General features: G+C 69.3%; 55 protein-coding genes, 1 tRNA gene and 2 riboswitches (2 of these 58 only partly in view). Of the genes, 26 read left to right on the top strand and 30 right to left on the bottom strand.

The window, feature by feature from the left end; translation table 11 throughout:
- Positions 1–106, bottom strand: the start of a protein-coding gene (locus AC3ENX_RS02690) for an ABC transporter family substrate-binding protein (protein WP_434810288.1). The gene continues 1,760 nt to the left of window position 1, outside the view; the window shows 106 of its 1,866 coding nt (coding positions 1–106); it begins with the start codon at positions 104–106; the stop codon falls past the left edge of the window.
- Between the two features lie 156 nt (positions 107–262).
- Here AC3ENX_RS02690 and AC3ENX_RS02685 point away from each other — a divergent pair, with 156 nt between their 5' ends.
- Positions 263–1,072, top strand: coding sequence for a CPBP family intramembrane glutamic endopeptidase (locus tag AC3ENX_RS02685; RefSeq protein WP_434810286.1), 810 nt, complete (start codon positions 263–265; stop codon positions 1,070–1,072).
- A 357-nt stretch (positions 1,073–1,429) separates the two neighbouring features.
- On the opposite strand, the gene gcvP is transcribed toward AC3ENX_RS02685, so the two are convergent.
- The 4 genes from gcvP to AC3ENX_RS02665 all read right to left on the bottom strand — a co-directional run bounded on the left by gcvP (position 1,430) and on the right by AC3ENX_RS02665 (position 7,286).
- A complete protein-coding gene (gcvP, locus tag AC3ENX_RS02680; protein WP_434810388.1) occupies positions 1,430–4,258 on the bottom strand; it encodes an aminomethyl-transferring glycine dehydrogenase in 2,829 nt (942 codons plus the stop codon).
- A 53-nt stretch (positions 4,259–4,311) separates the two neighbouring features.
- The gene (gene gcvH / locus AC3ENX_RS02675) at positions 4,312–4,692 is read right to left on the bottom strand and encodes a glycine cleavage system protein GcvH (protein WP_434810285.1); all 381 of its coding nucleotides are present in this window, start codon (positions 4,690–4,692) and stop codon (positions 4,312–4,314) included.
- Entirely contained in the window at positions 4,689–5,795 is a 1,107-nt protein-coding gene (gcvT, locus tag AC3ENX_RS02670; RefSeq protein ID WP_434810284.1) for a glycine cleavage system aminomethyltransferase GcvT, read from the bottom strand. The genes gcvH and gcvT overlap by 4 nt, the downstream gene beginning before the upstream one ends.
- 50 nt (positions 5,796–5,845) lie before the next feature.
- Positions 5,846–5,955, bottom strand: a riboswitch (glycine riboswitch).
- Position 5,956: 1 nt separating this feature from the next.
- Positions 5,957–6,052: riboswitch (glycine riboswitch) on the bottom strand.
- A gap of 61 nt (positions 6,053–6,113) precedes the next feature.
- Positions 6,114–7,286 carry a MarP family serine protease gene (locus tag AC3ENX_RS02665; RefSeq protein WP_434810283.1) on the bottom strand — a complete coding sequence of 391 codons (1,173 nt, stop codon included), beginning with the start codon at positions 7,284–7,286 and terminating at the stop codon, positions 6,114–6,116.
- 202 nt (positions 7,287–7,488) lie between these two features.
- Between AC3ENX_RS02665 and AC3ENX_RS02660 the strand changes: the two genes are divergently transcribed.
- The 6 genes from AC3ENX_RS02660 to AC3ENX_RS02635 are packed head-to-tail and all read left to right on the top strand — an operon-like array spanning position 7,489 to position 14,168.
- Positions 7,489–8,202 carry an NUDIX hydrolase gene (locus AC3ENX_RS02660; protein WP_434810282.1) on the top strand — a complete coding sequence of 238 codons (714 nt, stop codon included), beginning with the start codon at positions 7,489–7,491 and terminating at the stop codon, positions 8,200–8,202.
- A gap of 57 nt (positions 8,203–8,259) precedes the next feature.
- Complete coding sequence (nadA, locus tag AC3ENX_RS02655) at positions 8,260–9,585, top strand: quinolinate synthase NadA (RefSeq protein WP_434810281.1); 1,326 nt, start codon at positions 8,260–8,262, stop codon at positions 9,583–9,585.
- Complete coding sequence (gene nadB, locus AC3ENX_RS02650) at positions 9,582–11,204, top strand: L-aspartate oxidase (RefSeq protein WP_434810280.1); 1,623 nt, start codon at positions 9,582–9,584, stop codon at positions 11,202–11,204. Before nadA ends, nadB begins: the two co-directional genes overlap by 4 nt.
- Positions 11,201–12,067: a carboxylating nicotinate-nucleotide diphosphorylase gene (nadC, locus tag AC3ENX_RS02645; RefSeq protein ID WP_434810279.1), complete on the top strand. Its 867-nt coding sequence runs from the start codon at positions 11,201–11,203 to the stop codon at positions 12,065–12,067. Before nadB ends, nadC begins: the two co-directional genes overlap by 4 nt.
- A complete protein-coding gene (locus AC3ENX_RS02640) occupies positions 12,067–13,209 on the top strand; it encodes a cysteine desulfurase family protein (protein ID WP_434810278.1) in 1,143 nt (380 codons plus the stop codon). The genes nadC and AC3ENX_RS02640 overlap by 1 nt, the downstream gene beginning before the upstream one ends.
- Positions 13,206–14,168, top strand: coding sequence for a glycosyltransferase family 2 protein (locus AC3ENX_RS02635; protein ID WP_434810277.1), 963 nt, complete (start codon positions 13,206–13,208; stop codon positions 14,166–14,168). The genes AC3ENX_RS02640 and AC3ENX_RS02635 overlap by 4 nt, the downstream gene beginning before the upstream one ends.
- A gap of 3 nt (positions 14,169–14,171) precedes the next feature.
- On the opposite strand, the gene AC3ENX_RS02630 is transcribed toward AC3ENX_RS02635, so the two are convergent.
- Together AC3ENX_RS02630 and AC3ENX_RS02625 are read right to left on the bottom strand one after the other, a co-directional pair.
- Positions 14,172–15,890: a bifunctional metallophosphatase/5'-nucleotidase gene (locus AC3ENX_RS02630; RefSeq protein WP_434810276.1), complete on the bottom strand. Its 1,719-nt coding sequence runs from the start codon at positions 15,888–15,890 to the stop codon at positions 14,172–14,174.
- 78 nt (positions 15,891–15,968) lie between these two features.
- Positions 15,969–17,927 carry an ABC transporter ATP-binding protein gene (locus AC3ENX_RS02625; RefSeq protein WP_434810275.1) on the bottom strand — a complete coding sequence of 653 codons (1,959 nt, stop codon included), beginning with the start codon at positions 17,925–17,927 and terminating at the stop codon, positions 15,969–15,971.
- A 154-nt stretch (positions 17,928–18,081) separates the two neighbouring features.
- Here AC3ENX_RS02625 and AC3ENX_RS02620 point away from each other — a divergent pair, with 154 nt between their 5' ends.
- Complete coding sequence (locus AC3ENX_RS02620) at positions 18,082–19,569, top strand: DHA2 family efflux MFS transporter permease subunit (protein WP_434810274.1); 1,488 nt, start codon at positions 18,082–18,084, stop codon at positions 19,567–19,569.
- Positions 19,570–19,572: 3 nt separating this feature from the next.
- On the opposite strand, the gene AC3ENX_RS02615 is transcribed toward AC3ENX_RS02620, so the two are convergent.
- Positions 19,573–20,967 carry a CotH kinase family protein gene (locus AC3ENX_RS02615; protein WP_434810272.1) on the bottom strand — a complete coding sequence of 465 codons (1,395 nt, stop codon included), beginning with the start codon at positions 20,965–20,967 and terminating at the stop codon, positions 19,573–19,575.
- Positions 20,968–21,267: 300 nt separating this feature from the next.
- Here AC3ENX_RS02615 and AC3ENX_RS02610 point away from each other — a divergent pair, with 300 nt between their 5' ends.
- Entirely contained in the window at positions 21,268–21,579 is a 312-nt protein-coding gene (locus tag AC3ENX_RS02610; RefSeq protein WP_434810271.1) for a hypothetical protein, read from the top strand.
- Positions 21,579–22,106, top strand: coding sequence for a hypothetical protein (locus AC3ENX_RS02605; RefSeq protein ID WP_434810270.1), 528 nt, complete (start codon positions 21,579–21,581; stop codon positions 22,104–22,106). Before AC3ENX_RS02610 ends, AC3ENX_RS02605 begins: the two co-directional genes overlap by 1 nt.
- A gap of 14 nt (positions 22,107–22,120) precedes the next feature.
- Here the strand turns inward: AC3ENX_RS02605 and AC3ENX_RS02600 are convergent, their stop codons facing one another.
- Positions 22,121–22,495, bottom strand: a complete 375-nt coding sequence (locus AC3ENX_RS02600) for a VOC family protein (RefSeq protein WP_434810269.1) — start codon at positions 22,493–22,495, stop codon at positions 22,121–22,123.
- A 358-nt stretch (positions 22,496–22,853) separates the two neighbouring features.
- Positions 22,854–23,927: a redox-regulated ATPase YchF gene (ychF, locus tag AC3ENX_RS02595; protein WP_434810268.1), complete on the bottom strand. Its 1,074-nt coding sequence runs from the start codon at positions 23,925–23,927 to the stop codon at positions 22,854–22,856.
- Positions 23,928–24,096: 169 nt separating this feature from the next.
- On the opposite strand from ychF, the gene adhP reads away from it, so the two are divergent.
- Both adhP and AC3ENX_RS02585 read left to right on the top strand, forming a co-directional pair.
- The gene (gene adhP / locus AC3ENX_RS02590) at positions 24,097–25,107 is read left to right on the top strand and encodes an alcohol dehydrogenase AdhP (protein ID WP_434810387.1); all 1,011 of its coding nucleotides are present in this window, start codon (positions 24,097–24,099) and stop codon (positions 25,105–25,107) included.
- Positions 25,108–25,204: 97 nt separating this feature from the next.
- Positions 25,205–25,915 (top strand): hypothetical protein, encoded by a 711-nt coding sequence (locus tag AC3ENX_RS02585; protein ID WP_434810267.1) that lies wholly within the window; start codon positions 25,205–25,207, stop codon positions 25,913–25,915.
- On the opposite strand, the gene AC3ENX_RS02580 is transcribed toward AC3ENX_RS02585, so the two are convergent.
- Positions 25,894–26,643: a class I SAM-dependent methyltransferase gene (locus AC3ENX_RS02580; RefSeq protein ID WP_434810266.1), complete on the bottom strand. Its 750-nt coding sequence runs from the start codon at positions 26,641–26,643 to the stop codon at positions 25,894–25,896. The genes AC3ENX_RS02585 and AC3ENX_RS02580 overlap by 22 nt on opposite strands.
- Before the next feature lie 59 nt (positions 26,644–26,702).
- On the opposite strand from AC3ENX_RS02580, the gene AC3ENX_RS02575 reads away from it, so the two are divergent.
- Positions 26,703–27,314: an exonuclease domain-containing protein gene (locus tag AC3ENX_RS02575; protein ID WP_434810265.1), complete on the top strand. Its 612-nt coding sequence runs from the start codon at positions 26,703–26,705 to the stop codon at positions 27,312–27,314.
- 40 nt (positions 27,315–27,354) lie between these two features.
- Positions 27,355–28,686, top strand: a complete 1,332-nt coding sequence (locus AC3ENX_RS02570; RefSeq protein WP_434810264.1) for a DNA recombination protein RmuC — start codon at positions 27,355–27,357, stop codon at positions 28,684–28,686.
- Here the strand turns inward: AC3ENX_RS02570 and AC3ENX_RS02565 are convergent.
- Positions 28,661–28,852, bottom strand: a complete 192-nt coding sequence (locus AC3ENX_RS02565) for a UDP-N-acetylmuramyl pentapeptide phosphotransferase (RefSeq protein ID WP_434810263.1) — start codon at positions 28,850–28,852, stop codon at positions 28,661–28,663. The genes AC3ENX_RS02570 and AC3ENX_RS02565 overlap by 26 nt on opposite strands.
- A gap of 115 nt (positions 28,853–28,967) precedes the next feature.
- Positions 28,968–29,957 carry a class II fructose-bisphosphatase gene (gene glpX, locus AC3ENX_RS02560; RefSeq protein WP_434810262.1) on the bottom strand — a complete coding sequence of 330 codons (990 nt, stop codon included), beginning with the start codon at positions 29,955–29,957 and terminating at the stop codon, positions 28,968–28,970.
- A 202-nt stretch (positions 29,958–30,159) separates the two neighbouring features.
- On the opposite strand from glpX, the gene fbaA reads away from it, so the two are divergent.
- Positions 30,160–31,188, top strand: coding sequence for a class II fructose-bisphosphate aldolase (gene fbaA, locus AC3ENX_RS02555; protein WP_434810261.1), 1,029 nt, complete (start codon positions 30,160–30,162; stop codon positions 31,186–31,188).
- A gap of 207 nt (positions 31,189–31,395) precedes the next feature.
- Here the strand turns inward: fbaA and AC3ENX_RS02550 are convergent, their stop codons facing one another.
- Both AC3ENX_RS02550 and AC3ENX_RS02545 read right to left on the bottom strand, forming a co-directional pair.
- Positions 31,396–31,932 carry a DUF6264 family protein gene (locus AC3ENX_RS02550; RefSeq protein ID WP_434810260.1) on the bottom strand — a complete coding sequence of 179 codons (537 nt, stop codon included), beginning with the start codon at positions 31,930–31,932 and terminating at the stop codon, positions 31,396–31,398.
- Positions 31,929–32,897: a 4-hydroxy-3-methylbut-2-enyl diphosphate reductase gene (locus AC3ENX_RS02545; protein ID WP_434810259.1), complete on the bottom strand. Its 969-nt coding sequence runs from the start codon at positions 32,895–32,897 to the stop codon at positions 31,929–31,931. The genes AC3ENX_RS02550 and AC3ENX_RS02545 overlap by 4 nt, the downstream gene beginning before the upstream one ends.
- Positions 32,898–33,048: 151 nt before the next feature.
- On the opposite strand from AC3ENX_RS02545, the gene xseA reads away from it, so the two are divergent.
- The 7 genes from xseA to AC3ENX_RS02510 are packed head-to-tail and all read left to right on the top strand — an operon-like array spanning position 33,049 to position 38,948.
- Positions 33,049–34,350 (top strand): exodeoxyribonuclease VII large subunit, encoded by a 1,302-nt coding sequence (gene xseA / locus AC3ENX_RS02540; RefSeq protein ID WP_434810258.1) that lies wholly within the window; start codon positions 33,049–33,051, stop codon positions 34,348–34,350.
- Positions 34,351–34,359: 9 nt separating this feature from the next.
- Entirely contained in the window at positions 34,360–34,596 is a 237-nt protein-coding gene (locus tag AC3ENX_RS02535; protein ID WP_434810257.1) for an exodeoxyribonuclease VII small subunit, read from the top strand.
- The gene (locus AC3ENX_RS02530; protein ID WP_434810256.1) at positions 34,596–35,219 is read left to right on the top strand and encodes a DUF4245 family protein; all 624 of its coding nucleotides are present in this window, start codon (positions 34,596–34,598) and stop codon (positions 35,217–35,219) included. The genes AC3ENX_RS02535 and AC3ENX_RS02530 overlap by 1 nt, the downstream gene beginning before the upstream one ends.
- The gene (locus AC3ENX_RS02525) at positions 35,216–35,869 is read left to right on the top strand and encodes a carbonic anhydrase (RefSeq protein ID WP_434810255.1); all 654 of its coding nucleotides are present in this window, start codon (positions 35,216–35,218) and stop codon (positions 35,867–35,869) included. Before AC3ENX_RS02530 ends, AC3ENX_RS02525 begins: the two co-directional genes overlap by 4 nt.
- Before the next feature lie 52 nt (positions 35,870–35,921).
- Positions 35,922–37,316 carry a class II fumarate hydratase gene (locus AC3ENX_RS02520; RefSeq protein WP_434810386.1) on the top strand — a complete coding sequence of 465 codons (1,395 nt, stop codon included), beginning with the start codon at positions 35,922–35,924 and terminating at the stop codon, positions 37,314–37,316.
- A gap of 10 nt (positions 37,317–37,326) precedes the next feature.
- A complete protein-coding gene (locus tag AC3ENX_RS02515) occupies positions 37,327–38,295 on the top strand; it encodes a sensor histidine kinase (protein ID WP_434810254.1) in 969 nt (322 codons plus the stop codon).
- Positions 38,292–38,948, top strand: coding sequence for a response regulator transcription factor (locus tag AC3ENX_RS02510; RefSeq protein WP_434810253.1), 657 nt, complete (start codon positions 38,292–38,294; stop codon positions 38,946–38,948). The genes AC3ENX_RS02515 and AC3ENX_RS02510 overlap by 4 nt, the downstream gene beginning before the upstream one ends.
- A 48-nt stretch (positions 38,949–38,996) precedes the next feature.
- Here the strand turns inward: AC3ENX_RS02510 and phoH2 are convergent, their stop codons facing one another.
- From phoH2 to AC3ENX_RS02495, 3 genes are all read right to left on the bottom strand, one after another.
- Positions 38,997–40,355 (bottom strand): RNA 5'-3' helicase PhoH2, encoded by a 1,359-nt coding sequence (gene phoH2 / locus AC3ENX_RS02505; RefSeq protein ID WP_434810252.1) that lies wholly within the window; start codon positions 40,353–40,355, stop codon positions 38,997–38,999.
- Between the two features lie 163 nt (positions 40,356–40,518).
- A complete protein-coding gene (locus AC3ENX_RS02500) occupies positions 40,519–41,661 on the bottom strand; it encodes an aminotransferase class V-fold PLP-dependent enzyme (protein WP_434810251.1) in 1,143 nt (380 codons plus the stop codon).
- A 38-nt stretch (positions 41,662–41,699) separates the two neighbouring features.
- Positions 41,700–42,485, bottom strand: coding sequence for an isoprenyl transferase (locus AC3ENX_RS02495; RefSeq protein ID WP_434810250.1), 786 nt, complete (start codon positions 42,483–42,485; stop codon positions 41,700–41,702).
- A 125-nt stretch (positions 42,486–42,610) separates the two neighbouring features.
- Here AC3ENX_RS02495 and trhA point away from each other — a divergent pair, with 125 nt between their 5' ends.
- The gene (gene trhA, locus AC3ENX_RS02490) at positions 42,611–43,315 is read left to right on the top strand and encodes a PAQR family membrane homeostasis protein TrhA (protein ID WP_434810385.1); all 705 of its coding nucleotides are present in this window, start codon (positions 42,611–42,613) and stop codon (positions 43,313–43,315) included.
- On the opposite strand, the gene AC3ENX_RS02485 is transcribed toward trhA, so the two are convergent.
- Entirely contained in the window at positions 43,287–43,580 is a 294-nt protein-coding gene (locus tag AC3ENX_RS02485) for a hypothetical protein (protein ID WP_434810249.1), read from the bottom strand. The genes trhA and AC3ENX_RS02485 overlap by 29 nt on opposite strands.
- A 67-nt stretch (positions 43,581–43,647) precedes the next feature.
- Between AC3ENX_RS02485 and AC3ENX_RS02480 the strand changes: the two genes are divergently transcribed.
- Both AC3ENX_RS02480 and greA read left to right on the top strand, forming a co-directional pair.
- Positions 43,648–44,055: a DUF4307 domain-containing protein gene (locus AC3ENX_RS02480; protein WP_434810248.1), complete on the top strand. Its 408-nt coding sequence runs from the start codon at positions 43,648–43,650 to the stop codon at positions 44,053–44,055.
- Between the two features lie 77 nt (positions 44,056–44,132).
- Entirely contained in the window at positions 44,133–44,621 is a 489-nt protein-coding gene (gene greA, locus AC3ENX_RS02475) for a transcription elongation factor GreA (RefSeq protein ID WP_434810247.1), read from the top strand.
- A 7-nt stretch (positions 44,622–44,628) separates the two neighbouring features.
- Here greA and ilvA read toward each other — a convergent pair whose 3' ends face one another.
- A complete protein-coding gene (ilvA, locus tag AC3ENX_RS02470) occupies positions 44,629–45,855 on the bottom strand; it encodes a threonine ammonia-lyase (protein ID WP_434810246.1) in 1,227 nt (408 codons plus the stop codon).
- Positions 45,852–47,039, bottom strand: coding sequence for an AI-2E family transporter (locus AC3ENX_RS02465; protein ID WP_434810245.1), 1,188 nt, complete (start codon positions 47,037–47,039; stop codon positions 45,852–45,854). Before AC3ENX_RS02465 ends, ilvA begins: the two co-directional genes overlap by 4 nt.
- A 70-nt stretch (positions 47,040–47,109) precedes the next feature.
- Between AC3ENX_RS02465 and AC3ENX_RS02460 the strand changes: the two genes are divergently transcribed.
- Positions 47,110–48,342 carry a winged helix-turn-helix domain-containing protein gene (locus AC3ENX_RS02460; RefSeq protein ID WP_434810244.1) on the top strand — a complete coding sequence of 411 codons (1,233 nt, stop codon included), beginning with the start codon at positions 47,110–47,112 and terminating at the stop codon, positions 48,340–48,342.
- A 1-nt stretch (position 48,343) separates the two neighbouring features.
- On the opposite strand, the gene AC3ENX_RS02455 is transcribed toward AC3ENX_RS02460, so the two are convergent.
- From AC3ENX_RS02455 to AC3ENX_RS02415, 9 genes are all read right to left on the bottom strand, one after another.
- Positions 48,344–49,429 (bottom strand): DNA glycosylase AlkZ-like family protein, encoded by a 1,086-nt coding sequence (locus AC3ENX_RS02455; protein ID WP_434810243.1) that lies wholly within the window; start codon positions 49,427–49,429, stop codon positions 48,344–48,346.
- A 35-nt stretch (positions 49,430–49,464) separates the two neighbouring features.
- Positions 49,465–50,031 (bottom strand): LemA family protein, encoded by a 567-nt coding sequence (locus tag AC3ENX_RS02450; RefSeq protein ID WP_434810242.1) that lies wholly within the window; start codon positions 50,029–50,031, stop codon positions 49,465–49,467.
- A gap of 77 nt (positions 50,032–50,108) precedes the next feature.
- Positions 50,109–51,422, bottom strand: coding sequence for a D-arabinono-1,4-lactone oxidase (locus AC3ENX_RS02445; RefSeq protein ID WP_434810241.1), 1,314 nt, complete (start codon positions 51,420–51,422; stop codon positions 50,109–50,111).
- Complete coding sequence (locus tag AC3ENX_RS02440; RefSeq protein ID WP_434810240.1) at positions 51,419–52,645, bottom strand: alanine racemase; 1,227 nt, start codon at positions 52,643–52,645, stop codon at positions 51,419–51,421. The genes AC3ENX_RS02445 and AC3ENX_RS02440 overlap by 4 nt, the downstream gene beginning before the upstream one ends.
- Before the next feature lie 26 nt (positions 52,646–52,671).
- A tRNA-Leu gene (locus AC3ENX_RS02435) sits at positions 52,672–52,744 on the bottom strand.
- Between the two features lie 25 nt (positions 52,745–52,769).
- Positions 52,770–54,242: an NAD(P)/FAD-dependent oxidoreductase gene (locus tag AC3ENX_RS02430; protein WP_434810384.1), complete on the bottom strand. Its 1,473-nt coding sequence runs from the start codon at positions 54,240–54,242 to the stop codon at positions 52,770–52,772.
- Between the two features lie 8 nt (positions 54,243–54,250).
- Entirely contained in the window at positions 54,251–55,540 is a 1,290-nt protein-coding gene (locus tag AC3ENX_RS02425) for a S8 family peptidase (RefSeq protein ID WP_434810239.1), read from the bottom strand.
- A complete protein-coding gene (locus tag AC3ENX_RS02420; protein WP_434810383.1) occupies positions 55,537–56,007 on the bottom strand; it encodes a DUF501 domain-containing protein in 471 nt (156 codons plus the stop codon). The genes AC3ENX_RS02425 and AC3ENX_RS02420 overlap by 4 nt, the downstream gene beginning before the upstream one ends.
- Before the next feature lie 80 nt (positions 56,008–56,087).
- A protein-coding gene (locus AC3ENX_RS02415) for an FtsB family cell division protein (protein ID WP_434810238.1) crosses the window boundary here: on the bottom strand, positions 56,088–56,471 show its 3' portion. 117 nt of this gene lie beyond the right edge of the window; only the last 384 of its 501 coding nucleotides appear in the window; its start codon lies off the right edge, out of view — the gene reads right to left on this strand; it ends in the stop codon at positions 56,088–56,090.

Below are 56,471 nucleotides of genomic sequence, written 5' to 3'. Positions count from 1 at the left end.
CGGTGCCTTCCTGAACCTCCGACTGGTACGGGTTGCCGCAGCCCGAGAGCGCAAGCGCTCCCACGGCCACAACAGCCACGCCCGCCGAAAGACGCGCGATCTTCACATTTCCTCCTGTGCAAGGGTTGTGCGCCCAGCCTGAAGCAACCCTGGGCGCGGATAACCCACACCATAAGCAGACCGCACACTCCTGGCAAACGCGCCGCGCGAAACCGTTACAGATCCTTTACTGAAATCAACATGCCTGTGACATTCTGACAACGTGACGGATACAGAGCCCGAGTTTTCGCGCAGTTCCCCGCGCACGCAACGCGCGCTTCGCACACGGTTGTGGTGGGAGATCGCGCTCGTCCTCGCACTCTCCGTCGGCCGGTCCGCGCTCTACTCGGTCCTCTCGCTGATCCAGGCGCTCACCCGCGAGGAATCCCTCGGGTCGCAGTCGACCTCACTGAACCCCGGCGCCGATGCGGAGCAGTTCTGGGATGTGCTGTCCCAGTTCCTCTCGCAATTCTTCGCGCTCGTTCCGGTGGCCCTGGCCATCTACTTCCTGTGGGAGCCGACTCGCTCGGCGTTCGCACGCATCGGTCTCGACTTCGGTCGGATCGGCCGAGATGCCGCGACCGGTGTGCTGCTGGTGGCGGTCATCGGCATCCCCGGCCTCGCCCTGTATGCCGGCGGCAGGGCACTCGGCATCACGGTGCAGGTGGATGCCTCACCACTCGATTCGTCGTGGTGGACGATTCCGCTCCTCCTGCTTGCAGCGCTGCGCGCGGGGCTCACCGAGGAGGTCATCTTCATCGGATACCTCTTCGACCGGCTGCGCCGCCTGGGGTGGAGCACCTGGACGATCATCCTGTCGACCGCGGCACTGCGCGGCGCGTACCACGCATACCAAGGCTTCGGCGCGATCGTGGGCAACATCGCGATGGGTGTCGTCTTCGGCTGGGTGTACCACCGCTGGGGCCGTGTCATGCCACTCGTCATCGCCCACGCCCTGATCGACGTCATCGCCTTCGTCGGCTACCCCCTCGCCGCCGCGTGGTGGCCGGCGCTCTTCGGCCTCCCCGCCTGACTTTCGCGCTCCGGCCGCCCGTCCCCGGCCCGCGAGAGTACATCTGGCCGCCGAGAGCGTGGGGTTCACCCGTTATCTCGGCGCGCGGTTGTTCGCTCGCTGGACGCGTCGGGCTCACTCCGATCGCCTTCTGCACAAGGGCCGCGCCACGTGGGTTGTCCCCAGACACGCAGGTTCCGGGGGTGCGATGGCGTCGTGAGCGAGCACAGTGACGGGATGCCCGTTCTGCCGCTGCGCACGCGCCCTGCACCGACGACCCTGTGGGGCGCTGCCGACGTCCCGCGTCTGACGTCCGAAAGGACGGGGGCTACCCATCCTCTCGGCGCGCCGATGTACTCTCGCGGATCTGAGGCTGGATCAGGCGAAGGCCTCGACGGGCGGGCAGGCGCAGACGAGGTTGCGGTCGCCGTAGGCGTTGTCGATACGGCGGACGGGGGGCCAGTACTTCGTGCGGACGATGCCGGGGATGGGGTACACGGCCTGCTCGCGGGTGTAGGGATGCTGCCAGTCCGTCGCGACGGCGGATGCGGCGGTGTGCGGGGCGTGCACGAGCGGGTTGTCGTCGGCGGGCCACTCCCCTGCGGCCACCGCCAACGCCTCGCGCTTGATCGCGGCCATCGCGTCGACGAAGCGGTCGAGCTCGCCGAGATCCTCCGACTCGGTGGGCTCGACCATCAGCGTGCCGGCGACGGGGAACGACATCGTCGGGGCATGGAAGCCGTAGTCGATGAGGCGCTTGGCGACGTCGTCGACGGTGATGCCGGTCTGCTCGCGCAGCGGCCGCAGGTCGAGGATGCACTCGTGCGCGACGAGCCCGCCCTCCCCCGCGTACAGCACGGGGAAGTCACCTGCCAGACGCGCCGCGACGTAGTTCGCGGCGAGCACCGCGGCGCCGGTCGCGTCGCGCAAGCCCTCGGCGCCCATCATCCGCACGTACGCCCACGAGATCGGCAGGATGGATGCCGACCCGTACGGCGCCGCCGAGATCGGACCGCCGTCGAAGACGAACCCGCCCGCGTGCTCGGCGCGCTGCGCCAGCGGATGCGACGGCAGGAACGGCGCGAGGTGTGCCTTGGCCGCCACCGGGCCCACACCAGGCCCGCCGCCGCCGTGCGGGATCGCGAACGTCTTGTGCAGGTTCAGGTGCGACACGTCGCCGCCGAGGTCGCCGAAGCGGGCGAATCCCAGTAGCGCGTTGAGGTTCGCGCCGTCGACATACACCTGGCCGCCGGCGTCGTGCACCGCGGCGGTGATGTCGACGACATCGTGCTCGTACACGCCGTGCGTCGACGGGTAGGTGATCATCAGCGCCGCGAGCGTCTCGGCATTCGCCGCGATCTTCGCGCGCAGGTCGTCGAGGTCGACGTTGCCGGCCTCGTCGCACGCGACGACGACGACCTTCATACCGGCCAGCACGGCGGATGCCGCGTTCGTGCCGTGCGCGGACGACGGGATGAGGCACACGTCGCGCGTCAGGTCGCCGCGGGAGTGGTGGTAGCCGCGGATCGCGAGCAGTCCGGCGAGCTCGCCCTGCGAACCGGCGTTCGGCTGCAGCGACACGGCGTCGTACCCGGTGACCTCAGCGAGCCACGACTCGAGCTGCTCGATCATGACGAGGTACCCGGCGACGTCGTCTGCGGGCGCGAACGGGTGCACGCGGGCGAACTCGGGCCACGAGACGGCGGCCATCTCGGTCGCCGCGTTGAGCTTCATGGTGCACGAGCCGAGCGGGATCATGCCGCGGTCGAGGGCGTAGTCGCGATCGGCGAGCTGCTTCAGGTAGCGCATCATCGCCGTCTCGGACCGGTGCGTGTTGAACACCGGATGCGTGAGGTACTCGTCCTCGCGCGCGAGCGCAGCGGGCACGCCAGTCGCCTCGGGCAGGATGCCGAACACCCGGTGCTCCGGTCCCCCGAACACCTGCGCGAGCACATGCAGATCGGCGATCGTCGTGGTCTCGTCGACCGAGATGCCGACCGAGTCGGAGTCGCGGAACCAGACCTGGAAGCCCCGGTCGCGCGCCGCGTAGACGACCTGGTCGGCACGCCCCGGTGTCGCCACGACGAGCGTGTCGAAGAACGCGCCGTGGAGCACGTCGGCGCCGGCATCCACGATCCAGTCGCGCAGCAGCGTCGCCTTGCCGGCGACCTCGGCGGCGATCGACCGCAGCCCGTCGGGTCCGTGGTAGATGGCGTACATCGACGCCATGACGGCCAGCAGCACCTGCGCGGTGCAGATGTTCGACGTCGCCTTCTCACGGCGGATGTGCTGCTCGCGCGTCTGCAGCGACAACCGGTACGCGGGGTGCCCCTCGGCATCCTGCGACACACCGACCAGGCGGCCCGGCAGCTGGCGCTCGAGTCCTGCGCGGACGGCCATGTAGCCGGCGTGCGGGCCGCCGAAGCCCATCGGCACGCCGAAGCGCTGCGTCGTGCCGACCGCGACATCGGCGCCGAGCGATCCGGGCGAGCGCAGCAGGGTCAGCGCGAGCAGGTCGGCGGCGACCACGACCAGTCCGCCGGCCTCGTGCACGGCCGCGATCGCGTCGGTCGGGTCCCAGACCCGGCCGGTCGCGCCGGGGTACTGGATGAACGCGCCGAACGCCTCGAGGACCTCGGCGCGTCTGGTCTCGCCTGCGGCTCGCTCAACGACCGAGGCGAAGTCGGTCTCGACGATGCGGATGCCGAGGGCTGCGGCACGGTGCTCGAGCAGCGCGCGAGTCTGCGGCATCGCGTCGGCGTCGACGAGGAAGACGTCGGAGCGCGACTTCGAGGCGCGGCGTGCGACCAGCATCCCCTCGACGACGGCGGTGGACTCGTCGAGCATCGACGCGTTCGCGGTCTGCAGTCCGGTGAGGTCGGTGACCATCGTCTGGAAGTTGATGAGCGCTTCGAGGCGCCCTTGCGAGATCTCGGGCTGGTAGGGCGTGTACGCGGTGTACCAGGACGGGTTCTCGAGCACGTTTCGCGCGATGACCGACGGGGTGATCGTGTCGTAGTAGCCGAGGCCGATCATGGCGCGCGCGGGCCGGTTCATCGAGGCGAGCGCGCGCAGCTCTGCGAGCGCCTCCGCCTCCGACGCCGCGGGCGGGATGACACTGTCTTCGACCGGCGCGACGTGGATGGATGCCGGCACGGCACGCTCCACGAGCGCCGCAACCGACGGATGCCCGAGCACGTCGAGCATGTGCCGCTGGGCGGCGTCGTCAGTGCCGATGTGGCGTGCGGTGAACGGAACGCTCACGCCTCGCCGCCGGTGAGCTCGACGTAGGCGGCGCGGTCCATGAGTGCCTCGACGTCGGCCGGGTCGACCCGCACCTTGATGAGCCACGCGGCGAAGGCGTCCTGGTTCACGAGCGACGGGTCGGCGTCGACGGCGTCGTTGATCTCGACGACCTCGCCGGTCAGCGGTGCATAGAGCTCGCCGACCGACTTGGTCGACTCGATCTCGCCGCACACGCCGTTCGCGGTGATCGAGGTGCCGGCGGCGGGCAGTTCGACGAACACGACGTCGCCGAGCTTGTCGGCGGCATAGTCGGTGATGCCGACGGTCGCGATATCGCCGTCGAGGGCGACCCACTCGTGCTCCGCGGTGTACTTGAGGCTGGTCAGGTCGGTCATGCGTTCCTCCGGTAGAAGGGCAGGGCGGTCACGGTGGCGGGGATGCGGGTTCCCCGCACGTCGATGAAGAGATCGGTGCCGACCGCGGCGGATGCCGGGGCGACGAAGGCCATCGCGATGGGATGGCCGAGGGTGGGGCTGAGGGCGCCGGAGGTGACCTCGCCGATCGTGGTGCCCTCGGCATCCAGCACGGCGTAACCGGCACGGCCGGCGCGACGCCCCTCGGCGACGAGACCGACGAGTACGGGAGCCTCGGCATCCGCTGTGGCGAGCGCGTCCTTGCCGACGAACGACTCTTTGTCGGCGGCGACGACGCGGCCCATGCCCGCCTGGGCGGGGCGGATGTCGACCGACAGTTCGTGGCCGTGCAGCGGCATCCCGGCTTCCAGGCGCAGCGTGTCACGGGCGGCGAGGCCCGCGGGGACGAGCCCGTGTGGCTCCCCCGCAGCGAGCACGGCATCCCACAGGGCACTGGCCTGCGCATTGGGCACCAGCAGCTCGAACCCGTCTTCGCCGGTGTACCCGGTGCGCAGGATCATGAGCTCGACGCCGTCGAAGGATGCCGCCGACCACGCGTAGTACCCGAGATCTGCGAGTGCGGGCTCGACGGCCGAGATGCCTGCGGTCGCCTCGAGCACTGCGCGGGCGCTCGGGCCCTGCACCGCCAGCAGCGACAACTCGTCGGTGCGATCGACGACGGTGACGTCGGTGAACGCTGCGGCGCGCTCGGCGAGCGCCGTCGCGACGAGGTCGCGGTTTCCGGCGTTGGAGATGAGCAGGAAGTGCTCGTCGGCGAGGCGATACACGATGACGTCGTCGAGCACACCGCCGGTCTCGGTCAGCAGCAGCGAGTACTTCGCTCTGCCGACCTTCATCGAAGAGAGCCTCCCGGCGAGTGCGACGTCGAGGAACGTTGCAGCACTCGGCCCGGTGACGTCGAACTCGGCCATGTGTGAGATGTCGAACAGGCCGGCAGCGGTGCGCACGGCGTGGTGCTCGGCGAGGTCGGAGGTGTAGCGCACCGGCATCGACCAGCCGCCGAAGTCCGTGAACGAGGCGCCCAGGGCTGTGTGCCGATCGTGGAGCGGGGTACTGCGGGTCATGAGTTCTCCCGAATGGATGCGGGCGGATGCCGGGAACGGCATCCGAGAACTCCCCCTCTGTCATTGGCCTGAGAGTTTCGCCACCAGCCTCGGAAGGCGGGGCTTTCACCGTCGGCACGACCACCGATGCAGGAGCACCCCGGGTCGTTTTCCAGAGCGGCCGGACGTGAGCGGTACGCGGACCTGAGAGATTGGCGGGGAGGCTTGCTCCTTCGGTGCCCGGGCCTCGCGGTCCGGAGCTCTCCCGCACACGTCATGCGGCCTGTCTTCAGTTACCCGGTCAGCATAGCGGGCCGGTGGGCGAATCGGGGCGATCGACTAGTTGCTGCAGCGACCGCTGCCCACGGCGGCATCCGACGAGGCGACCCCGGCCAGGACCGGGTCGAGTTCGTCGGTCGTCATCGCATAGCCGCGGGTCTCGTCGTCCTCGCCGCGGGCGAACACGACGCCGGTGACCGCGCCGTCCTCGGTGAGCAGCGGGCCCCCGGAGTTTCCCGGACGCACGAGTGCCTCGAGCGCATAGACCGCACGCGGCGCAGAGGACGAGTCGTAGATGTCGGGAACGGGTGCGGTGCCGACCGACAGGACGTAGGCGGCACCGCTCGTGAACGGTCCCCCGAGTGGATACCCCTGCACCGCCACCGGGGTGCCGGCGCTCACCGGTTCAGCGATCGGCAGCGGCGTCGCGCCGAGATCGTCGACTGCGATCACGGCGAGGTCGTCGACCGGGTCGAAGTAGACGACACGCCCCTCGCGCGCTTGGCGGCCGGGCAGTTCGACGACGGGTGTGTCCACGCCGGCGACGACGTGGGCATTGGTGACGATGAGGTCCTCGGCCGCGACGAATCCCGAACCGGTCACCGAAAGCCCGCAGGCGTAGGCCGTGCCACTGATGCGTGCGACCGATGCCGCTGCCTCCTGCAGCTCGGGGTCATCGAGCGAGACGGGCGGCGCGGTCGGCTCGACCTGCGGGGCGAGCAGTTCTTCGACCCGCGGAATGCCCTCATCGATGACGAAGCCGCGCAGCTCGGCCAGTGCCGCATCGACGGGCGCGGGGGTGAAGGCGTCGAGCGTTCCGATGACGCGCGAGGAGGCGATCGCGGGCGAGAGGATCGGCGTCCCTGAGGCCGTGACCGCGCCGGCGACGAGCAGCAGGACGAACCCGGCGACCGCGGTGTCGACGACCCCGCCGAGGATGCGATCGAGTACGCCGAGCTTCGACTTCTCGACCCCGCGGCGCAGCGCGAGTCCGACACCCGCACCGAGGGCGACCCCGAGGGCGACGACGGCGAGTGCTGCCACGGTGAGGACCAGTGAGCGGTATTGCCAATCGGCGACGCCGGGTGCGATGAGCGGTACGACCCAGACCGCGGCGACCACCCCGATGACGAGGCCAACGATCGTGCCTGCTGTGGCGACCAGCCCGCGCGCGATGCCGATGGCCAGGCCCGCGATCAGCACGAGGATCGCGAGGATGTCGACGATGAGCACAGGTGGCCTCTCGGTTCAGGCAGTCAGGCGTTCGGGCAATCAGGCAGCCAGGCGGTCAGTCGGCTCACGGGTCGGGCCGATGCCGTCAACGGTATGCGACGCGGCTGGGAGCATGCCATCCGTCACACGCAGCGGATGCGTCGTCACCGACTTGCCCTTCAGGTGCATCTGACTCTAAGATCGCATCGAGGTTAAAGTCACCATGACACAAACAAGCGCTCCGGTCTCCGGCGACATCCGTGTCGCCGTCTCGACGGTCATCTTCAGCCTCCGGCATCACCCGGGGCAGGACCGACCGACCGTCGTGCTGCCGCTCGTACGCCGAACGCGCGATCCGCACGAAGGCGCCTGGGCCCTGCCGGGTGGATGGCTGGGCGTCGACGAGGGCTTCGAGACGGCTGCATCGCGCACCCTCGCCGAGACCACGTCGCTCGCGCCGAGCTACCTCGAACAGCTCTACGCGTTCGGCGATGTCGATCGCTCCCCCAGCCGCGTCGTCTCGATCGTGTACTGGGCGCTGGTGCGCGAAGAGGAGGCTTCGACCGCACACCGTGACCGCGTCGATGACGAGAACGTCGCGTGGTTCGACGCGAACGACCTGCCCGACCTCGCCTTCGACCACGCGCACATCATCGACTACGCACTCTGGCGCCTGCGCAACAAGGTCGGCTACAGCCGCATCGCGCACGGGCTGCTGCCCGACGCGTTCACCCTCGCCGATCTGCGCGAGGTGTACGAAGCGATCCTGGGGCGCCGTCTCGATCCCGCCAACTTCCGGCGCCAGGTCGAGAACTCCGACACGCTCCTCCCCACCGAGACCTTCCGCACGGGCAGCCACCGACCGGCACGGCTGTACCGCTACAACCAGGACGTCGAACTGGCCGAACGCGGCCCGCTGCCCGCCGCCCGCACTTGAGGTCCGCAGCTGTCCCCCACATCTTGTCCGGAAGCTCCTGACCGAAAAGGACGCATCATGACCGTCACGAACCTGACCCTCGAACCCCGCCCCGTCGACCCCAGCGTCGACCACGCGATCCAATCGATCGTGCAGGGCGCCTCGACCGACGAGACCTGCAACACCGAGCTGGCCGCCGGGCCCTGGAACTTCGACACCCGTCCCGGGTACGGGCCCGGATCGTCGATGGGAGATGTCATCCCCACCGGCGCCCCGCGGCAGGGCGAGTTGCCCACCGAGTACCGCGAGGCGAGCGAAGAGGATCTCGACGCCCGCATCCGCGCCGCCAAAGCCACCCTCGGTGACCGTGTCGTCGTGCTCGGCCACTTCTACCAGCGCGAAGAGGTGGTGCAGCACGCCGACTACGTCGGCGACTCGTTCCAGCTCGCCGGGGCCGCCAAGGCGCACCCCGAGGCCGAAGCGATCGTCTTCTGTGGGGTGCACTTCATGGCAGAGACCGCCGATCTGCTTTCCGGCGACGACCAGGCGGTCATCCTCCCCAACCTCGCAGCGGGCTGCTCGATGGCCGACATGGCCGACATCGACCAGGTCGAGGAATGCTGGGAGCAGCTTGCCGACGTCTTCGGCGACATGGACACGCCGGATGCCGATGACCTCCTGCCCGTCATCCCGGTGACGTACATGAACTCTTCCGCGGCGATCAAGGGCTTCGTCGGCCGCCACGGCGGCATCGTCTGCACCTCCTCCAACGCGCGCACCGTGCTCGAGTGGGCGTTCGCGCGCGGCCGCCGCGTGCTGTTCTTTCCTGATCAGCACCTGGGTCGCAACACGGCGAAGGCGATGGGGGTGCCGCTGGAGCAGATGCCGATGTGGAACCCCCGCAAGCCGCTCGGCGGATCGACCGAGGACGAGATCGAGGGCTCGCGCGTCATCCTGTGGCACGGCTTCTGCTCGGTGCACCGCCGCTTCACGGTCGACCAGATCGACCAGGCCCGCGCCGAGCACCCCGGCGTGCGCGTGATCGTGCACCCCGAGTGCCCGATGCCGGTCGTCGACGCCGCCGACGAGGCGGGCTCGACCGACTACATCCGCAAGGCGATCGAGGCGACGACCGAACCGACCACGTTCGCGATCGGCACCGAGATCAACCTCGTGCAGCGTCTCGCGGCGCAGCACCCGCAGCACGAGATCTTCTGCCTCGACCCGGTCGTGTGTCCGTGCTCGACGATGTACCGCATCCACCCCGGTTATCTCGCGTGGGTGCTCGAATCGCTCGTTGCGGGCGAGGTCGTCAACCGCATCGTCGTCCCGCCGTCCGTCGCCGAGCCCGCCCGCGTCGCGCTGGAGCGGATGCTCGCCGCCAAGCCCCCGGCGGCGGCATGATCGTCCACGCCGTCGTCGTCGGATCGGGCATCGCGGGCCTCACGGTTGCGCTGCACGCCGTCGAACGCGGTTGCACGGTCACGCTCGTGACCAAGGACGTGCTCGATCACGCGAACACGCGCTTCGCGCAGGGCGGGATCGCGGGCGTCATGTTCGCCGACGACCGCGCCGACGACCATGTGCGCGACACGCTCACCGCCGGGGCGGGGCTCTGCGATCCAGAGGCCGTGCAGGTCCTCGTCGACGAGGGGCCCGACCGCATCCGCGAACTGATCGCGCTCGGCGTCGACTTCGACACCGACGCCGACGGCGCATTCGTGAAGGGTCTCGAAGCGGCGCACTCCTACCCGCGCATCCTGCACGCGGGGGGCGACGCGACCGGCACCGAGATCGAGCACGCGCTCGTCGAGCGGCTGCGCGCGAGCCGTGTCGAGGTGATCGAACACGCGTTCCTCGTCGACCTCATCGCCGACGCGGGTCGTGTCACCGGCGTCGACCTCATCGTCGGCGAGACGCCGGAGCACGCCGGCACGCGCCGCACCGTCGAAGCGGATGCCGTCGTGCTCGCGACCGGCGGGGTCGGCGAGCTCTACGCCCACACCACCAATCCCCCGGTGGCCACCGGCGACGGGATCGCCGCGGCGCTGCGGGCAGGAGCCGCCGTCTGCGAACTGGAGTTCGTCCAGTTCCACCCGACGATCATCGCCGTGGGTGACGCGTTCCTCGTCTCCGAAGCGGTGCGCGGCGAAGGCGCGACGCTCATCGACGACGAGGACCGCCAGTTCGTCTTCGACACGCATCCCGACGGCGAACTCGCGCCCCGCGACGTCGTCGCCCGCGCGATCGCCAGGCGTGCCCGCGAGCAGGGCGCCCCCGTGCGCCTGGACTCGACCGTGCTCCACAGCACCGACGCCGGCGAGCGCGCCGCATACCTCGCGCGGCGCTTCCCGACGATCGATGCCGCTGTGCGGGAGCGGGGGCTCGACTGGGCGAAGGACCCGATCCCCGTCACCCCCGCGGCCCACTACCTGATGGGCGGCATCTCCACCGATCTGCACGGCCGCACCTCGCTGCCGGGGCTCTACGCGGTCGGTGAAGCCGCCCGCACCGGCGTGCACGGCGCCAACCGTCTCGCGTCCAATTCGCTGCTCGAAGGCGCCGTGTTCGGTGCCCGCGCGGGCGATGTGATCAGCGCCGACGCGGACGCCACCGTGTGGCCGGCGGGCGACCTGCCGCGCGGCGCAGCCCCCGCGAACCCACACGATCTGCGCGAACCCACACAGTTCGCCGCGCAGAAGTACGAGGGTTCGGCGAAAGCGTGTGGGTTCGCGAGCTTCTCGCGCGACGCCCTGCAGCAGCTCATGTGGACGCACGCGGGACTTGAGCGCGATGCGGCGGGGCTGGAGACCGCCGCGGCCACGATCGCGAGCTGGCTCGCCGCACCTCGGCATCCGGTCAGCGAACGCGACCACGAGGACGAGAACCTGCTGCGCGTCGCGGCGCACCTCGTCGCCGCGGCCCGCGACCGTACCATCTCGGTCGGCGCCCACCATCGCATCGACGCCGGCCCCGAAACCGGGCCGAGCGCGACGCCCGTCGCCGAAGGAGTCCCCGCATGATGACCCTCGCCGCCGTCGACCGGATCGTCGCCGCCGCCCTCGAAGAGGACGCGCCCTGGGGCGACATCACGAGCGAAGCGCTCATCCCCACCGGCGCGGTCGCGACGGCAGTGCTCGCCGCGCGCGAACCGGGCATCTTCAGCGGGAGTGCCGTCTTCGACGCCGCGTTCCGCCTCACCGATCCGACGATCGCGGTGGCGTGGCAGGTCGCGGACGGCGACCGATTCAGCGCGGGCCAGACCCTCGCGACGATCACGGGCCCGGCGCGCGCGGTCCTCACGGCCGAACGGATCGGGCTGAACTTCGCGCAGCGCATGTCGGGCATCGCGACCCTCACCGGCTCTTACGTCGACGCGGTCGCCGGTACCGGGGTGCGCATTGCCGACACGCGAAAGACGACTCCCGGGCTGCGGGTACTCGAGCGGCACGCCGTTCGCAGCGGCGGCGGCCACAACCACCGGCACTCGCTCTCGGACGCGGTCATGGCAAAGGACAATCACCTCGCCGTCCTCACGGCGAGCGGACTGTCGGTGACCGAAGCGCTGCTGCAGGCGAAGACGCGACTGCCGCACACGACGCACATCGAGGTCGAGGTGGATCGCCTGGCACAGATCGAACCGGTGCTCGCCGCCGGCATCGGCACGATCATGCTCGACAACTTCTCGCTCGACGACCTGCGCACCGGGGTCGCCATGGTCGCGGGGCGGGCGACCGTCGAAGCGTCGGGCGGTGTGACCCTCGAGACCGTGCGCGCCATCGCCGAGACCGGCGTGGACGTCATCTCGGTCGGCGCCCTCACGCATTCGGCGCGCGCGCTCGACCTGGGACTCGACGTGCGGGTGGAACTGCCCGCGAGCAGCTGATGCTCTACCTCGACCACGCTGCGACCACCCCCGTGCGCCCCGAGGTGCGCGAGGCGATGCTGCCGCTGCTCGGCGCGCAGTTCGGCAACCCGTCGAGCCATCACACGGTCGGCGAGCACGCCGCAGCGGTCCTGGCGGACGCACGCTCGCGGGTCGCGGCGGTCTTCGGTATGCGGCCCGGCGACATCGTGTTCACCTCGGGTGGCACCGAAGCGAACAACCTGGCGATCAAGGGCATCGCGGTCGCCGATCTGCTGCGACACGGCCGCCCCGGACACATCGTGACGACCCCCGTCGAACACGAATCCGTCCTGGCGTCGTGCGCCCACCTGGATCGCGTCTACGGCGTCGCGGTGTCGTACCTCCCGGTCGATGCCACCGGGGTCGTGTCCCCCGACGACGTGGCCGCGGCCCTCCGCGACGACACGGCGCTCGTCTCGATCGGGTACGCGAACAACGAGATCGGCACGGTACAGGATGCCGCGGCCATCGCCGCCGTCACGGCCGCGCGACGCGTGCCGCTGCACCTGGATGCCGTGCAGGCCGCCGGGTGGCTCCCGCTGGCGGGTACGGGTGCCGACGCGCTGTCGATCGCCGGGCACAAGGTCGGCGCACCGCAGGGCATCGGCGCGCTCGCCATCCGGGGCCGCGTGCCGCTCGAACCGCTCATCCACGGTGGCGGGCAGGAGCGCGAACGTCGCAGCGGCACCGAGAACGTCGCCGGCGCCGTCGGCCTCGCCGTGGCACTCGAACTCGCGGAGGCGGAACGCACCGCCGACACCGCCCGCACCGTCGCCCTGCGCGACGCGTTCATCGCCGCGACCCTCGCGGCCGTGCCCGAAGCACGCCTGACCGGTCACGCCACGCGGCGGCTCGCGGGCACGGCGAGCTTCACCTTCGCGGGCGTCTCCGGCGAGGCTGTCCTGCTCGAACTCGAGCGGCGCGGCGTCGTATCCTCCAGCGGGTCGGCGTGCGCCGCCGGCAGCGATGAGGCCTCGCACGTGCTGGTCGCCCTCGGCATCCCGGCCGAGGTGGCGCAAACCGCGGTGCGATTCACGTTCGGACACGGCGCGTCCTTCGACGCGACGCCGCTCGCGCGCGCGGTCGCCGACGCCGTCACGGCAGTACGATCGACCGGGTGAGCCTCCCCGTTGTCACCGTCATCGTCCCCGGCCGTGACGTCGCCGCCTACGCGGATGAGGCGATCGCATCGCTGCGCGCACAGACCCTCACAGACTGGTCGGCGGTGCTCGTCGACGACGGGTCAGAGGATGCGACCGGTGCGATCTTCGACGCCGCGGCGCAAACCGACCCGCGGTTCCGCGTCGTGCACAACGATCGGCCGCGCGGGCTCGGCGCGGCACGCAACACGGCGCTCGATCTCGTCGAGACGCCGCTGGTCGCCTTCCTCGACGCCGACGACCGGTACACGCCGGACGCGCTCGAACGGCTCGTCTCGACGATCACCGCATCAGGCAGCGACTTCGTCGTCGGCGCGTATGTGCGGCTGCGTGCCGACGAGGCCGGCATCTACGCGCCCGGCATCGTGCAGCCGTGGGTGGCTGCCGCGACCGCGCCGGAGCGCCGTGCGACGACGCTCGACCGGCATCCGGATGCCTCCGGCAACATCGTGGCGTGGTCGAAGGTGAGCCGCATCGAGTTCTGGCGTCGCCACGGGCTGCGCTTTCCGGTCGACAAGCTGTACGAAGACCAGCTCGTCGCGCAGACGATGTACACGCGCGCCCGCGCCTTCGACGTCATCCCCGACGTCGTCGTGCACTGGCGCGAGCGGGCCGACGGCTCGTCGATCACGCAGCACAAGGACGAAGTCGTCGTCCTCGGCGACTATCTCGACGCCATGCGCGGCGGGCTCTCGATCCTCGATACCGCCGACCAGCGTGCGGCGGCAGCGGCGCGCGTGCGCCTCATGCTCGACATGGACGTGCCACCGCTGGTGCGGATCGCGCAGGATCACCCCGATGGCGCATATCGCCGCGCGCTCGGCGCGTTCGTGCGTCCGCTGCTGGAGCGCGCCGAACGCGAACAGATCGCCCTGGACGCCGGAACGGCGGCGCTGCGCGCCGCCGCCCGGCTCTGGTGAGCGTTACAGCTCGTTGACGCGGTCGGTTCCCGGCGGCGTTACGGGGCTGTAGGTGCCGAGGTAGTTCACCAGCGCCTCCAGGTCGCTTACCCCCGTGATGCGGTCGGCGGGGTCGACCTCGGCGAAGGTGGTGAAGCTGTCACCGCCGTCGGCGAGGAAGTTGTTCGCCGTGACCATGTACGTCGCACCGGGATCGATCGGCGCGCCCTCGAACAGCACGTTCGTGACACTCACCGAGGTGCACGTGGCGACCCCGCCGATCGTCTCGACCGTCGTCGCGAGATCGTAGGTGAGCGCATCGGAGACACCCAGATGCAGGATCGGACGTGACGAGCCGGCCGGCTGGCACTGCTCCTCCAGCACCGACACGATCTGCGACCCCGTCATCGGGAACGTGGAGAGGATGTTGTTGAACGGCTGGAAGGTCTGCGCTTCACCGAACGTGACGACGCCGGGTGCCTCCCCCGCCGACGACTGCCCGTACAGCAGGTCGGAGCGCAGGCCACCGGGGTTCATGAACGCGAGGTCGGAACCCGCTGCCGACATCGACCACTGCTGCACGTCGGCGGCGAAGTTGCCCGCGGAGGACTCGACGCCTCGGTCTGCTCCGGAAGGCGTGCCGCCGCGCAGGATGTCGCCGGTGATCTCGCCGACCGGCACGTCGCCGATCTCGGCGGCGAGCGGCTCCCACTTCTCGACGATCGCCGTCTGTGCGGCATCCGGGGTCAGCTCGTTGTGCAGCACGGCGTGGTTCGTCGCCGATGACAGGTCGCGGCGGACGTCCTTCGTGCGCTTGTCGAGCACGAGGTTCACCTCGCTCACGACGCGGCCGTACGAGTACGCGCTCGTGACCATGCGGTCGACGCCGTCGGGGTCGGGCAGCGTGCAGTTGTAGGGCATGTGGGTGTGTCCGGTGACGAGCGCGTCGACGGCGGGGTCGAGGCCCGCGTTGATCGCGACGATGGGCCCGGAGACGTTCGCGCAGCCGTCGACGGTGATCGGGTTCGGGATGCCGCCTTCGTGCAGCAGCACGACGATCGCCTCGACGCCCTGAGCCTGCAGTTCGGGAACGAGCGCGTTGGCCGTTTCGACCTCGTCGAGGAACTCGTACCCGCGAACGCCGGATGCCGCCACGAGCGTGTCGGTGGCTTCGAGGGTCATGCCGATGAAGCCGACCTTCACGTTCTGGAACTTCTTGATCCAGTACTCCGGCAACGGGGTCGCGCCGGCTTCGTCGACGACGTTCGCCGACAGCCACTGGAAGTCTGCGCCGGCGAACGGCTCGTCTTCGAAGTAGCACCCGTCGACGGGGTGGCAACCGCCGTTCTGCATGCGCAGGAGCTCTGTCACACCCTCGTCGAACTCGTGGTTGCCGACGCTCGAGACGTCGAGCCCCATGGCGTTGAGCGACTCGACGGCAGGCTCGTCATGGAACAGGCCGGAGAAGAACGGCGAACCGCCGATGAGGTCGCCCGCGGCGGCGGTGACGGAGTACTTGTGTCCGGTCCGCAGTTCGTTCAGCTTCGCCGCGAGGTAGGGCGCACTGCCGGCGTCCTGCCCGTCGACCGTGCCGGCATCGCCCGGCTGCACGTGTCCGTGGAAGTCGTTGAACGCCAACACCTGCACATCGATGAGCTGACCGGGTGGGTCCTTCTTCGGCGCGGCGCTCGCGGGGGCCGCGAGGGCCAGTGCGGCAACGGACAGGGAGACTCCCAGGGCCATGGCGGCCCGGACGGTTCGACGCATCATTCACCTCTCGGATAGCGGCACTGCTGTGTGCCGAGGTCGACCCGCCTCACGCTATGAGTCTGCTGGACGCTCGTCAATGGCCCCCGCCGTGCGCGTGGACGGTTCGTCGCGTGGGGTGAAGGTGTCGATGCGCGCCGCGGCGACCTGTTGCGCGGCGAGTTCGGCATAGAGCCCACCGGCTGCGTGCAGTTGCGCGTGCGTGCCGGATTCGACGATGCGACCGGCCTCGACGACGTGGATGACGTCGGCGCCGATCACCGTGGACAGCCGATGGGCGATCGTGAGGGTGGTGCGTCCCTTCGCCGCCTCGTCGAGCGCTGCCTGCACAACGCGCTCGGAGACGGTGTCGAGCGCACTCGTCGCTTCATCGAGCAGCAGGACGGGCGGGTCCTTCAGCAGCACCCGCGCGATCGCGACGCGTTGCTTCTCACCACCCGACAGGCGGTAGCCGCGCTCCCCCACGACGGTGTCGTACCCGTGCTCGAACCCGGCGATGACGTGGTGGATGTTGGCGGCGCGGCACGCTGCCTCGAGCTCGGCGTCGCTGGCATCCGGCTTGGCGTAGCGCAGGTTCTCGGCGATGGTCGCGTGGAACAGGTAGGTCTCCTGCGAGACGATGCCGACGTGATCGATGATCGACTCGGCTCTGAGCGCCCGCACGTCAACACCAGCGAAGCGCACCGAGCCCGATTGGGCTTCGTACAACCGTGGCGCCAGGTACAGCACCGTCGTCTTGCCCGCGCCAGACGGTCCCACGAAGGCGACGTGCTGGCCCGGCTCGACGACGAACGAGACGCCGTCGAGTGTCGGCTGCGCATCCGGTGCGGCGTCCGGGTAGCGGAACACGACGTCGCGGAACTCGATGCGTCCTTGCGGCCCGGGCGCGTCCGCCACGTCGATGGCGTCAGGGGCGTCGGTGATCGCCGGGCGCAGGTCGAGGTATTCGAAGATGCGGGCGAACAGTGCGGCGGAGGTCTGCAGGTCGAGCGCAACCCGCATGAGCCCCATCAGGGGTTGCAGCAGTCGCGCCTGCACGGTCGTGAACGCGACGACCGCGCCGGCCGTCAGTGATCCGGCATCCCCCGTGATGAGCCAGCCCGCGACGAGGTAGATGATGGCTGGAACGCTCGACATGAGCACCTGCACGACCGCGAAGAACCCCTGGCCGCTCATCGCGCGCCGAACCTGCAGGCGCACCTGGTTGCGATTCTCGGCCTGGTAGCGGTCAGACTCGGTGCGCTGCCGATTGAACGACTTCGACAGGAGGACGCCCGACACGCTCAGCGTCTCTTGCGTGATCGCGGTCAACTCCGACAGCGACTCCTGCGTCTGCGCCGCGATGCGCGCGCGCACCTGGCCCACGCGGCGCTGGACGAGCGCGAGCACCGGCATGAGCACGACCGCGATGAGGGTCAGTCGCCAATCGATCAGCACCATCGCCACGAGCGCGGCGACGACCGTGACGGTATTGCCGAGGATGCTGGTGACCGTGTTGGTCAGCACGCCGGCGACACCGCCGACGTCATTCTGCAGGCGGGATTGGATGACGCCGGTCTTGGTGCGCGTGAAGAATCCGAGTTCCATCGCCTGCAGGTGCTCGAACATGCGCACCCGCAGATCCCCGGTGACGCGGTTGCCCACGGTCGAGGTGAGCCACGTCTGCACCACGCCGACGGCGGCGCCGAGGAGGAAGAGTCCGACCATCGCCGCGACGAGCCACGACAGCAGCCCCAGGTCGGGCGCAGAGCCGTCGACAGGGAAGAGCGCGTCGTCGAAGATCCGTTGGACGAGCAACGGCGGAATCACCGCGAGTGCCGCGCCGACGACGACGAGCAGGCCGGTCACAGCGATGCGGGCGCGGTACGGCTTGAACAGCGCCACGACCCGTCGCCCGAGGTTCGCCACGCGCGGGGCGGCGGCGTTCTGCCGACGCTGCGCACGCTCGTCGACGCCTCGGAATCCCCCTGGTCGGCCGCCGCCGCCGGGGTGACCGCCGCCGCCCATGCTCATCGTTGATCACTCTACGACGCAGGCCCGACACCCGGGCGGGCGCGAGATCGGCATCGGTCGCGGGAATGCCCCCGACCGCCGCCGGGTTATCCTTGACGGTCGCCCCGGCTCTCGGCGGCGCTTGCCTCCGCTCATCCTTCGAAGGAGATCGCGCATGTCCGCCACCGACACCTATCCGACGACCACCGCCCCGAACTCGGTCGGTGCCTCCCGCACGCGAGTGATCTGGCTGCTGCTGGCCGCGGCGTTCGTCGCGATCCTCAACGAGACGACGATGGGGGTCGCGATCCCCCACCTGATCACGGACCTCCACATCACGGCGGTCGACGCGCAGTGGCTGACGACCGCATTCATGCTGACAATGGGCGTCGTCATCCCCGTGACCGGCTTCCTGCTGCGGCGCTTCACGACACGGCAGATGTTCATCGCAGCGATGAGCCTGTTCAGCCTCGGCACCGCGGTCGCGGTCGTCGCACCCGGATTCCCCGTGCTGCTCATCGCCCGAGTCGTGCAGGCCTCGGGCACCGCGATCATGATGCCCCTGCTGATGACGACGATCATGACGCTCGTCCCGGCGGCATCCCGAGGGCGCATGATGGGCCGCGTCTCACTCGTGATCGCCCTGGCACCCGCCATCGGCCCCACGATGTCAGGGCTGTTGCTGGACACGCTCGGATGGCGCTGGATCTTCGGCATCGTGCTGCCGATCGCGCTGGTCGCGCTCTTCGTCGGCGCACGGTGGATGGTCAACATCGGCGAGAACACCCACGCGCCGATCGACGTCCTGTCTGTCATCCTGTCGGCGCTCGGCTTCGGCGGGCTCGTGTTCGGACTCAGTCAGATCGGCAGCGGCCACGGTGGTGCCGATGAGGCCGCGGCATCCACGAGCTCACCGCTCGTGATGATCGTCTCGCTGACGGTCGCGGTGATCGCCCTCGCGGGCCTCATCTGGCGGCAGATGATCCTGCAGCGCACCGACAACGCACTGCTCGACCTTCGCGTGTTCCGGTCGGGCAACTTCACGCTCGCCATCTCCCACATGACGCTGCTGTCTGCCGCGTTCTTCGGCGTCATCACGCTGCTGCCGCTCTACATGCAGACGGTGCTCGGCATCTCGTCGCTCGACACCGGCCTCGCCGTCCTGCCCGGCGCGCTGCTGATGGGCCTCGCGGGGCCCGTGATCGGCCGCATCTACGACGCCCGCGGACCGCGACTGCTGCTCGTGCCCGGCACGGTGCTGGCGATCGGCGTGCTATGGCTGTTCTCGACGTTCGGCGACGGTACGTCGCTGTGGCTGATCGTCATCGCCCAGACCGTGCTCTCTCTCGGCCTCGCGATGTCGTTCACACCGCTGATGACCTCGGCGATGGGTTCGCTCACTCCGCACCTGTACTCGTACGGGTCGGCGATCCTCTCGACGATCCAGCAGGTTGCCGGCGCCGCCGGTGTGGCGGTCCTGGTGACGACCATGACGGCCGTCACGGCAGCCGCCGAGGCAGGCGGTGCGTCGGAGACCGCCGCGGGCGCCCAGGGTGCGCAGACGGCCTTCCTGGTCGCGACGTTCATGGCCGTTCCGCTGTTGGTCAGCGCGTTCTTCGTGCGCAAGACCGAAGCGGCCGAGGGCGCGCCCGCCGGACACTGATCGTCACGACGGGAACGCGTCGGACAGTGTCTCGGATTCCGTCTCGATGGTGTCCGCGTCGACCAGGTCGGTGGCCTCGTCGGTGAGCGTCTCCGTCCACGCGGCGAGGATGTCGTCGGCCAGGCCCGAGTCGAACAGTTCGGCCTGCAGGGTCTCCCGCGCCTCCTGATACAGGGCCTGGAAGTCCTCGTCGGCGAGGAAGCGTTCTGACAGGATGTTGCTGCCGCCGAACCCGCCGCGGCCGCCGGCATTGCCACCTTCGGGCCTCTCGCCGTCGGTGGGCATATCTCCGCCTTCGGGCATCTCCCCCGGGTCGCCCATCCCCTCAGGGATGTCAGTGGGCCGGTCGGTCGGCATCCCCTCGGCCTGCTCGCCGTCTTCGGGCATGCCGCCACCACCGCCCATGCCGCCGCCGCCACCGCCGACGTTCGCCTGACCGAACGCCAGGTTGAGGTCCCAGTTGACGACGGTCATGAGCCCCGTGTCACTGTCGTAATAGAGGTAGGAGTTGTTGCCCGGCCCGTCGATGTCGTCCATGTTGGAGACGAGATCCTGGAAGGCGAGGTAGGTCGCGAACGCCTCCACATCGAGGTGGTCGCCGAGGTCTGCAGCGAACTCCTCGTCGCTGGACTCGTTCAGCCACTGGAGGAAGTCGATGAGCGGCGTGAGGTCGTCGTCCCCGGCCTCCTGATCGAACACGTCGGTGTAGGACTCGGCATCCTCGCCGCGGTAGCTGTAGTCGCCACCGGCTTCGGCCTTGTAGAGCAGACCCGAGCCGAGTTCGCGCTCCATCCAAGTGTCTTCGGGGTTCTCGATCACGAGCCGCAGCACCTCCTCGGAACCGTTCGCCGAGAAGCGCGCCGTGACCGCCTCTTCGCTGGCAAGGCCCGCGGCCTCGAGCAGGTCGAGTGCGACGGCCTCGTTGAGGGCCGTCTCGCTACTGTTCGCCCGGACGACGAACTCGGTCGCGCCGTCGTGACTCTGCCCGTCGACGTTCTTGTCGAGACGGATGATCCAGGGCAACGTTTCGGGATTGGTCGAACTCAGATCGGCGTCGGCGTCGGTCGTGAGCCCTCGCAGCGACGAGTTGCCCTTGAGCTTCAGGCCGACGTTCTCGTACGTCACGCCGTCGATCACCACGGTCGCGGTGATCCACTCCTTCTCCTCGGACTCGAGGTACGTCGCGATCATCGCGTCGTATTCATCCTCGTCGAACGTGACCGAGAACGAGTGGACGGTGCTCGAGTCCCAGACCGCGGCGACGTTCTCAGCGCTGGCGCCGACTGCGGTGCTGTCGCCCGTCGAGGACGTCGCGCCGACGGCAGTGCAGCCGACGGTGCCGAACGCGAGCGCGGTCGTCAGAAGGATCGTGGTAGGTCGAAGTCGTGGAGTGGCCATGTCGCTACTCCACCGGATGCCGCTATGCGGACCCTATGGTCGAATGCTGGTTCCGCTGTCAGTCCACGCGGAACGGAGCGCTCAGCTGCAGCAGCCGCCGCCGCAGCAGGACGCGCCCTCGGCCTGGAGGAGGTTCTTCTCGTCCTCGACGGGCTGCAGCTGCGGGGTGGGGAGGTTCTGTGTCGACATGGCTCCAGTGTACGTCGGGCGGAGAGCGAGCGGCTGCGCAGGCCTGTTGACAACGGCGCCGAACGCCGAGACCATGGCGACAGCACGCAGCCAACGGGGAATGGAGCCCTCATGGACCGCGAGTACCTCGTCGACCTGTCCTCTGTAACGCATCTCGATCTTCGCGCCGCGGGGACCTCGGTGGGTAAGGGCGAATTTCCTCCGATCATCGTCGTCAAGGGGCTCCACGCGCTGCCCGGGCTCGCCGCATCCGCGTCCGAGCCGATCGCCTATGAGCTCGACAGCATTGACTCGGGCATCGTGGCGCACTACCGGGCGTTGCCGAACCCGGCAACGCTCACGGGCGGCGTGCACGTGAGCGTCGCGTATGACGCCACGCTCGATGGTGTTCGTGCGACCGTCCACGACCCGGGGTCTCCGTGATGTTCCGTCGACGCGAAGAACCGGTGCCGACCGCCGCTGCAGCCGTCCTCAAGGTGATCGACGATCAGCTCGCGCAGGCGCACGCGACTGCGGAATCACTGCAGACACGCAGCACCGCCGTCGTCTCTGCCTGTGGCGCGCTCATCGCGATCTTCCTCGGGCTGGCCGGCATCGTCACCTCACTCGAGGGGTATCAGATTCCGGGCGTCGCGGCATGGTTCCTCGCTGCCGCCGTCATCCTGTTCGCACTCGCCGGAACTGCGGCCCTCGTCGTCGCCCGGCCGGTGAAGGCCGGCATGTTCGACATCAAGTCGCTCCAGGCGATTTCGGTTCCCGACGTGCTGGCGCTGCCGGCGACCAAAGCACACCCCCGCATCGCGGAAGCGCAGATACAAGTCATCGAGATCGCGCGGGAACTGAACCGCATGAACGGGCGCTTCCTCTTCGCGGCGACGATCCTGGGCATTCCCGGCATCGCATGCGCCGCCGCCGGCGCAGCCCTCTCGCTCCTCATCGACGCCGGCTGAGCGACTGACCACGGTCACGTCGGCTGCAACGCAAGATGCAGCAGGTTCCCGTCGGGGTCGTGCACCTGCGCGACGCGCTCGCCCCACGGCATGTCGCTCGGCTCCTGCCGCGAAGCGCCACCGGCTTCGACGACCTGCGCATGGGTGGCATCGACATCGTCGACGTAGCACCAGATCGCGATGCGGTCGGCGGGCGCGGGGCTCGTGGCGGCGGCATCGCGGCCGATCCCGAGCGGCGCACCCCCGAGTGACAGGCTGACGTATGCGTCACCACCGTCTTCGTGTGGGAACCGGTACGTCACACTCCCGCAGAGCGCCGCCTCGTAGAACGCCACAAGACGAGGCAGATCAGGCGTGGCGAGGATCGGAAACAGGGAAGTGACCGTCATGCGGTCACGATACGCCCTCGCCGACCACGTCGAAACGACTCCGCCGGATGCCGGCTCGCGCTTAGTTGATGACCTCTCCGCGCTCATCGGCGCGAAGGACTTCTCGCCGCTCACGCCACTCCTGCAGCGCCTCGGGCGGAGGCGCGCTGCGATGTCCGCGCCGTCCTTGCGCCACCGTTCACGTGCAGCGTCGCTCTTCCAGTCATCGAACGGATCGAAGTTCGCCTCCCACAGCGCGCTCCACGCAGCCATTTCGCGCGTCAGGTCTTCCGACAACCCATACATGTCCGGTGTGGTGGTGTATCCGACATCCCACGTCGGCGTCGAGTTCTCCCAGAGCGGCCACGCTCGCTCAAGCTCACACGTTGAAGCGAAACTCCACGACGTCGCCGTCCTGCATGACGTAGTCCTTGCCCTCGAGGCGCGCCTTGCCCTTCGCGCGGGCCTCGGCGACCGAGCCGAGCGCGACGAGGTCGTCGAACGAGATGACCTCCGCCTTGATGAAGCCCTTCTCGAAGTCAGTGTGGATGACGCCCGCCGCCTGAGGCGCCTTCCAGCCCTTGCCGATCGTCCAGGCACGTGCTTCCTTCGGCCCCGCCGTCAGATAGGTCTGCAGCCCGAGCGTGTCGAAGCCGATGCGGGCGAGCTGGTCGAGACCCGACTCGTCCTGGCCGGTGGATGCCAGCAGTTCAGCGGCATCCTCCGGATCGAGGTCGATGAGCTCGGACTCGATCTTCGCGTCGAGGAACACGGCCTTCGCGGGCGCGACGAGCGCTTCGAGCTCCGCCTTGCGCCCCGCGTCGGTGAGGACTGCCTCGTCGACGTTGAAGACGAAGATGAAGGGCTTGGCCGTCAGCAGCCCGAGCTCCTTGATCGGCGCGAGGTCAAGCCCCGACGCCGACAGCAGCTCACCGCGCTGCAGCACCTCCTGCGCGGCCTGGGCCGCCGCGAGCACCGAGGGGTCGAGCTTCTTGCCGCGTACTTCCTTCTCGTACCGGGTGATCGCCTTCTCGAGGGTCTCGAGGTCCGCGAGCTGCAGCTCCGCGTTGATCGTCTCCATGTCGGACGCCGGGTTGACGGCGCCGTCGACGTGCACGACATCGTCATCGGCGAACCCGCGCACCACCTGGGCGATCGCGTCGGCCTCACGGATGTTGGCGAGGAACTTGTTGCCGAGCCCCTCACCTTCGCTCGCGCCGCGCACGATGCCGGCGATGTCGACGAACGACACCGCGGCGGGAAGGATCCGCTCGGAGTGGAAGATCTCGGCGAGCGCGTCCAACCGCGGGTCAGGAAGGTTCACGACCCCGACGTTCGGCTCGATCGTCGCGAACGGATAGTTCGCCGCGAGCACCTGGTTCTTGGTCAGTGCGTTGAAGAGGGTCGACTTGCCGACGTTGGGGAGGCCGACGATTCCGATGGTGAGTGCCACGGGCATCCAGTCTACGTGTCGGCGCCCTCGCAACCGTCCGCAACGTAGCGCTTCATAGCCTGCCGGAACAGGCACGAACACCCACCACAAGGAAGTGATGTCGATGACGACCCTGCCCCTGGCCGACTCCCCCACCGCCGAACAGACCGGCACCGAACACGCCGGCACCATGCGCGCTGCCGTCGTGACGGCCCACGACAAGCCCCTCCACGTCGCCGATGTGCCCATTCCGACACCCGGACCGCACCAGGCGCTCGTGAAGGTCATCACGAGCGGCGTGTGCCACACCGACCTGCACGCCGCGCGTGGCGACTGGCCGGTCGCACCGAAGTCGGACCTGATCCCGGGGCACGAGGGCTACGGCGAGGTGGTCGCGCTCGGCGATGACGTCACCACGCTCGCGGTCGGTGACCTCGTCGGCAACGCGTGGCTGTGGTCCGCGTGCGGCACGTGCGAGTACTGCCGCACCGGCTGGGAGACCCTGTGTCCCGAGCAGCAGAACGGCGGCTACTCCGTCGATGGCAGCTTCGGCGAGTACATGCTCGTCGACGAACGCTTCGCCGCCCGCATCCCGGCCGGCGCCGACCCCGTCGAGGTCGCCCCGATCCTGTGCGCCGGCGTCACCGTCTACAAGGGCCTGAAGATGACCGACACCCGCCCGGGCGAATGGGTCGTGATCTCCGGCATCGGCGGCCTCGGCCACATCGCCGTGCAATATGCGCGCGCCATGGGGATGCGGGTGGCGGCAGTCGACGTCGACGACGCCAAGCTCGAACTCGCCCGCTCCCACGGCGCCGAGGTCACCGTCAACGCCGCCACCGAAGATCCGGGTCCAGCAGTTCAGGAGGCGATCGGGGGCGCCCACGGCGTGCTCGTGACCGCCGTCCACCCGAAGGCGTTCGCGCAGGCCCTTGCGGTGACCCGTCGTGGCGCAACCGTCGTCTTCAACGGCCTCCCGCCCGGGGCCTTCCCCGCGGACATCTTCGACATCGTGCTGCGCGCCATCACGATCCGCGGCTCGATCGTCGGCACCCGGCAGGACATGGTCGAAGCCCTCGACTTCTACGCACGCGGTGAGATCCATCCCACCGTCGCCGTGGCATCGATCGACGACATCAACGACATCTTCGAGCGAATGGAGCACGGCAAGATCGACGGCCGCATCGTCATGAAGTACTGACGGCGTTCCGATCTTCAGCCCCGTCTTAGACGGGCCTTAGAGCACTTCTGTAGCGTCAACCGAATGCGTCGGCGACGGCGCACGAGGGGGGGTGCGGATGCGCGGGATGCTGCTGGAGTGCTGGCGGACGGTGTACGGGTGGGCGTGTCGCGCGCCCACCCGTCCCTACGCGATCACCGTGCTCACCGTAAGCGCGGCCATGTTCGCCATCGCGTTCACCTGGCACACCCTGCACTACATCGGCGCCGTGGGCGCGCCACTGCCGGCTCTGCTCAGCCCGTTCGACGACTCGTCCCTGCTTGAGGCGTGGGAACTCGTGCTCACACTCATCGCCGCAGCGGCGGTCGGGTGGGCGGGTTGGCGCCGTCGCGACGGTCTGCTCATCGCCTGGATGCTCGTCCTGCTCGTCATCGCGGGCGACAATCGACTTCGCTGGCACGAGCGCGCCGGTCATGCACTGGGGCCGGCGCTGGAGCCGTTCGCAGTCGGGCCCGTCGAAGGCCGCCATCTCGGCGAACTCGCCTTCTGGCTCGTCGTCGGGGTCTGCTCTCTGCTCGCGTTCGCGATCGGGCTGCGCCGGCGTACGGCAAACGGCGTGATCGCGACGGTCGTCCTCGCGACCCTGCTCGCCGCACTCGCGGTCTTCGCCGTCGTCGTCGACCTCGTCCACGTCGTGACCCGGTCCAACCTGGCGGGGTTCGCCGAAGACGGCGGCGAACTGCTCGTCGTGACGCTGGCATCCGTCACCGCGGTCGCGGTCGCGGTGTCACCCGCCGTGGGCGAAGGTCATCCTGCGACAGACCGGTAAGCCGATGTCACGTAGGGCAGAGCGATCGTCGCGTCTTCCACCGCGCCCACCTCGTCGAACAGGTCGGTGATCTCGGCGTCGACCCGTGCGCGTTCATCCTCGTCTGCCGTGATCAGGTAGCTGCGTGAGAACACCATCGAGGTGAGCGCCGCGCGCGTCATCTCGCGGCTCCACCGCCACTGACGCCGCTCGGTCGCGGTGAACGGTGGCGCCACCGGCGGATCCCCCGCGGCGAGCATCTGCTCGGCGTGACTCCCACGCATGATCTCGGTCAGCCTGCGCACCCACGGCACCGATTCGTCCCGGATGTTCCACACGAGTCCGAGCACGCCACCCGGCCGCAGCACCCGTCCGATCTCCGCGCATCCCGCGACGGGCTCGACCCAATGCCATGCCTGTCCGAGCACGACGGCATCGACCGACTCGTCGGGCAGCGGAAGCCGCTCCGCGGTCCCCTCGTACGTCGGCACACCGCGCACGTGCGCACGCAGCGCACGAAGCATCTCGGCATCCGGGTCGATCGCGACGACTTCGGCTCCGGCCTCGACGAGGGTACGCGTGAGCTTTCCGGTCCCCGCCCCGACATCGGCGACCCGCACGGCAGGCTCGGCCCGCCGGGACGGCGCGAGCATCCACTCGACCGATTCCGCCGGGTACGCGGGACGCCCCTGTTCGTAGGCGTCCGCCGCCCGCCCGAACGACTGCGACATCTCATCCCGGGTGGCCATGGCGCCAGCCTACGGCGCGCCTCCGCGCCTCACCGGAACCGCCGGGAGAGTCTGAGAGCGTGGCCCTGGACTTCACCGCGATCGACTTCGAGACGGCGAATTCCTCGAGCGCGTCGGCGTGCGCCGTCGGGTTGGCTCGCGTCCGAGACGGCCGCGTCGTCGCATCGCAGGGATGGCTCATTCAGCCACCGCCCGGCCACGACCGTTTCTTCGAGCTGAACATCGGCATCCACGGCATCCGCCCCGAGGACGTGACCGATGCGAAGACCTGGACCGGCCAACTCACCGACCTGTCGGACTTCATCGGCGACGACGTGCTCGTCGCGCACAACGCAGGGTTCGACATGGCGGTCTTGCGCCGCGCGTGCGAGGTCACCGGGGACGCCTGGCCCGCAGCGCGCTACGTCTGCAGCCTGCAGGTGGCACGCAAGACGTACGACCTCGATTCCTATCGCCTGCCGCTGGTGGCAGCGGCCGCCGGTCACCTCGACTTCGCCCACCACGACGCGACGGCCGACGCACTTGCGTGCGCGCAGATCATGATCGACTCGGCGGCACGTGCCGGGGCCGGCGACATCATCGAACTCGCGATGTTGCTCGGGTTGCGCGTCCCCCAATTGCCGACGGCCGAACAGGGCGCAGAGCGCGCGGCCGCCGCCGTCGCGGGCTGACGTTCCGACCGATGTCGGCGGTGCGGGTCATGCTGGATGCATGGATGCCCTGATCGTCGCCGTCATCGTCGTCGCTTGCCTCGTCGCCGGCGCGCTCGCCGGGTGGTTCACGGGAACCGCCCGTGAGGCCGCCAGGGCCCTGCGCACGCGTGAAGACCTGTCGAGCAGGGCCGCAGCCGCCGAGGCCGCCGCCGTCTCCCTCGAGCGCCAGCTCGCGCAGGCGCTGCACGCGCAGCGCGAGGCTGCGCAGCACGCGCGCAGTGATCAGGCCGCACGCGAGGAGCGCGATCGTCGCGAACAGCTCGTGCTGCGCGCGTTGGCGCCCGTGCAAGAGTCCCTGCAGTCGATGCAGACCAAGGTCGATGCGCTCGAACGCGAGCGGCACGCACAGTTCGGTTCACTCGCCGAACAGCTCCGGCGCGCGCAGGAATCCGACGAGGCGCTGCGCGCGACCACCGAATCCCTGGCAGGTGCGTTGCGGTCCACGTCGGCACGCGGCGTGTGGGGCGAGACGCAGCTGCGGCGGATCGTCGAATCCGCGGGCCTCACCCGGTACGTCGATTTCGACACCCAGGCCACGATCTCTTCGGATGCCGGCGCCGGGCGTCCCGACATGGTCGTGCGGCTGCCGGGCGACAAGGCTCTCGCGATCGACGCGAAGGTGCCGCTCGACGCGTACCTCGAGGCGAGCGCGATCCCGGTCACGGCGCAGGGCGCCGAGGCAGCGCGTCGAAAGACACTGCTCGACCGTCACGTGAAGGCGGTTCGCGCCCACGTCGACACGCTGGCCAAGAAGACCTACTGGGCGGGCCTTGCCAGCAGCCCCGAGTTCGTCGTCTGCTTCATCCCGAGCGAGTCACTGCTGGCCGCCGCGCTCGAAGAAGACCCGGCGCTGCTCGACTACGCCTTCTCTCGCCGCGTCGCACTCGCTTCGCCCGTGAACCTTTGGGCGGTGCTCAAGACGGTCGCATACACATGGACCCAGCAAGACGTGTCAGACGAGGCTCGCACGCTGTTCGCGCTCGGCAACGAGCTTTACCAGCGGCTCGGGTCGCTCGCCGGTCACGCGGACGATCTGCGACGTGCCATCGAGCGCACGGTCGCGAGCTACAACCGGTTCGCGGGCTCGCTCGAATCGCGCGTGCTCGTCACGGCGCGCCGGTTTCCCGGCATCGATGACACCAAGCTGTCGGCCACGACGGGACCAGGGCAGATCGAAGACGCTCCACGAGGGCTCACTGCTCCCGAACTGCTTACGCCGGAGATGAGCGCAGATCTCGGGGGTGTGCGAGATCGGCTGGGCCATGACGCGCACGGCGGCGCCGGGAACGACGCGGACGCCGAGATCAGCCGCCGGGGAAGAAGTTCATGAGGCCGACGACGGCCAGCGAGACGCCCACGAACGCGCCGATGAGCCACCACGCGCTGACACGGTGACCTTCAGGGGCGCGGCGTCGCAGCAACACGTCGGGTCGCCGGGCGGGGTCGACAGGGACCGCGATCTGACCCGTGACGGGTCGCTCAGACGCTGTAGACAATGGAACCCCCGTTTTTCGCGTGGATGACGGTGTCGCCGCTGACAACGGCTCCCATTGTGCCAGAGGGCTCCTGCGCTTCGCCTGCACGCGAACGCGCGTCACGGTCTCGAAATGGTCACAGCCACTTCGAGGTGAGGTGCTCCGACGAGATGCGACGCAGCGTGCCGGACGCACCGCGCAGCACGACCGACTCCGTGTAGAGATGGTCCCCCGACCGACGCACCCCGCCGACGAGCTCGCCGTTGGTGACGCCGGTCGCGACGAAGATGGTGTTCTTGCCCTTGACCAGATCGTCGGCCTCGTACACGAAGTCGTCGAGCTGGAGTCCCGCATCGACGCCGCGCTGCTTCTCATCGTCGTCGCGTGGCCACAGGCGTCCCTGGATGTGACCGCCGAGCGCCTTGATGGCGCAGGCGGTGACGATCCCCTCGGGGCTGCCGCCGATTCCGACGCACATGTCGGTGCGTGCATTGTGCCGGGCCGCATTGATGCCACCTGCGACGTCGCCGTCGCTCATCAGTCGCGTGCCGGCACCCGCCTCGCGGATCTCATCGATCAGCTGGGCGTGGCGCGGACGGTTCAACACCGAGACGACGAGCTCGTCGACGGGCTTGTCGAGCGCCTTCGCGAGACGGCGGATGTTCTCACCGATCGGCAGACGGATGTCGACGACCCCGACACCGGCCGGCCCCGTGACGAGCTTGTCCATATAGAACACGCTCGAGGCGTCGAGCATGGCACCGCGGTCAGCGACGGCGAGCACCGACAGTGCGTTGTTGCGACCCTCGGCGGTGAGCGTCGTGCCGTCGATCGGGTCCACCGCGATGTCGCACTGCGGGCCGCGGCCGGTGCCGACCTTCTCGCCGTTGAAGAGCATGGGGGCGTTGTCCTTCTCGCCCTCGCCGATCACGATCACACCGTCGAAGTTGACCGTCGTGAGAAACGCCCGCATCGCGTCGACGGCGGCGCCGTCGGCAAGCTCCTTCTTGCCGCGACCGATGAACGGCACCGACCGGATCGCGGCGGCCTCCGTGGCTCGGACCAGCTCGAGAGCGAGGTTGCGGTCGGGATGCAGCGGACTCATGTCGGCGGTCAGGCTCACCATGAACGTCAGCCTACGCCGCGAGCCGGGTTCTGCGCGGCGACTTTCGGCCACACGCAGGCGAAGGAATCACGATTCTTAACGGCACGGCAGGAGGCGCGGCAATACTCCTGTTCCAGGCCGTCGACACCGTCACAGGGGGCGATGGGACGGAGCGGTTCGCTAGAGTACCCGTGGACCGACCGCGCAATCCTGAGGAGCCCACATGCCCGTCGCCACCCCAGATCAGTACGCCGACATGCTCGATCGCGCGAAGGCGGGCGGATTCGCCTACCCCGCGATCAACGTGTCGAGCTCGCAGACCATCAACGCCGTCCTCCAGGGCCTGACCGAGGCCGGCTCCGACGGCATCCTGCAGGTCACCACGGGCGGCGCCGACTACTTTGCGGGGCACACGGTGAAGGCACGCTCCACCGGCGCCCTCGCATTCGCGAAGTATGTCCACGAGGTCGCCAAGAACTACCCGATCACAGTCGCCCTGCACACCGACCACTGCCCCAAGCCCGCGCTCGAGGACTTCGTGCTGCCGCTCATCGCGGCCAGCGAAGAGGTCGTCGCCGCCGGTGGCGAACCGATCTTCCAGTCGCACATGTGGGACGGTTCGGCCGTGCCGCTGGCCGAGAACATCGAGATCGCGCAGGAGCTGCTCCCCCGCCTGAAGAACATCAACGCCATCCTGGAAGTCGAGATCGGTGTCGTCGGCGGCGAAGAAGACGGCGTGAAGCACGAGGGCAGCAACGACGCCCTCTACACCACCACCGGTGACGTCGCCCAAGCGGTCGAGGCGCTCGGCCTCGGCGACCAGGGTCGCTGGATCGCCGCCCTCACCTTCGGCAACGTGCACGGCGTCTACAAGCCCGGAAACGTCAAGCTCAAGCCCGAGCTCCTCGGTGAGATCCAGGAGGGCATCGCCGCGAAGTTCGGTGCAGGCCCCAAGCCCCTCGACCTCGTCTTCCACGGCGGCAGCGGCTCGACCGACGAAGAGATCGCGCTTGCGGTCGCCAACGGTGTCATCAAGATGAACATCGACACCGACACCCAGTACGCCTTCACCCGCTCGGTCGCCGGCTTCATGTTCGCCAACTATGACGGCGTCCTCAAGGTCGACGGCGAGGTGGGCAACAAGAAGGCCTATGACCCGCGCGCCTGGGGCAAGGTCGCAGAGTCGGCGATGGCCGCTCGCGTCGTCGCCGCCACCCAGCAGCTCGGCTCGCACGGCAAGTCGCAGAGCTGACGCATCCAGACATCACGAACGGCACGAGAAGTCACCCGTCGCGGGTGGTCTCGTGCCGTTCGTGGTTTCTCGGCCGCCGCAGGTGCGGCCCGAGCGGCCTTGTCGATCGCGGTCACACCCACAGTTCCCGCATCCGGTCGCAGGATCGTGACAGCGCAGACGGCGAGGAGCTTCGGCATGCGCCAATGCTCCGGCGGGCGGGCGATCTCAGCCCGCGATGGCGAAGTGCTCGGCCACGGCGGGGTCACCGAGCAGCGGCACCGCGAGACACACGCTCACGATGATGAACGTCACGATCGCACCCACCAACGGAATCCACCACGACACTCGCCGGCGCGACAGCGATGCCCATGAGGCGATGGCGGTCAGGAGCCATCCGACGGCGAACACGATCGCACCGATGCGGCCCCACAGCACACCGCCGCTGTGATTGGTGAATTCGGCGTCGACACCGGCCACCTCCATCCACGTCTGCGCGAACGACGTGAAATCGAGCAGCTGCGGAATGGCGCTCACGACCGTGAACAGTCCGTAGGCGAGCAACGCGAAGGTGATGATGCGGTCAGCGCGACGGGTCGGCTGCGCGGCGGCGGTCGTCGCCGGCGCCGTCGGCGGATGCGGCACGTACGGCTGCTCGGGCACCGGTGGCGGCGTCGCGCCGGACTGCTCGATGCGGGCGCGCTGCTCCTCGGGTGTCGCGTATTCGCCGTACTGCGGGCGCGGCTGTTCGCCGGGGGTGCTCATGTGCGCACCCGACCACCTCGCGCACGATCGTCGCGCAGCTCTTTGGGCAGCGAGAACATGAGGTCCTCCTCGGCCGTGCGAACCTGCTCGACGTCGCGGTAGCCCGCTCCCGACAGTTCATCGAGCACCTCGGTGACCAGCACCTCGGGAACCGACGCGCCGCTGGTGACGCCGACGGTCTCGACACCGTCGAGCCACGCCTGCTCGATCTCGTGCGCGTAGTCGACGCGATACGCGGCCTTCGCGCCGTATTCGAGCGCGACTTCGACCAGTCGCACACTGTTGGACGAGTTGGCCGAACCGACGACGATCACCAGATCCGCATCCTTCGCGACCTTCTTGATCGCGACCTGACGGTTCTGCGTGGCGTAGCAGATGTCATCGGACGGCGGATCGGCCATTTGCGGGAAGCGCTCGCGAAGACGACGAACCGTCTCCATGGTCTCGTCGACCGAGAGCGTGGTCTGCGACAGCCAGACGACCTTCGACGGGTCGCGCACCTCGACGCGGTCTGCCTCTTCGGGCGAGTTGACCACGGTGACGTGGTCGGGCGCCTCGCCCGCGGTGCCTTCGACCTCTTCGTGACCGTCGTGACCGATCAGCAAGATCTCGAAGTCGTCGCGGGCGAACCGGACGGCCTCACGGTGCACCTTGGTCACCAACGGGCACGTGGCGTCGATCGCTTGCAGACCCCGATCGGATGCCGCCGAGACGACCGCGGGAGAGACACCGTGGGCGCTGAAGACGACGTGCGCACCCTCGGGGACTTCGTCGACCTCTTCGACGAAGATCGCCCCCTGTGCTTCGAGTTCGGTGACCACGTGGATGTTGTGGACGATCTGCTTGCGCACGTAGACGGGCGCGCCGAAGCGCTCGAGCGCCTTCTCGACGGCGATGACGGCGCGGTCGACACCGGCGCAGTAGCCGCGGGGCGACGCCAGCAGCACCCGCTTGTGTCCGGACACCGGGTTATCCTGAAGCCGCCCGCGCACACCGGGAACACGGGGAACGGGCAGTCGCACGGCGGAAGAGCTCACGCTCCGATTCTAGGGACGCCGCGCTGAGAGCGGGCCGCACACGACCACCGCCGCTCGCCCGCACACCCGAAGGGACCACATGACCTCGTTCCAGGCCGAGCCGGGCGACGCCGCACCGCCGGATTCGGTGCACCCGCGCGACTCGTCCCCGCAGGCGCCGACGTCGATCTCGCGGCTGAACGAGACGATCCGCGACTTCGTCCAGAAATGGGGCGCGGTGTGGGTCGACGGCGAGATCACGAGCTGGAATCTGCGCGGCGGCAACGTGTTCGGCAGACTCAAGGACACCCGTACCGATGCGGCTCTGTCGTTCCGCCTGTGGTCGTCGACGCTCCAGCGCCTGCCGGCCGATCTGCGTTCGACGCTCGGCGTGGGCGCAAGAGTCGTCGCCTGCGTGAAGCCGGACTACTTCATCAAGACCGGCGATTTCAGCTTCACCGTCTCGGCGATGCGGCACACCGGTCTGGGCGATCAGCTCGAAGCCCTCGAGCGCCTGCGGGCCACGCTGCGGGCGGAGGGTCTGTTCGACCCGTCACGCAAGCGGCCGATCCCGTTCCTCCCCCACATGATCGGCCTCATCACCGGTGAGCGCAGCGACGCCGAGAAGGATGTGCACCGCAACGCCGAGTTGCGGTGGCCGCACGTCCGATTCCGAACCATCCACGCGGCCGTTCAGGGCGAGCGGTGCGTGCCGGAGACGATCGCGGCGCTGAAGACGCTGGATGCCGACCCCGACGTCGACGTCATCGTCATCGCCCGCGGCGGCGGCGACCCGCAGACGCTCCTCGGCTTCAGCGACGAGCGGCTGCTGCGCGCGGTCGCTGCGGCAACGACCCCGATCGTCTCCGCCATCGGGCATGAGAACGACCACCCGATCCTCGACGACGTCGCCGATCTGCGCGCATCGACGCCGACGGATGCCGCGAAGAAGGTCGTCCCCGACGTCTCGGAGCAGCGGGCGCTCGTCGCCCAGCTGCGCTCGCGCGCACGCACCCGCCTCACGCAGCGCCTCAGTCACGACATCACCCAACTCGAACAGCTGCGCTCGCGTCCTGTCCTGCGCGACCCGGAGTCGCTGCTCACCCCCCGCGCACACGAGCTGTGGACGCTCGTCAGTCGCGGTCGCGACCAGACCTCGAGGCGGCTCGATGGTGCGCATCGCGACATTGCGTCGCTGCAGGCATCGCTGCGCGCACTCTCGCCCGGGGCCACGCTCGACCGCGGCTACGCCATCGCGCACCTGGACGGCGGTGTCATCATCCGCGATGCCGCGCAGGCCGAACCGGGCGCGGCGGTCGTCGTGACCGTCGCGCGCGGATCGTTCGCCGCGCGCTCCGACGGCGAGGTGGCCGAGTCCGAGCACCCCGATGCACAGCCGTAGGATGGATGCATGACCACGCCCCGTGAAGACACCGCGGTCGACGTCGCCTCCCTCTCGTTCGAACAGGCGCGCGACGAGTTGGTTCGGGTGGTCGCCGAGCTCGAACAGGGCGCCCCCACACTCGAGCACTCCTTGGAGCTGTGGACACGCGGCGAGGCCCTCGCGGCCCGTTGTGAAGAATGGCTGCTGGGCGCCAAGCGCCGTCTGGACGCCGCGCGGCCCACGGACGACGCGAAGGAGGCGTGATGGCCTCCGCGCCGCGCATCGTCGCCGAACTCGGTCGCCCCGAGACGCCCGACGAGACCGCTGCCCGCAAAGCGGCATCCAGCGCCGCCTACCGCTCCAGCCAGACGTTCCGCAGCCTCATCGCCGCTCTGCTCGCCACGGTGGCGATCGTCGCGGTCATCGTCTTCGCGGTGCCCCGCGGCGAGCTGGCGGAGCCGGCCCCCGCAGACGTCGCCGCGTCGGCGCAGGTGGCATCGGAGTCGCTGGGGCGTCCCGTCATCGCCCCGGCCACACCCGAGGGTTGGCGCCCGAACTCGGCCGAGATCGTCGACGGCACGTGGCGGATCGTCTACGCGCCGTCATCCGGATTCGTGCGCGTCGCGCAGCGGTTCGACGCCGACGAGACGTGGGTGACCACGACGCTCGACGGTCGGGCACCGAGCGGCTCCGTCGAGATCGCCGGAGTGGTGTGGGACGAATACGACCAAGGCGCCGGTGGCACCGGCAACATCACGTACGCGCTGGCGACGGCAGCCGGCACCGACACCGTTCTGATCTACGGCTCGACGTCGGCGAAGACTGCGGCGATCGCCGCCGAAGCCGTCGCCGATGACATCCTGACCCTTCGAGGAGCACAGCAATGACCGCCACCGCGACCCCGCGCACCGTCTGGACCGAGATGCGAGCGGGCAACGCCCGGTTCGTCGAGGGGACGCCCCGCCACCCGCGACAGGACGTCGAGCGTCGTCACGAACTCGCCGGCGGTCAGACGCCGCGCGCCGCCCTGTTCGGCTGCGCCGACTCCCGCCTGGCTGCGGAGATCATCTTCGACGAGGGTCTCGGCGACCTGTTCGTCGTACGCAATGCCGGTCAGGTCGTCTCGGACTCGGTCGTGGGCAGCCTCGAGTATGCGGTCGCCGTCTTGCAGGTGCCCCTCATCGTCGTGCTCGGTCACGACGCCTGCGGCGCCGTGCGCGCGGCGATCGACTCCACGGCGATCGACGCCGCACCCCTCCCCGCGAACATTTGGCGCCTGATCGCACCGATCGTGCCCGCGGTCAAGCGCGTCATCGCCGCACACGCCGACGAGGGCGTCACCCCCGCGACGATCGACGCCGAAGAGGTCGGGCGCGAGCACCTGCGTGACACGATCGGCCAGTTGCTGCACGCGTCCGAACTCATCAGCGACGCCGTCGCCGAGGGGCGCCTGGCTATCGTCGGCGCCAACTACCGCTTGGGCGAAGGCACCGCGGTCCCCCACGTCATCGTGGGCGACGCGGGCGACCCCGCCTGATCACCACGAACCGCAAGACACCGCACCCCCAGGAAACGAGGACGTGACCGCCATGACCGACATCGAGTACCGCATCGAACACGACACGATGGGCGAGGTGCGCGTTCCGAAGGATGCCCTGTACGCCGCCCAGACCCAGCGTGCGGTGGAGAACTTCCCGATCTCGGGATCGGGGCTCGAGTCGACGCAGATCGCCGCGCTGGCGCGCATCAAGAAGGCCGCGGCGCTCGCGAACAAGGAGCTCGGCACACTCGACCCCGCCATCGCCGACGCGATCGCGGCTGCGGCCGACGAGGTCATCGCCGGCGGTCTCGACGAGCACTTCCCGGTCGACACCTACCAGACCGGCTCCGGCACCTCGTCGAACATGAACATGAACGAGGTGCTCGCGACCCTCGCGACCCGCATCCTCGGTGCACCGGTGCACCCGAACGACCACGTCAACGCGTCGCAGTCCTCCAACGACGTGTTCCCGACCTCGGTGCACATCGCGGTCACGCAGGCGCTGATCGACGACCTGATCCCCGCCCTCGACCACCTCTCGGTCGCCCTCGAGGCCAAGGCCGAGCTGTGGAAGTCGACCGTGAAGTCGGGCCGCACGCACCTGATGGACGCGACGCCCGTCACGCTCGGCCAGGAGTTCGGCGGTTACGCCCGCCAGATGCGCCTGGGCATCGAGCGCGTGCAGGCGGTGCTCCCCCGTGTGGCCGAGGTGCCCCTGGGCGGCACGGCCGTCGGCACCGGCATCAACACGCCGCTCGGGTTTCCGCAGAAGGTCATCGAGCTGCTCGCCGGCGAGACCGAACTCCCCGTCACCGAGGCGAAGGACCACTTCGAAGCGCAGGCCAACCGCGACGGCCTGGTCGAGACCTCAGGGGCGCTGCGGACGATCGCGGTGTCGCTCACGAAGATCAACAACGACATCCGCTGGATGGGCTCAGGCCCCAACACCGGTCTCGGGGAGCTGCACATCCCCGACCTGCAGCCCGGCTCGTCGATCATGCCCGGCAAGGTCAATCCGGTCGTCCCCGAGGCGACGCTCATGGTGTGCGCCCGCGTCATCGGAAACGACGCCACGGTCGCGTGGGCCGGCGCTTCGGGCTCGTTCGAACTCAACGTCGCGATCCCGGTCATGGGAACGGCGCTGCTCGAGTCGATCCGACTGCTCTCGAACGCGATGCGCGTGCTGGCCGACAAGACCGTCGACGGGCTCGAAGCGAACGTCGAGCGCGCCGCCGCGTACGCGGGCATGTCGCCGTCGATCGTCACGCCCCTCAACAAGCTGATCGGCTACGAGGCGGCCGCGAAGATCGCCAAGCACTCGGTCACCAAGGGCATCACGGTGCGCGAGGCGGTCATCGATCTGGGTTACGTCGAGCGCGGCGAACTGACCGAGCAGCAGCTCGACGAGAAGCTCGATCTGCTGTCGATGACCCACCCGGGTTGATAATCGGAGGGTGAGCCGACTGACGTCTGGATGGCGCCGCACCCCAGGGCTGGGGCTGCTGGTCGCCGTCACGGCCGCATGGGTGGCGTTGGCGACCGCGATCCTGCTGATCGTGATCACCGCAGGCGGGCCGACGTGGGTCGCGCTCGCCATCTGTGCCGTGGGCGGCGTGGTGACGGTTGCGATCGTCGGCGTCGTCGGGTGGGCTGTGCTCCAGCATCCGGCGCAGCCCTCCCCCGGCGTCGACCACGCGGACAGTTCGTTCGCGGCGCAGCGTCGGCTGCTCGACGATGTGCGGCACGAATTGAAGACCCCCATCACGATCGTGCGCGGCCACCTCGAGGTGATGGATGCCGCCGACAGCGACGACGTGGCGGCCATCCGTGCGATCGGCATCGCCGAACTGGACCGCATGACACGTCTCATCGGCGACATCGACCTGCTCGCGGCCGTCGAGACCGACCGCTTCTCGTTCGGCACGGTGGACCTTGCGGCGCTGACCCAGCGCCTGTCCGAGATGGTCACCGTCATCCCCGGCCACTCCTGGGCCGTCGAGCAGACAGCCGAGGGCGCCGTGCGCGGCGATCGAGACCGACTGCTGCAGGCGTGGCTCGCACTCGCCGACAACGCCGCGAAGTACACCCCCGAGGGGACGACGATCCGCATCGGCAGCGCTCTGCATGCGAGCGGTGCGCAACTGTGGGTTCGCGACCACGGGCCGGGCATTCCCCCGGCGATGCGGCACCGCATCTTCCGACGATTCGATCGCGGTGGTGGCAAACGCACCGTCGGCGGGTCAGGATTGGGTTTGGCGATCGTCGATGCGATCGCCAAGGCACACGGCGGCCACTGCGCCATCGCCGACACCCCCGGTGGCGGAGCCACCTTCACCCTTGAGATCCCCATCGGCACCGAGGCGGCACTGCCCGCACCGGTGCGGGCGGGCGATGTCCTTCTCCAGCGGGAGTCCACGGAATGACACGCATCCTCGTCGTCGATGACGAACCCCATATCGTCTCGCTCGTCACCCGCGGCCTGCGTGGCGAAGGCTACGACACCCTCGTGGCCGAGGACGGCACCGATGCGCTCGCCATCGCGCTCGGTGAGGACGTCGACCTCATCATCCTCGACGTGGGACTGCCGGGGATGGACGGCTTCGAGGTGCTGCGCAACCTGCGGACCGCCGGCAGCAGTGTGCCCGTCATCATGCTGACCGCACGCAGCGGCACCGACGACACGATCGAAGGCCTGGATGCGGGGGCGAGCGACTACATGCCGAAGCCGTTCGCGGTCGCCGAACTGCTGGCCCGGGTGCGATCGCGTCTGCGCGAGCGCAGCGCTGCAGCCCCGGTGGTGGTCAGTCGCGGCGAAGTGACACTCGACATCCTCGCCCGCCGCGCCACAGTCGCCGGCAAGGAGGTCGATCTGTCGGCACGCGAGTTCGCGCTGGCGGAGCAATTCCTGCGCCACGCGGGTGAAGTCATGACCCGCGAAGTGCTGCTCAGCCGCGTGTGGGGGCTCGACTTCGACCCGGGCTCGAACGTCGTCGACGTCTACGTGCGGTACTTGCGCGCCAAACTCGGCTCGGACCACATCGTGACCGTCCGCGGCGAGGGATACCGCTGGGAGTGACGTGAAGCGGCCCCCGGCGCGTTCGCCGAGGGCCGCTGTCAGGTGAGGTCAGCTGAGCTCGCCCTGCTCCAGCAGGTCGGTCACGAGGGCCGCGATCGCCGAACGCTCCGAGCGCACCAGGGTCACGTGTCCGAACAGGCCGTGGCCCTTGAGCGTCTCGATGACCGACGCGATGCCGTCGTGACGGCCGACACGCAGGTTGTCGCGTTGCCCGACATCGTGGGTGAGCACCACGCGGGAGTTCTGCCCGATGCGGCTGAGGACGGTCAGCAGCACATTGCGCTCGAGCGACTGCGCCTCATCCACGATCACGAACGCGTCGTGCAGTGACCGGCCGCGGATGTGGGTGAGCGGCAGCACTTCGAGCATGCCGCGCGCGGTGACCTCTTCGAGCACATTGCCCGAGACGACCGACCCGAGCGTGTCGAAGACGGCCTGCCCCCAGGGGTTCATCTTCTCGGACTGGTCTCCCGGCAGGTAGCCGAGCTCCTGCCCGCCGACGGCGAACAGCGGCCGGAACACGATGATCCGCTTCTGCTCCTGACGCTCCAGCACGGCTTCCAGCCCCGCGCACAATGCGAGCGCCGACTTTCCCGTGCCGGCGCGGCCGCCGAGGGACACGATGCCGACCTCGGGGTCGAGCAGCAGATCGATCGCGATGCGCTGCTCGGCCGAGCGACCGTGCAGGCCGAACACGTCGCGGTCACCCCGGACCAGTCGGAAGGTGCCGTCGCCGGTGACGCGGCCGAGCGCCGAGCCGCGCTCGGAGTGGACGATCAGCCCGGTGTTCACCGGAAGGCCGCGCACCTCCTCGCTGATGGCGACTTCGCTTTCATAGAGGTCGCTGACCTCGTCGCCCGAGATGTTGAGTTCGGCGATGCCGGTCCACCCCGAATCGACGGCCTGCTCGGCGAGGTACTCCTCCGCGTGGATGCCGAGGGAGGCGGCCTTCACGCGCATCGGCAGGTCCTTCGAGACGACCGTGACTTCCTGGCCGTCTTGGCTGAGGTGCATCGCAACGGCGAGGATGCGGGTGTCGTTGTCGCCCAGCCGCATGCCGGCCGGCAGCACGGTGGGATCGGTGTTCGTGAGCTCGACACGGAGCGTCCCACCGTCGCCGACCGGCACCGGGAAGTCGAGGCGGCCGTGCTCGACGCGCAACTCGTCGAGGTGACGGAGCGCCTGGCGGGCGAAGTAGCCGATCTCGGGGTCGTGTCGTTTGCCCTCGAGTTCGGAGACGACGACAACCGGGACGACGACCGAATGCTCGGCGAAGCGGAAGAACGCTCGCGGATCGCTCAGCAGCACCGACGTGTCGAGCACGTAGGTCCGCAGATCCTGGTCGAGATGGTCGCGCTCCCCTGCACGTTCGATGACGCGGCGCTGGTTCTCTGCTCGTGTGGTCACAACCCACTCCCGCCCCGGGTGGATCACCCGGCTGTCACGAGTCGACCAGGGTCACGAGTCGTGAATGGCCGACTCGAACGGGCTCCTTGCCCGATGTGATGACCGTACGGTGCCGGTGCGATCGGACGCGCGTCCGACACGCGGCGATTCGATGACAGGCAGGTTAACGATCCGTCGGGGCGACCACGGCGGTGTGCGCACGCGCGGCCGACACCTCGGCGAGGGCGTCGCCGAGGAGGCGCAACGCGTCTGCACCGGTCCCCGCGTGCGACGAGATGCGGATGGTGCCACCGCGGGCCGTCGCGGTCACGCCGTGGTTCGCGAGGGCCGCGCCCAGCGGTGCGGCGTTCTGCGGGCCTGGCACGAGCGTGACGATGCCGGCGTGGCGGTCACGCGGGGTGAGGACGGGCACGCCGTACCGGTCAGCGAGTGCGAACACGTCGTCAGCGCGCCGGCGCAGCTCGACTGCGATCGCATCGACGCCGACGCCCGCGATCTCGCGGACGGCAGTCGCGAGCCTCGCGGCGGCGAGTGGGTCGGGCGGCGAGACGACATAGGCGGCTGCACCGGGCAACGGCGGCTGCACCTCCGTGTCGGAGAGGTCGCCGTCCATGCCGGCGAACCCCGACAGGACGGGCTCGATCCGCTCGCGCGCACGTGCTGAGAACGAGGCGAAGCCGGTCCCGCGGCCCGCGCGAAGCCACTTGTAGCCGTTGCCGCAGACGACGTCGGCTGCGGCCCAGTCGGCGTCGACGACACCGAACGCCTGGACGGCGTCCACGATAAGCAGTCGGTCACCGACGACCTCACGCAGGGCGGGCAGGTCGACGAGGTACCCGGTGCGATAGTCGACGGCGCTGACGGCGACGGCGGTCACGTCGTCGGTGAGCGCCTCGCGCACCGCATCCGCTGTGACGAACCCGTCGGGCGCGTCGATCGGGGCCACGCGAAGGCGCCCGCGCATGTCCTGTGCCCGGCGGGCGCCGACCGTCACCGAGGGGAACTCCCGCGGCGAGAGCAGCACGGTGCCCTCCAGCCCCGCGAACGCGTGCTGGAGTCCCGTCGACGTCGACGGCTGCAGCGTGACATCGTCGGCATCCACACCCAGCTGGTCGGCGAGCAGCCCCCTCGCTTCGGCCGCCCGTGCGGAGACGAGCTCGATGCCCGAACGCCGCCCCGTGCCCAGCAGCTCGGCGTCGGCATGGGCCTCCGCGCGCACCGCGGGTGAGAGCGGACCGAAGGCCGCCCAGTTCAGGTAGCCGGGCTCGGCATCGAACGATGCCAGGTATGTCTCGAGATCAGACACGATTTCGATTCTGGCACGCGGGTGTTCGCACCGGCACGTCAGCCGCCGTACCGGCGATCCCGCGTCGCGAAGTCGCGGATGGCACGCAAGAAATCCACCTCGCGGAGATCTGGGCCGAGCGCCTCGACGAAGTAGAACTCGCTGTGCGCGGACTGCCACAGCAGGAAGTCGCTCAGCCGCTGCTCCCCCGACGTGCGGATCACGAGGTCGGGGTCGGGCAGCCCACCCGTGTAGAGATGCTCGCCGATCTGCTCGGGGGTGAGACTCGCGGCCAATTCCTCGAGCGAACCGCCGCTCTTGTCGTGGTTGGCGATGATGCTGCGGACGGCATCGACGATCTCGCCACGGCCACCGTAGCCGACCGCCAGATTCACGTGCAGTCCCGTGTTGCCCGCGGTGCGCTCCTCCGCCTGTGCCAGGACCCGCGCCAGATCGGCCGGAAGTCCCTCGACGCGACCGACGTGCCGGACGCGCCATCCGGGCTCCTGCGAGAGCTCATCGGCGAGTTCTGCGATGATCTCGATCAGGTCCGATAATTCGGCCGAATCGCGCTTGCGCAGGTTGTCGTTCGAGAGCAGATACAGCGAGACGACGCGGATGCCGAGGTCGTCGCACCAGCGCAGGAATTCGTGCATCTTCGCAGCCCCGGCACGGTGCCCGTGGGAGACGGTCGCATACCCCGCCTGCCGTGCCCACCTGCGATTGCCGTCGATCATCATCGCGACGTGGTGCGGCACCGTCTCGGGGGTGAGCGATCGGCGCAGACGCGACCCGTACAGGCGGTACAGCAGGCCCTTGCCGCGTCCGGATGGCTCGATGCTCACCCGCCCTACGCTATCGCGCTGCACCCGCGCAGGGCACCCGCCGCGGCGCTGGCATGTATCCGCCGGCATACGCTCGCGCGTAGGCTCGGAGGGTGACACGACACGACACGCCCGACGGCGTCGAGATGCCCCAACTTCCGCTGATCGATGCTGCCGCCGCGAGTTCGCAGGTCGAGCTGAAACCGACCTGGCGCGGCTGGATCCACGCGGCCACGTTCCCCATCGCGATCGCTGCGGGCATCGTGCTGATCGTGTTGACAGAGGGCACGCCCGGCAAGTGGGCTGCGGCCGTCTTCATGGCGACCTCGCTCCTCCTGTTCGGCAACTCCGCCCTCTACCACCGTTTCGACTGGGGTCCGAAGACGAAGGTCATCCTCAAGCGCATCGACCACGCCAACATCCTGCTGCTGATCGCCGGCACGTACACGCCGCTGGCGGTGCTCGCGCTCACGCCCGACAAGGGACTGCTGCTGCTGATCCTGGTGTGGTCGGGAGCCCTTCTCGGCATCCTGTTCCGCGTCTTCTGGATCCACGCGCCCCGCTGGCTGTACGTCGCGCTGTACCTGCTGCTCGGTTGGGCCGCGGTGATGTACCTCGTCGACCTGCTGCAGGCGAGTGTCCCCATGATGGTGCTCGTGATCGTCGGCGGCCTGCTCTACACGGGGGGCGCGATCGTGTACGCGCTCAAGCGCCCGAACCCGTGGCCGGGGCACTTCGGCTTCCACGAGATCTTCCACGTGTGCACCGTGCTCGCGTTCCTGTGCCACTGGACCGCGTGCCTGCTGATCGGGCTCGCGCCGCTCAGTCCTTCGCTGGGGATTCCGGGCTGACGCCGCCCGCGTCGCCCGTCGCCGAGGCGTCACCGTCAGCCTCCGTGCGTGCGGCCTCCTCCGCGTCGAGTTCCTCACGCACATCGATGCGGTAGCCCGCGCGGCGCACACGACGCAACATGTCGATCAGCAGGAACACGACCGCGGCGGCGATCACGGCGATGCCGATGAAGCCTGCGACACCGGGGGTGACCTGGTCGGGATCGATCGTGGGAGTCGGCGTCGGAGTCGGGGTGGCCGCCACCAACGCGATCAGTGTTCCCATGTGTCTTCGACCCGCTTTCCGAACGCCTAGCCTGGTATCACCAGCCTAATCTCCCCGGGGGATGCCGATGAGCACCGCACAGACCACCGCAGAGCGCCTCGCCGACCGGTACGGGCGCGGCCCCGTCTCCGGTGCACGCCGAGCCGTGTGGGTGGTCGTCGCGGTGCTCGTCGCCGCCGTGGTGGGCTGGGTGGCCTGGTCGACCGTCAGCAACGCCATGCGGTCGGTCGACTACGACACCCTTGGGTTCCACGATCTCGACGAGCATGCGGTGACGGTCGAGTTCCAGGTGGTTGCGAACCCGGGCACCGCCTACGCGTGCGCGATCGAGGCGCAGGATGCGGAGCACGGCGTCGTGGGCTGGCGCGTCGTCGAATACGGCGCGACCGACGCCCACACCCGCCGCTTCTCGGAGACCATCCCGACCGTCTCCGAGGCGACGACCGGTTTGGTCACCTCCTGCTGGATCCCCTAAACTGACCGGGAACTGCACGCCCCGGCCTGGTGCCGGGGCGTTCGATTTACGCACCGATCACGCTTGAAGGAGACGACGTGTCGAACGACGCACAGGTGACCTTCCTCACCCAGGACGCTTACGACCGCCTCGTCGCGGAGCTCGAGGAGCTGTCGACGACGGGACGCGAGGAGATCGCGAAGCGCATCGAGGCGGCGCGCGAAGAAGGCGACCTCAAGGAGAACGGCGGCTACCACGCCGCCAAGGACGAGCAGGGCAAGCAGGAGGCGCGCATCCGCACCCTTCAGCACCTGCTCAAGCACGCCAAGGTCGGCGATGCCCCAACCTCGACCGGCATCGTGGAGCCCGGCACGGTCGTGACGGCCCTCATCGCCGGCGACGAAGAGGTGTTCCTGCTCGGCAACCGCGAGATCGCGTCGGGCACCGACCTCGACGTCTACAGCGAAGCCTCTCCCCTGGGCGCTGCCATCCTCGGCCTCAAGGAGGGCGACAAGGGCTCGTACACGGCCCCCAACGGGCGTGAGATCGCCGTCGAGGTCGTCAAGGTCGAGACCTACACCGGCTGAGCACGACTCAGTCGGGCATCACCCTCGGCGCGAAGCCGGCCTCTTCGAGGATCTCGATGGTGCGCGCGCGGTGCTCCTCGCCGCGCGTCTCGACGCTCAGCTGCAGGATCACCTCGCTGATCTGCAGGCCTTGCCCGTGCCGGGTGTGCAGCACTTCGATGACGTTCGCGCCCGCGATCGCGAGCAGTTCGGAGACACGCGCGAGCTGCCCCGGACGATCGGGCAGCGGAATCTGCAGCGTCATGTAGCGCCCGGATGCCGCGAGACCGTGCGAGACGACGCGCTGCAGCAGCAGGGGATCGATGTTGCCCCCGGAGACCACCGTGACGGTCGGGCCTGAAGCGTGCACTTTGCCAGCCAGGATCGCCGCCACGCCGACGGCACCGGCCGGCTCGACGACCTGCTTGGCCCGCTCGAGCAGCACCACGATCGCGCGCGCGATGTCGTCGTCGGTGACGGTGACGACCTCGTCGACGAGGTCGCGGATCACATCGAACGGAACATCACCGGGGCGCGCGACCGCGATGCCGTCGGCGATCGTCGGCGTGGTCTCAACGGTGACGGGCTCGCCCGCCCGCAGCGACGACGGGTAGGCCGCGGAGTTCTCCGCCTGCACACCGATGACGCGCACGACGCGTCCGGCGGCCGCTGCCCGCGCCTTGACGGCTGCCGCGACGCCGGCGATGAGTCCGCCGCCGCCGATCCCGACGAGCACCGTCTCGACGTCGGGGACGGCGTCGAACACTTCGAGTCCGAGGGTGCCCTGCCCGATGATGACGTCGCGGTGGTCGTACGGGTGGATGAGCACGGCGCCGGTGCGCTCCGCGAACTCCGCGGCGAGCCGCAGCGGCGTCTCGACGGTCGGGCCCTCCAGCACGACGTCGGCGCCGTAGCTGCGGGTCGCGAGGAGCTTCGGCACCGGCACCCCGAGCGGCATGAAGATCGTCGCGGGAATGCCGAGCTGGTGGGCCGCGCGCGCCACGCCCTGGGCGTGGTTACCCGCGGATGCGGCGACCACACCGCGGGCGCGTTCCTCGGCCGTGAGCTGCGAGAGTCGGTAGGCGGCACCGCGGATCTTGAACGAGCCGGTGCGTTGCATGTTCTCGAGCTTCAGGTAGACCGGTTGGCCGAGCACACCCGTGAGGTGCTCGGATTCGTCGATCGGGGTCGCCGTGATGACGTCGGCGAGGAAGGCTGCGGCCTGCTCGAACTCCGCCAGGGTGGGATTGCTCACGCGGTGATCCTCCTGCTGCGTGGAACGGTGCTCCAGATGACCTCTTCGGGTCGAGGTCTCGCTCCGGTCTCCCATCCTCTGCGGGACAGGTAGATCCAGACGACGTTGACGAAAGCGGCCAGCGGCACCGCGAACAGTGCGCCGGGGATGCCGGCGATCATCGCGCCGCCGGCGACGACCAGCACGACCGCGAGCGGGTGCACCTTGACCGCCGAGCCCATGAGCAGCGGCTGGAGCACGTGCCCTTCGAGCTGCTGCACGCCGAGGACGACGATGAGCATCCAGAACGCGATCCACGGGCCGTTGTAGACGAGGGCGAGGAAGACGGCGAGGGCACCGGTGACGACGGCGCCGACGAAGGGGATGAACGCGCCCAGGAACACGAGCACACCGACGGGGATCGCGAGGGGCACGCCGAGCAGGAACGCCCCGAGTCCGATCCCGATGGCATCGATCGTGGCGACCAGCAGTTGCGTCCGGGCGTAGTTGACGACGGTGACCCACCCCGTGCGCCCCGCACCGTCGACCGCGGGCCGTGCGCGCTGCGGAAACAGTCGCACCGTCCAGCGCCAGATGCCGGCGCCGTCGGCGAGCGTGCACAGCAGAATGAAGATCGCGAGCAGGGTGCCCGTCGCGACGTGACCGACGGTGCTGCCGATGGCGAGTGCACCCGACCACAGCAGCTCGACCTGCTGCTGCAGGAGGGAGAGCCCCTGTGCGAGCAGGTCATCGATCTGCTGCGTCGTGAGGTGCAACGGGCCGTCGATGAGGTACTGCCGAAGCTCGTTCACCGCCGTCACGGTGCTCGCCTGCACTTTGGGCCACTCCCGGCTGATCTGCCAGACAGCGAGCCACAGCAAGCCGGCGATGACGGCGATGGTGCCGATGACCGAGATCACGATGGCGAGCCACCGCGGCACTCGGTGGCGCAGCAGGAAGGTGAACGCGGGCCAGACGAGCGCCGTGACGAGGATCGCGACCAGGAGCGGGATGATGAGCAGCTTGAGCTGGATGACGAGCCAGATGCCGACGCCGATGGCCGCCGCGACGACGAGCAGTCGCCACGAATAGGCGGTCGCGACGCGGAGGCCCTTCGGGACGGCGTCGCCGATGTCGGTCGAGACCGTGCGGCGACGCAGCGCGCCGAAGAATCCCTCGCGCGGCGTCTCGTCGGAGCCTGTCACCTCGCCAGTCTAGGCGCGGCGGTGTGCCCGTATCGGCATGCGTGTCCGCGGTCGCCGCTACCGTGAAGACGTGCCCACCACGCTCTCTTCGGCCGACGCCCGCCACCTCGCGCTGGCCGCGCAGGGCTTCGCGAAGACGCCGCCGACTTCGGCCGGCACCCGACAGCTCGGCGTCGCGATGGCGACGATGCAGACGCTGCAGATCGATTCCGTCAACGTGTACGCCCGGTCGCATTACGTGCCCCTGTTCTCACGTCTCGGCGTCTACGACCCCGCGCTGCTCGACCGGATGCTGTTCCGTCGGCGCTCGCCGTACGTCGAGTACATCCCGCATGTTGCCGCGTTCATCCCGCGCGCGGACTGGGGTCTGTTCGACTTCAGGATGCGGCGGATGCGGGCACGCTACGGCGGTCCCGACGGGTTTCTGGGCCGGCACGCCGACATCGCCGCGTGGGTGCGCGCGGAGCTGACCGAGCGCGGGCCACTGCGTCCGGCGCAGTTCGACCACGACCTGCGACGACGCGCCAAGGGGTCGTGGTGGGACTGGGACGTCGTGAAGAACACCCTCGAACACGTCTGGATGTTCGGTGAGGTCGCCATCGCGGGACGGCGGGGGTTCGAGCGCGTCTACGCCCTGGCAGACCAGATGCTCACCGACGCCGAACGAGCGCCGGTGCCCGAAGACGATGCGATGCGTGCGCTGGTGTCCCGCGCGACGCGCGCACTCGGCGTCGGCACAGCCGCCGACATCGCGGACTACTGGCGCATCCGTGATCGCAAGTCGATGCTGCGCGCCGTCGGAGACCTCGTCGACGCGGGTGAACTCGAACCGGTACTCGTCGATGGCTGGGCGGTGGCGGGACGGCCCGCGCCCGCGTGGCGCCATCGCGAGGCGGTGCGCCCCAGACGCATCTCGGCCACCACGATCCTGACCCCGTTCGACCCGGTGGTCTGGTTCCGCGATCGGGCACTGCGGCTGTTCGACCTCGACTACCGGATCGAGATCTACACGCCCGCGGCAAGGCGACAGTACGGGTATTACTCACTGCCGGTCCTGATGGACGACCGCATCGTCGGGCGCGTCGATCTGAAGGCCGACCGCTCCCCACGCACGCTGCTCGTGCAGTCCGCATGGTGGGAACCCGGGCCGAGGCTCGACGATGCGCCCGGACGGCTGGCCGCGCATCTTCGCGACGCGGCCGCGTGGCAAGGGTTGGAGTCGATCTCAGTCGGCAGATGGGGTGACGCTGCGGACGACCTCGCCGCTGCGCTCGGAGCACCGAGGCACGAACGCCGCGTGTGAGTCAGCCTGCGGCGACCTCGACACCGAGCCACTCGCCCAGCGCTGAGATCTCCGCGTCGACGTCAGCCTGCATCGCATCGTCGAACGGGACATCTTCGTGCACGGCGTGCACGCGCAGCACACCGGCCTTCGCGTCGCGCTTCGCGTCGAGCTTTCCGACGAACCGATCGCCGTGGAGGATCGGCAGGGTGAAGAAGCCCCATCTGCGCTTGGCCGCCGGCTTGTACATCTCGAGGATGTACTCGAAATCGAACAGCTCGAGCAGTCGATCGCGATCGAACACCAGGCGGTCGAACGGCGAGAGCAGGGCGGTGCGCGGTGCGAACGAGCCGACCGCTGCCAGCGTGTCTGCATCGACGCGCCACCGTCCCTGTGTGCCCTCGACCGTCGCCTCGAGACCGATCTCGCCGACATCGACGGGCTCGCCCGGCTGCGCGACCCCTTTGGCCCGCGCGATGCCGAGCGAGCCGAGCCGACGGTCGGCACGTTCGAACGCCGCGGTCTCGGCGTCGACGTCGGGCAGATCGGCGGGGTACACGCGCTCGGCGAGATCGAAGCGGCGCCCCTTCCGGTCGCGGTCGGCGATGGCGACCTGCCCCATCGCCGCCAGGATCTCGAGCATCTGCCCCGCATTGCGACTGTTCGTCCAGCCGGATGAGCGCCACGAAACCTGCGCCGTGTCTGCGATCTCGGCGGCATGGAGGGGTCCCCGATCGCGGAGCGCATCGAGGACGTCACGGCGGAACGACTCGTTCGCCGCGAGCCACTCGCGCGGCTCCCGGTATCGCGGGCGCGTGGCCATCTCGTGCCGCAGCAGGGGCAGGTCGCTCATTGCGCGATAGAAGCCGCCCCATTCGAACAGGTCGCGCTGGACCTCTTCGGCGCGGCGCAGGTCATCGGCCGCGAACGGCCCGCCGATCCGGCTCCAGAGGATCAGCGGCGCGCTCGGTGCGATCGCAGCCGTCGGTTCGATCTGCACTGCGCTGAGCGCCGCCACCGTCTCGACGATGCCGTCCGGCCGGTGCGCATCGAGCAGCTGGGCACGCACCGCGATGCGGCGCGCCTCCTGCTTACTGAGCGTGATCACGATCGGGAGCTGCGTCTAGGCCGCCCCGCCACGCATCAGAATTGAATGCGTGGGGGCTCGGCGATTGCTGCGCCGTCGATGACCTCGAAGAACTCGCGCTCCGAGAAGCCGAGGTTGCGCGCGAACAGGTTGTTGGGGAAGACCTTGATCTTCGTGTTCAGTTCGCGAACGCCGCCGTTGTAGAACCGGCGCGACGCCTGGATCTTGTCTTCGGTGTCGACGACCGCGTGCTGCAACTGGAGGAAGTTCTGGCTCGCCTGCAGCTGCGGGTAGGCCTCAGCGACGGCGAACAGCGACTTCAGCGCCTGCTGCATGTGTCCCTCGGCGACTCCGGCCTCGCCCGGCGACGACGCGGACAAGGTCTCCGCGCGGGCACGGGTGACGTTCTCGAAGACGGCCTTCTCGTGCGCTGCGTAGCCCTTGACGGCCTCGATCAGGTTGGGGAGCAGGTCGGCACGCCGTTTGAGCTGCACCGTGATGTCGCTCCATGCCTCATCGACGCGCACGTTCAGCGAAACGAGCGAGTTGTACGTCGCCCACAGGTAGATTCCGACGATCACCGCGAGACCGACGATGATCAGAACCGGGACCAGCCACTCCATAGCACTCCCCTTCGTATTGCCTTCATGCTATCGGCCGAGCCGGACACCGCTCACCGGTGCACGCCCACTCCCAGCCGTTACCCACCCAGGACGCGGTCGAGGTACGCGTTGCGGAAGACCCGCGACGGGTCGAGACGGTCGCGCAGCGCGACGAACTCGTCGAACCTCGGGTACCGCTCCTGCAGGGCCGCCGCCCCGAGCGTGTGCATCTTGCCCCAGTGCGGGCGGCCGTCGTGCGCGAGCAGCGCCTCCTCGACCGCGCCGAAGTATTCGGAGGGATCGGTCCGCCAGAACCTGTGCACGGCGATGTACCCGGTGTCACGACCGTGGGCGGTCGACATCCAGCGATCGTCGGCTGCCGCCGCGCGCACCTCGATGGGAAACTCGATGCGCCACCCTCGCTCGCCGATCAGGCGCTGCACGGCGGTGAAGGCCTCCCTGAGGCGGGACAGCGGCACCGCGTACTCCATCTCGCGGAACCGGACGCCGCGGGCTGTGGCGAAGACTCGGTGCGATGCGTTCGAGAACGTGCGGTCGCCCCACACCTTCGCCGAGAGTCGGTTGATCCGGGGAACGAGGGCGGGGATCGCTCTCCCGGTCGAGCACACCGCCTGATGCGCGATGCCGCCGATGAACACGTCATCGACCCACTTCGCGAGCGGCGGCTGCGGCGAGATCGGGGTGTCGGCTGAACGGCGTGTGTTCGTCTTCGTCAAGGCGACGTCGGTGTGCGGAAACCAATAGAACTCGAAGTGATCGGCACCGCCCATGCGCGCATCCACATGGGACACGACGTCTGCGAGCGGTTCGGGACGCTCGATCGCGTGCAACGTGAACGCGGGCACGCATTGGACGGTGACGTCGACGAGCACGCCGAGGGCCCCGAGGCCGAGCGCAACCGCCGGCAGCAGTTCAGGATGCTCCTCGTCCGAGACCGTGAGCAGCTCGCCGTCTGCCGTGACCAGCGTCGCACCGACGATCTGCGTCGCGATGCCGCCGAACGTCGTGCCCGTGCCGTGGGTGCCCGTCGAGATCGCCCCCGAGATCGACTGCCTGTCGATATCGCCGAGATTCTCCATCGCGAGGCCATAGGGAGCAAGGAGCGCGGGGATGCGATGCAGACGGGTACCGGCGAGCAGACGGACGCGTGAGCGCTCCCGATCGACGTCGATCAGACCGGACAGGTCGGACAGGTCCAGCAGTGTTCCCGGCGCGACGGCGATGCCCGAGAAGCTGTGCCCGGCGCCGATCGCCTTGACCGGAATGCCACGCGACGCCGAAGCCCGCACCGCCCGTCGCACGGCCGCGACGGTCGGCGGAAACTCCACGCGCTGCGGCCGTACTCGTTCGCTGCGACCCCAGTTCTGCCACTCGCCGCCCGGTCGCGTCACAGGAAGCTCTTGCCTTCGCCCCGGTAGGTCCGACTCTCACCGACCACCTCGGCGCCACGCACGAGGTGGTAACGGTCGACCCGCTCAGCGAGCTCACCGCTCTTGGCATGCCGGAACCACACCCGGTCGCCCACCCGCAGCCCGCGCGCCGACGCGCCCTGCAGCGGGGTCTGCACCTCGCCGGCGCCCTCTCTGGGCAGCATCGACAGGCCGATCGGCCACACCGGCAGCGGCTGTCTGGACGCGAGCGGAGGCCCCGACGCGATCCAGCCGCCACCCAGCACCGTTGCGATGTCATCGAGGGGCTTGCGGACGACCTCGAGTCCGAAGGCCGCGGCAGGCGCCGGATCGAACGCCCGATATCGGTCGAACAGGTGCCCGGCGAGCAGACCGCTGCCCGCCGTCGTCTCGGTGACCGATTCGTCGGCCGCCGTCGATTCGAGCGATCCCGTACCCCCGCCGTTGACGAACTCGAGCTCGGCACTCTGGCGCACGGCGGAGACGATCGCCGCGCGCCGGTCGACGAGCTCGGCGGCACTGCGCCGCTGCATCCAGCGGATGATCGGCGCCTCCGGGCCGGTGTCGTCCGGCTGCCCCGCGATCTGCGCCTCGTACATCATGAGGCCGACGAGCCTGAAGCCGTCTCGGTCGGCGATGGTGTGCGCGAATCGGGCGACCTGCGCCGCGTCGTGCAGCGGCGATCGCCGCACCCCGACGTGGCCGAGGACGGGCGAACGCCACGAGGCATCGGCGTCGATCGCGACCCGCACCTCTGGCCGCGAGCCGGGCCGAGCGACGGCGTCGATGAGATCCAGCTGCGCCGGGTCGTCGACCATGAGCGTGATCCGCCGGCACGCATCGGCGTCGCCGACGAGTTGCGCCAACGCCGCCCGGTCGACCGTGGGGTAACCGAGCACGATGTCGTCGTGGTCGGCCGCGAGCCACAGCGCCTCGGGCAGCGTGAAGGCGAGGATGCCGGCATACCCCGGGAGGGCGAGTGTCGCGTCGACAATCTGCCGCACCCGGATCGACTTGCTGGCCACACGGATCGGCACGCCGCCGGAGCGGACCACCAGATCGGGCGCGTTGTACCGCAGCGCATCGACATCGATCGTCGCGACCGGCCCCGACAACCCGGAGACGGCCGCGGTGCGGTCAGCCCATCGCTGCGCGAGATCGGCTGACGGCGAAGCCGCAACGTCGGCCAGCAGGTCGAGGCTCATCGGTTCGCTCCTTCGCAGGGTGTCGGTACCCCCGCTGGGACTCGAACCCAGACTGAAGCGATTTTAAGTCGCCTGCCTCTGCCATTGGGCTACGGGGGCCTGAGCCCACCCTAGCCCGGCAGACTCAGCCCGCCTTGGACGTGCTCGCTGCCTTCTTCGCCGCCGGCTTCTTGGTTGCGGGCTTGTCTGCGGCGGGCTTGTCTGCTGCAGGCGCAGCATCCTTCGGTGCCTCTGCCGCGGGGGCGGGCTTCGCCGCAGGGGCTGCCGCGCCGGCGGCCGGACGCGGACGGGCCGCGAACTCTTCGAACACGTATCGAGGGTTCTGCACCGTCTGCAGGGTCACGTTGTCGCGGCCGAGCCAGAAGTTCTGCCACCAGTCGCCGATGACGCGCCACTTGCGCTCCCACGACGGCATGGCCATGCCGTGGTAGCCCCGGTGTGCACACCACGCCAGGAAGCCCTTGAGCGCGATCTTTCCGGACTGGAACACGCCGTTGTACAGACCGAGACCTGCGACCGCACCGAGGTTGTGGTGCACGTACTCGCGGGGCAGTTCGCCGCGCAGGACGGCGACGAGGTTCTTGGCGAGCAGCTTCGCCTGACGCACCGCGTGCTGTGCGTTGGGCACGCAGTACCCACCCACGCCGCCACCGCTCAGGTCGGGGACGGCGGAGACGTCACCGGCAGCCCATGCGCCCTCGACGAACGCCTCGGGGGTACCCACGCGCAGGTCTGCGCGGGTCGCGATGCGACCGCGCTCCTCGACGGGCAGGTCACTGCCGCGCACCACGGTCGGGTTCGCCATGACACCGGCGGTCCAGATGATCAGGTCTGTCGGGATGACCTCACCGGTCGACAGTTCGACGTTGCCGTCGACAGCGCCGGTGACCTGGGTGTCGAGGTGCACGTTCGCGCCGCGCTTGGCGAGGTCCTTGAGGACCCACTCGCTCGTCGGCAGCGACACCTCGGGCATGATGCGACCCATCGCCTCGATCAGGTGGAAGTGCGTGTCTTCGAAGCGGAGCTGCGGGTAGTCCTTCAGCAGCGACGACGCCAGCGCACGGGTCTCGGCGAACACCTCGATGCCGGCGAAACCACCGCCGACGACGACGGTCGTCAGCAGCCGATCGCGCTCGGGACCGGCGGGGAGGTTCGAGGCTCGGTCGAAGTTGGTGAGGATGCGGTCGCGGATCGCGACGGCCTCTTCGATCGTCTTCAGGCCGATCGCGTTGTCGGCGATGCCCGGGATCGGGAAGGTGCGCGAGACCGCACCCGCGGTGACGACGATCTGGTCGTACGACTCCTGCCACGGCTCGCCGTCGGCGGGCGTGATGGTCGCCGTCTTGTTCGCGTGGTCGATGCCGGTGACCTTGGCCGTGACCACACGCGTCTTCTTGAGGTGACGACGGTGACCGACGATGACGTGGCGTGCTTCGATCTCGCCGGCTGCGACCTCGGGGAGGAACGGCTGGTACGTCATGTACGGCAGCGGGTCGACGATCGTGACTTCGGCTTCGCCCTTGCGGAGGTGCTTCTCGAGCTTCCACGCGGTGTAGAAGCCCGCGTAGCCGCCTCCGACGACAAGAATCTTGGGCACGGTGCTGGTCACTGGGGTGGTGCTCCTTGGTTCAACGGCTCGGCGCGCGCGGAATTGCGCGCCGATCTGACTCGCCGGGCAGCAGCGGTGACGCCGAGCGCCACCAGTATAGCCGTCAGCGTCGCACCGACGAGCGGGACGGTGCCGTAGCGCAGCGTCTCGGCCGACGGAAGCAATGAGGAGGAGCGCTCGGTCGGCCCCTCGGCGGGCGGCAGCGCCTCGACGGTCACCGGTGTCACCGTCGGGGTCGCCTGCGGTCCCGCTTCGGCGCGTCGGTTGACGCGCACCCATTCCTTGAGGTCACCCATGGGATTGGTCGTGACGGCCGCGACATCGGCCGACACCGCAGCTTCGGCGTCGATGAGACCGTACCCGTAGAGGGCTCGGCTGCCGTTCGGCACCGCGGTCGCCGTGCGGATGATGCGGTTGATGACGTTCGCGGCATCCAGGTCGGGATAGGCCGACCGCACGAGCGCGGCGATGCCGGCCACGATCGGCGCTGCGCCACTCGTGCCGTTCCAGCTGACGACCCGACCGTCCGCCGAGACACCGCGCAATTGCTCGCTGGGCGCCGAGATGCCGATCGTGATGCCCTGCGTCGATGCCTCGACGCTGGCCTTACCGGTCTTGTCGACACCACCGACGGTCAGCACGCCCGGAATCGTCGCCGGGGCGCCAACGCGGTCGGTGCCGCTGCCCCGGTTGCCCGCTGCGACGACCACGACGACGTCGTGCTCGTAGGCGTAGAGGAACGCGTCGTCCCAGCTGCGGTCCCAGTCGAGCGTGTTCGTCGTGAAGGACAGGTTGATGACGTCGGCACCGTGGTCGACGGCCCAGTGCATCGCTTCGGCGACCTGATCGACGAAGGGCACCGAGGAGGTCGCCCCGAATCCGACCGACAGCGACAGCAGCTTCGCGGCGGGGGCGACGCCGATCATGCCGGTGTCCTCACCCGTACCGCGGGCGGCCGCGAGGGATGCGACCCAGCTGCCGTGGTTGGCGTCGACCGCGCCGACCGGCGAGCGGCCATCGGACGCCCCGACGCCGGAGAAGTCGGCGCCCCCTGCGACGGCGCCCGCGAACTCCTCCGGATCGCGTGCGATGCCGGTGTCGATGATCGCGATCGTCGTGCCAGCGCCGCGCGTCGTCTTCCAGGCTTCGGTGACGCCGTAGTCCTCGAGCCAGTATTCGGCGGCCCGGATGGGGTCCGGCGTCGGCTCGGGTGCGGCCGCTCCCGCGGTCAACAATGTCACCGCAAGCGCCGCGGCGACGGCGGCGGGCAGGACCCGTCGGATCACGACCCGCCTCCGGGATCGGTGCACACGCAGCGCTCGGGCGACCAATCGCCGAGTTCGAGCGCACGATCGCCGATGGGGTTCACGCCCGGGCCTGCGGCGAGGCTGTGCGCCGCGAGGGCGTGGAGGCACTTCACGCGGGTCGGCATGCCGCCGGCGGAAATGCCGTCGATCTCCTCTACCTCGCCGTACGACGCACGGTCGGCGAGGTAGGCGCGGTGCGCGTGCGCGTATCCCGCCGCGATGTCTTCGTCGTCGGCGAGCAGTTGCGCGAGCTCTCGCATGACGTGCGTCGCCTCGAGCGCGCTCATCGCGGCCGTCGCCCCAGGGTGCGTCAGGTAGTAGAACGTCGGGAAGGGCGTACCGTCCGGGAGCCGGGGCTCTGTCGCCACCACGGTGGGGTTGCCGCACACGCAGCGGGCTGCGACGCCGACCACGCCGCGCATGGGGCGTCCGAGCTGACCGCGCATGACGTCGAGGTCACGGTCGGTGGCAGGCGTCAGAGTGGCACTCACTCGCACTAGGGTAGCGGCCGAGGCCGCGAGGATGCTCAGGGGGCCGTGGTCGCCGTCTGCGCCAGGCCGGCGCCGGTGACGGATCGAACGAGCTGAGACATCCAGTCGGTGCGCGTCTCGGCGACTTCGTCGCTGACGGCATCCTGCTCCTGCGGGCGCTCGGCCGCCGGCAGGTCGTTGTCGATGAGGTACACGACCTCGCCCGGAGTGACGTAGTAGAGCCGCTCACGCGCTTGCGCCGTGATGTAGGCCGGGTCCGACCAGCGTTCGCGCTCGGCCTCGAGGTCGGCGACCTGCTGTTCGGTCACCTGCACGGCCTCTTCGAGTGCCGCGATCTGCTGCCGCTGGTCGAGGTAGGTGCCGATCGTCGGCACGAGCACGAAGGCCGCGAGGACGACGAGTCCGAGCATGATGGCCGT

The organism is Microbacterium sp. bgisy189 (genome assembly GCF_057707225.1).
This window is presented reverse-complemented; position numbering and strand designations above follow the sequence as displayed.

Excerpts from the sequence above, each read along its gene's own strand:
- AC3ENX_RS02580 (WP_434810266.1), bottom strand. The coding sequence starts at position 26,643 with ATGGCCACCCGGGATGAGATGTCGCAGTCGTTCGGGCGGGCGGCGGAC.
- AC3ENX_RS02510 (WP_434810253.1), top strand. The coding sequence starts at position 38,292 with ATGACACGCATCCTCGTCGTCGATGACGAACCCCATATCGTCTCGCTC.
- AC3ENX_RS02615 (WP_434810272.1), bottom strand. The coding sequence starts at position 20,967 with ATGGCCACTCCACGACTTCGACCTACCACGATCCTTCTGACGACCGCG.
- AC3ENX_RS02625 (WP_434810275.1), bottom strand. The coding sequence starts at position 17,927 with ATGAGCATGGGCGGCGGCGGTCACCCCGGCGGCGGCGGCCGACCAGGG.
- AC3ENX_RS02660 (WP_434810282.1), top strand. The coding sequence starts at position 7,489 with ATGACACAAACAAGCGCTCCGGTCTCCGGCGACATCCGTGTCGCCGTC.
- AC3ENX_RS02485 (WP_434810249.1), bottom strand. The coding sequence starts at position 43,580 with ATGGGAACACTGATCGCGTTGGTGGCGGCCACCCCGACTCCGACGCCG.
- AC3ENX_RS02600 (WP_434810269.1), bottom strand. The coding sequence starts at position 22,495 with ATGACGGTCACTTCCCTGTTTCCGATCCTCGCCACGCCTGATCTGCCT.
- AC3ENX_RS02585 (WP_434810267.1), top strand. The coding sequence starts at position 25,205 with ATGCGCGGGATGCTGCTGGAGTGCTGGCGGACGGTGTACGGGTGGGCG.
- AC3ENX_RS02420 (WP_434810383.1), bottom strand. The coding sequence starts at position 56,007 with ATGCGCGGTCAGCTCGGACGCCCCATGCGCGGCGTGGTCGGCGTCGCA.
- AC3ENX_RS02570 (WP_434810264.1), top strand. The coding sequence starts at position 27,355 with ATGGATGCCCTGATCGTCGCCGTCATCGTCGTCGCTTGCCTCGTCGCC.
- adhP (WP_434810387.1), top strand. The coding sequence starts at position 24,097 with ATGCGCGCTGCCGTCGTGACGGCCCACGACAAGCCCCTCCACGTCGCC.
- nadC (WP_434810279.1), top strand. The coding sequence starts at position 11,201 with ATGATGACCCTCGCCGCCGTCGACCGGATCGTCGCCGCCGCCCTCGAA.
- glpX (WP_434810262.1), bottom strand. The coding sequence starts at position 29,957 with ATGGTGAGCCTGACCGCCGACATGAGTCCGCTGCATCCCGACCGCAAC.
- AC3ENX_RS02440 (WP_434810240.1), bottom strand. The coding sequence starts at position 52,645 with ATGAGCCTCGACCTGCTGGCCGACGTTGCGGCTTCGCCGTCAGCCGAT.
- gcvP (WP_434810388.1), bottom strand. The coding sequence starts at position 4,258 with ATGCTCGACGTGCTCGGGCATCCGTCGGTTGCGGCGCTCGTGGAGCGT.
- AC3ENX_RS02480 (WP_434810248.1), top strand. The coding sequence starts at position 43,648 with ATGAGCACCGCACAGACCACCGCAGAGCGCCTCGCCGACCGGTACGGG.
- AC3ENX_RS02450 (WP_434810242.1), bottom strand. The coding sequence starts at position 50,031 with ATGGAGTGGCTGGTCCCGGTTCTGATCATCGTCGGTCTCGCGGTGATC.
- AC3ENX_RS02520 (WP_434810386.1), top strand. The coding sequence starts at position 35,922 with ATGACCGACATCGAGTACCGCATCGAACACGACACGATGGGCGAGGTG.
- trhA (WP_434810385.1), top strand. The coding sequence starts at position 42,611 with ATGCCCCAACTTCCGCTGATCGATGCTGCCGCCGCGAGTTCGCAGGTC.
- AC3ENX_RS02535 (WP_434810257.1), top strand. The coding sequence starts at position 34,360 with ATGACCACGCCCCGTGAAGACACCGCGGTCGACGTCGCCTCCCTCTCG.
- AC3ENX_RS02640 (WP_434810278.1), top strand. The coding sequence starts at position 12,067 with ATGCTCTACCTCGACCACGCTGCGACCACCCCCGTGCGCCCCGAGGTG.
- nadA (WP_434810281.1), top strand. The coding sequence starts at position 8,260 with ATGACCGTCACGAACCTGACCCTCGAACCCCGCCCCGTCGACCCCAGC.
- AC3ENX_RS02610 (WP_434810271.1), top strand. The coding sequence starts at position 21,268 with ATGGACCGCGAGTACCTCGTCGACCTGTCCTCTGTAACGCATCTCGAT.
- AC3ENX_RS02605 (WP_434810270.1), top strand. The coding sequence starts at position 21,579 with ATGTTCCGTCGACGCGAAGAACCGGTGCCGACCGCCGCTGCAGCCGTC.
- AC3ENX_RS02530 (WP_434810256.1), top strand. The coding sequence starts at position 34,596 with ATGGCCTCCGCGCCGCGCATCGTCGCCGAACTCGGTCGCCCCGAGACG.
- gcvT (WP_434810284.1), bottom strand. The coding sequence starts at position 5,795 with ATGACCCGCAGTACCCCGCTCCACGATCGGCACACAGCCCTGGGCGCC.
- xseA (WP_434810258.1), top strand. The coding sequence starts at position 33,049 with ATGACCTCGTTCCAGGCCGAGCCGGGCGACGCCGCACCGCCGGATTCG.
- AC3ENX_RS02550 (WP_434810260.1), bottom strand. The coding sequence starts at position 31,932 with ATGAGCACCCCCGGCGAACAGCCGCGCCCGCAGTACGGCGAATACGCG.
- AC3ENX_RS02630 (WP_434810276.1), bottom strand. The coding sequence starts at position 15,890 with ATGGCCCTGGGAGTCTCCCTGTCCGTTGCCGCACTGGCCCTCGCGGCC.
- AC3ENX_RS02620 (WP_434810274.1), top strand. The coding sequence starts at position 18,082 with ATGTCCGCCACCGACACCTATCCGACGACCACCGCCCCGAACTCGGTC.
- gcvH (WP_434810285.1), bottom strand. The coding sequence starts at position 4,692 with ATGACCGACCTGACCAGCCTCAAGTACACCGCGGAGCACGAGTGGGTC.
- AC3ENX_RS02525 (WP_434810255.1), top strand. The coding sequence starts at position 35,216 with ATGACCGCCACCGCGACCCCGCGCACCGTCTGGACCGAGATGCGAGCG.
- nadB (WP_434810280.1), top strand. The coding sequence starts at position 9,582 with ATGATCGTCCACGCCGTCGTCGTCGGATCGGGCATCGCGGGCCTCACG.
- fbaA (WP_434810261.1), top strand. The coding sequence starts at position 30,160 with ATGCCCGTCGCCACCCCAGATCAGTACGCCGACATGCTCGATCGCGCG.